Below are 56,435 nucleotides of genomic sequence, written 5' to 3'. Positions count from 1 at the left end.
CGTCGGCACCGGTCACCAGAGTCGCGCCGTCCGGTGAGAACGCGAGAGACGAGGTGAACCGGGTGCCCAGCGGAACAGGATCGGCAAACGGTCGCGGGTCGGCGGGATCGCGGACATCCCAGAGTTGGACGCTCCCGCCGGAGGTGGGTGCCGTCGCGAGAACGGTGCCGGAGGGCGACAACGCGCACACGTAGGCACCGCCGAGCGGGCGGGGCAGGGTCACGCCTCCCGCGCGGTCCCAGTCTCCGGCATCGTCGACTCGCCACAACGACACCGTCGGGCCGTAGCTGCCGGTGGCGACGAGATCCCCGGCGCGGCTGACGGATGGCTTGGTCAATGCCGCATCGACGACGGAGATCCGTGTGTGCGGCATCGTCCAGACACGCAGATTGGCGTCCTGACCTCCGGTGATCACCGTGTCTCCGTCCGGAGTGATCGCGAGGGTGGCGACACCGCCGCCGTGACCGGTCAGCGCGGGACTGATTTCGTCGAGGTACCGCTCCTCGGGGTCGATGTCCCAGAGTTTCGCGGTGCCGTCCCAGGACGCACTGGCCAGCGTCCGGCCGTCCGGAAGGAACGCGATACTCCAGACACCGCCGGTGTGGGCGCGCACAGGAACCCCGACGGGATACGGGGCCCTCGGATCGCTGGTGTCGAACAGGCGCAACACGCCGTCGTCGCTGCTGGCCGCGAGGGTCCTGCCGTCGCCGCTGAACCCGACCGAGTGCGCGACGTCCTCGAATCCCCGCAGCGGCTCGCCCAGGGGAACCGGTGCTGCCCGGTCGGTGACGTCCCAGAGCCGCACGGTGCGATCGTCGCTGGATGTGGCCATCACGGCCCCGTCCGGCCGGAAGGCGACGGTCCGCACCGCGCCCTCGTGGCCGCGGACCGACGCCACCGGAAAACGCCCCGACGTCGGATCGGACGTGTCGAGGAGCGCGACCGTACCGTCGTCGTAGGGCACGGCGAGCACACGGCCCGACGGTCCGTACCTCACGTTGTGGACGGCGCCCGAGGCGAAGGTCTCCTGGTCCAGCACCGGCCTCGGTGCGGCGTGATCGGAGATATCGAAGATCCACACCGCACCGTCGCCGCCGCCCGCGGCGAGGTATCGGCCGTCCGGACTGAAGGACACCGACGCCATGTACTTCGAGGACAGCTGGAGCGGATCGCCGATCACCGCCGGCCCGGAGTCCTCCCCGAGCGACCAGAGACGGACGGTACCGTCGTCGCTCGCCGAGGCGAGCACCGAACCGTCCAGGGAGACGGCGGTGCTGTACACCGGCCCGGTATGCCCCCTGAGGGTGTTGGCGAGGGGAACCCCCTGGGTCGCGATGAGCCGCGAATACGCCACGTCGCTGTCGGGCCGCAGGTGAGCGGCCGCCAGCGCGAGGTGTGACGACGTGGTCGGGTCCTCGTCACGCATGGAGTCGGACAACGCGATGATCTGCTGGAACTGCGCGGTGCTGCGTTCCGCCTCCGCGCGCCCCTTCGCCACCCAGGCGACCCCGCTCATCACCAGCGCGACCAGCGCCGCGAGTGCCAGAACCGCGATGATGGCGCGTCGCCTTCTACCCAGCCAGGCGATCTGTCTCCTCGACGCATCGAGGAACTCCACGGCGTTCGGACTGAGTGCGACCACGTCGTCCGTGCGCGGCGCAGACCCCGGGTCGCCGAGACTGGGATTCTGTTCGGCCACGACGTCCATACGCCCGCGCTGATAGAGAAGCCCCTTGTTGCGACCGCTCTCGATCCAGGTCACGGCGTCGGCTTCGATCCTCTGCCGCAGCGCGGCATCGGCCCGGTCGTCCTGGATCCAGGATTTCAGGCGCGGCCACGCGTCGATCACCGCGTCGTGGATGAGTTCGACGCTTCCGGCATCCGCGACCAGCACGCGAGCAGACACGAAATGGTCGACGACGCGCGCCGCGGCGTCGCGGTTGCCACCCGCGACCGCAAGTAGTTCGGGCAGCGGGCGGGCGATCTTGACGTCGGTGCCCGTCGCCGTCACGTACACGAGGTGCACGAGCATGGCCCGGGCCAGCGCACGATCGGCTTCGTCGAGTTTCTCCCACGCACGTTCCGCACTCGCGGCGATGGAACCGCGTACACCGCCCGTCGCGCGATACGCCGCGACCGTCAGGGCCCCGCCGGAGCGTTTGTCCCACAGGGTGTCGAGCAGGTGCGAGAGCAACGGCAGTTCCTTGCCGCTGATCTCGCCGTCCGCCAGACCCCCGAGATCGTGCAGGATCAGCTCGACGAGGCCCGCCTCGAGTCGCACGCCCACCATCCGTGCGGGCACGGTGATGACTTCGACCAGGTCGGAGCGTTCGAGAGGCTGCACGGTCTTGGTGCGACGTTCGAGTGCGCGGGCAAGAACAGGGCAGGTGACGGCCTTGTCGTAGAAATCCGACCGCATCGTCGCGACGACGATGGCCGGGGCGTCACCGACGTGTCCGGTCGCGGCGATCTCGAGCAGTCGCAGGAACTCGGTGCGCTCGGCAGGGTCGGTGCACTGGGTGAACAGCTCTTCGATCTGGTCGACGACGATGAGCAGCGTGGACGCCGACATCCGCGCGAGTTCGGCGCGCAACGCCGCTTGCACGGCGGCGGGGTCGGTGCGGTCCTCGACCTCGGCGAGTCCCGGGAGCAGTTCCGTCAGCCGTGCGACGGGGTGGGTGCCCGGGGTCAGGACCAGTGATCGGCAGTCCGATCCTCCGCAGATCTGCGGGATCACGCCCGCACGCACGAGCGAGGACTTGCCGACGCCCGACGCGCCGGTGACGATGACCGGGCCCTGACCGTGCGCCGCGGTCACGACGTCGGCGAGTGCCCGCACGCTCTGGGTGCGGCCGAAGAACAGCCGGGCGTCCTTCTCCTGATACGACGCGAGCCCTTTGTAGGGGCGCATGCCCTGCGGCACCGACGGCGGCGTTTTCTCGGCGCGGGGTGCGCCGGACTGTCCCCGGGCGTTGGTCCACCAGGACTCCCACTGTTTCAGTGAGTACAACCCGGTGACGGGTGGCTCGGAGTTGAGGTCGCGAGCCGCGCGGATGAGGACGACCAGTACCGGGTGGACCGATTCGAAACTGGCGGGTAACCGGTTCCCGCTCCGCCAGTCGCTCACGCGCTGAACGGACACGACGCGGTCGGTGCCCATCGCTCTGGCCACCGCAGCAGCTTCCGACACGACCTTCTTCAGTGCGGGACGGCCGGCAGCGGCGAACAGCATGCGGAGTTGGTCGGCGAAGAACTGCCGCTGGGCTGCGCCAGGTTTTCGGCTGGTCTCCGACATCTTTTCCGCGCCCTTTCACCTCCCGTTTCCTCGCGGATCGGGTCCCATCTGTCCGCTGCGGAATAATTCCTCACCGCAGCTGAGCTGGGATGATACCCGTTCCGCGCGGTTGGGCCTTTGTACGACCCGCCGGGAGGCGGGCAAAGTGGATGCCACGCAAGGGGTCGCTCCCTTGCCGGGTGGGGTGGGGCCTCCGCGCTGATAGGGGCTGATGAGGGGTAGTCCCGGTCCGCGCGGAGGAAACCCCCCGAGGACACGCCGGTTACGCGCTGTCCGGCTTCTCGAGTGTTCGGTTCTCTCCGAGCAGATACGGATCGCGGTCGAGGTAGGCCTTCGTCTCCCGCGCGATCATCCCGGACAGGACCAGCAGTCCGATCAGGTTCGGCAGGGCCATGAGCCCGTTCATCACGTCGGAGAAGTTCCACACCACCTCGAGTTCGGTGGTCGCGCCGATGAACACCACCACCACGAAGACGGCGCGGTACGGCAGCACGCCCCGCGAACCCACGAGACGTTCGAGGCACCGCTCCCCGTAGTACGACCAACCGAGAATCGTCGAGAACGCGAAGAACACCACCGAGACGGCGACGATCCAGCCGCCCCACTCACCGCCGAGGCCGGTTTCGAACGCCGTGGACGTCATGGTCGAGCCGCGCTCTCCGGTGGTCCACGCGCCGGTCGTGATGATGACCATGCCGGTGAAGGTGACGACGACGATCGTGTCGATGAAGGTCTGCGTCATGGACACGAGACCCTGGCGCACGGGATGCGTGGTCTGGGCTGCGGCGGCCGCGATCGCCGCACTGCCCATCCCCGACTCGTTCGAGAAGATGCCGCGGGCGACGCCGTAGCGCAGAGCGACCATGAACACCGAGCCGATGAACCCGCCGGTGGCGGCGGTGCCGGTGAACGCGTCGGAGAAGACGAGAGCGAACGCCGACGGAAGCTCGCCGATGTTGATCGCCAGCACGAGGATGCCGGCGCCGACGTACAGAACGATCATCGCCGGCACGAAACCGGCGGTCACCTTGCCGATCGACTTGATGCCGCCGAGCAGCACCGCACCCGCGAGCACCGCCATCACGACACCACTGGTCCACGTGGGTACGCCGAACGTGTCGTCGAGCTGGGTGGCGACGGTGTTCGCCTGCGTCATGTTGCCGATTCCGAAGCTCGCCAGGACCGCGAACACCGCGAACATCAGACTGAGGATCAGGCCGAATCGGTTCGGAATCGCTCGCGCGAGGTAGTGCTGCGGTCCGCCGTTCTGTTCACCCCTGGCGTCCACGCGGCGGTACTTCACGCCGAGGAACGCTTCGGAGTACTTGCTGGCCATACCGACAAGGCCGGTGATCCACATCCAGAACAGGGCGCCCGGCCCGCCGAAGTAGATCGCGGTCGCCACACCGGCGATGTTGCCGACGCCGACCGTGGCCGCCAGGGCGGTGGTCAAGGCCTGGTACTGCGAGATGTCGCCTTCCGTGGCACCGGGATCGTGCCGGGTGATCAGTCCCAGCCGCAATGCGGGCCACAGCTTCCGGAACTGCACACCGCGCAGGCGGATGGTCAGCACCAGACCGGTGCCCAACAGAAGCGGAATCAGCAGGAACGGACCCCAGACCACCTCCGCTGTCTTGACGAAAAAGTCGTTCAGCGCGTTCATCTACTCCCCTGGTCCTCGATTCGACCGGGAAAGTGTAGGCCCACCCGCCGGGGTTGCCTCGTCTCAGGTGCGTCGCGCGTCGAGCACGGCGTCGTACAGTTCCCGCTTCGACACCCTGGTCCCCGCCACCTCGGCGCAGGCTTCCTTCAGTCGCATTCCGTCCGCGACGAGGCGTTCCACCTCGTCGACGAGGTCCTCGGGGTCGGTGTGCACGGGCGCGGCGCCTTCGAGCACGACCGTGATCTCACCGCGCGCACCTTCGACGGCCCAGTCGGCCAGTTCCGCCAAGGTCCCCCGCCGGACTTCCTCGTACGTCTTGGTCAGCTCACGGCAGACCGCCGCGCGCCGTTCCCCGCCCAGCACCTCGACCGCGTCGGCCAGACATGCGGCAAGCCGGTGCGGCGCCTCGAAGAAGACCACGGCACGGGCTTCGGTGGCGAGGGAGGCCAGCCAGGCACGGCGTTGTCCTGGTTTACGCGGTGGGAAGCCGTCGAAGCAGAACCGTTCGACCGGCAGCCCCGACAGTGCGAGCGCTGTCGTCACCGCGGACGGGCCCGGCAGGCACGTGACCGGCAGGCCCGCCTCGACGCAGGCCGCCACGAGCCGGTATCCGGGGTCGCTGACCGACGGCATGCCGGCATCGGTGACCAGAAGCACCGTCAGACCGGCTTCCACATCCGCGACCAGGCCCGGCAGTCGCGACACCTCGACCTGGTCGTAGAAACTGACCACCCGGCCCGTGATGGCGACACCGAGCGCGGCGGCAAGGGAACGGGTGCGGCGTGTGTCCTCGGCCGCGATGACGTCGGCGGTACCGAGGGCGTCGCAGAGTCGTTTCGATGCGTCCCCGATCTGGCCCATCGGTGTGGCTGCCAGCACGAGTCGTCCCTGTCCGGAGCTCTCGGCCTTCGCCGGATTTACTGCCTGCATGGGGTTCAGCCTACGATCGGGACGTGACCGTGACGGACCACCGCCCTTCCCCGGCCCCGGACCGTCGCCTCCTCAGCCCCGGGCCGCTCGTCCCGCCACCCGACCCCGGACCCACCGACCGGGCACGCGGATGGATAGTCACGGCGTTCGTCACCGCGCTCGCGGCGATCACCCGGTTCACCATGCTCCACTACCCGACCGACGCGAAGACACCCGTCTTCGACGAGAAGCATTACGCGCCGCAGGGGTGGCAGGTGCTCACCGGCGGGTGGATCGAAGACAACCCCGGTTACGGCCTGGTGGTGCATCCCCCGGTCGGAAAACAGCTGATCGCGGTGGGCGAAGCGCTGTTCGGCTACAACGGGTGGGGCTGGCGTTTCTCGTCGGCGGTCGCCGGTGTGGTGCTCGTCCTGCTGGTGGTGCGCATCGTGCGCCGCATGACCCGCTCGACGATGCTCGGCGGTGTCGCGGGGCTGCTCCTGGTCGTCGACGGCGTCACGTTCGTGTCGTCACGACTGGGAATGCTCGACATCTTCCAGGCGGTATTCGTCGTTGCCGCGTTCGGTTGCCTGATCGTCGATCGCGACGACATCCGGGCCCGCATCAGGCGCGTGCAGGCGGAGGGCCGGATCGGCGACAGCGCGTGGGGACCTCGGTTCGGGGTGCGGTGGTGGCGGTTCGGGGCCGGCGTGATGCTGGGGCTCGCGATCGGCACCAAGTGGTCCGGCCTGTACTTCATCGCGTTCTTCGGGCTGATGTCCGTGGCGTTCGACCTTGCCGCACGCCGTTCCTACGGGGTGCGCCGTCCCTGGATCGGGACGGCGCTGCGCGACATCCCGCCCGCTCTGTACGCGCTGGTGGTGGTGCCCCTGCTCGTGTACCTGTCGACCTACTGGTCGTGGTTCGCGAGCGAAACCGGCGTCGACCGGCACGCGGTCGGCAACCAGATCGGCCACGACAGCGCGTTCTGGTTCGTACCCGACGCGGTGCGGTCGCTGTGGTACTACAGCGCCAACGTTCTCCAGTTCCACTCCGGCCTAACGAATTCGGCGGGCAACCAGCATCCGTGGGAGTCGAAGCCGTGGACGTGGCCGATGGGCCTGCGTCCGATGCTGTACTACTTCGCCGACGGTGAGAACGTCTCCGGCTGCGGTGCCGAGCAGTGCGTCAAAGCGGTGATGCTGATCGGTACCCCGGCGTTGTGGTGGGTGTCGCTGCCCGTTCTCGGCTGGGGACTGTGGCAGATGTTCATCCGCCGCGACTGGCGCTGGGCAGCCGTCCTCACCGGGTACGGCGCCGGTCTGCTGCCGTGGTTCGCCTCGCTCGACCGTCAGATGTACTACTTCTACGCGGTCCCGATGGCGCCCTTCCTCGCGATGGCGGTGGCTCTCACCCTCGGCGACATCCTCGGGGGCCGGCACGCCTCACCGAAACGGCGCACCCTCGGCCTGCTGGCGGTGTGCCTCTACCTCGGGTTGGTGGTCGCGAACTTCGTGTGGTTGTGGCCCATCCTCACGGCCGTGCCCATCTCGATCGAGCAATGGAACTCGCAGCTGTGGTTGCCCAGCTGGCGCTGACCGGGATCATGACGGTGGTTCGTCCAGGACCGTCTCTTCGATGTCGGGATCGATGACATCGGGGTCCATGAGGTCGGGATCCATGAGGTCCGAGTCGACCTCGCCGATGTAACGCATCCCGTCGAATCGGCGCGCGAACCGCGCATCCACGGTGCCGAGGAAGACCTTCAGCATTTCGAGAAGGTCGTTCAAGTGGCGGGGAACGAACGGATCGCCGAGCATGTCGACCGTCGCGACCAGCCGATCCTCCACCAGCACCACCTTGATGTGAGGCCAGTCCCGGTTGAGATCGACGAGGGCGTCGGCCGCACCGGACCGTTCGGCGATACCGTGCAGCAGCGGCGCCCACAACTGGACGCGGTGCGCGGGACGGTCGACGACGACGAACACGGCGTGCGAGTCGAGGACGAGCACGAAGTCACCGTCGGCGTCCACCGGCGCCGGGCGGCCCAGACGACGAGACAACGTGTCCTTCACCCGGTCGCGCAGGGCGCCGTCGGCGAGCGCGTCATCGGTGTGCAGGAAGATCGGATGCACCACGTTGCGGTGGCCTCGCAGCACGGACACGACGTGACGAGCGAGTTCGTCGGCGTGTGCCACCGAGCGAGTGACGGTATCGGCACCGGCGACAGCGACCTGCACACGACCGTCGGGCATCGGCTGGATCCGCGCGTAGGTCGCCGGTCCGTGCGCGGTGTCCATGCTGATTCCGATGGACCCGGTGCCGGCCAGAGCAACTATGCGGTCGGCCAGGTTCTCACCGAACCGGTTCCAGTCCCGGTCCAGGACCTCATCGAAACGGTCGTTCTCGGTCACGCGCACTCCTCTCGAAGAGCAAAGGCGGGCAGCGGTCACGGTACTGCGGGTCACGGACATGCCCGTGCAGGCGCGCGGATGATCTTGCAACTCGTTACTGCCGTCCGGTGCGCGGGACGGCAGTCGTTGTTCGGGGCGGAGCAGTCAGTCGATCTGGCGCAACGTGTGCCGTCGCGCCCGTTCACCCACGATGAGCGGATCGGTGGACAGGTCGCGATACAGGCACACGCACAAACCGATCATGACCACCACGAACGGCACCGCCGCGATGATGGTCATCGTCTGGAGCGCGTTGAGAGCATCGGCGCCTCCGGTCCACAGCAGCAGCGCCGCGACGCCACCGGTGAGTGCACCCCAGAAGGCGACTATCCAGGGACTCGGCCGCAAGGTGCCGCGTTGGGTGAGACTGCCCATCACCATCGATGCCGCGTCCGCGCCGGAGACGAAGAAGATGGACACGAGCACCATGACGACGACGGTGGAGACACCTACCAGCGGAAGGTTGCCGAGCATGCCGAACAACTGTCCTTCCACGTTCTCCGCTCCCGCGACGTCGAGTCCGTCCTCCTGCTGACTGATCGCCGCGCCTCCGAAGACCGCGAACCACAGCAGACTCACGACGCTCGGGACGAGCATCACGCCGACCACGAATTCGCGGATGGTCCGGCCGCGGCTGATGCGGGCGAGGAACATCCCGACGAAGGGCGCCCACGACACCCACCACGCCCAATAGAAGATCGTCCAGCTCGACAGCCACTCCCCGGCCGGGCCGTTGGATGCGGCGGTCCGGGCCGACATCTGGGCGAAGTCTGCCGCATACGCCCCGAGGGTCGTCGGGATCAGATTGAGGATGAACACGGTCGGCCCGAACACGAAGACGAACAGCGCGAGGACGACCGCGAGGACCATGTTGATGTTCGACAACCACTGGATGCCCTTGGCGACTCCGGATACCGCCGAGGCGATGAAGGCCAGGGTCAGGATCGCGACGATCCCGACGAGCAGGGCAACGCCGGCCGTCTCGAGCCAGCCGGTGACCTCGAACCCCGACCCGATCTGCAACGCGCCGAGACCGAGCGACGCCGCGGTACCGAAAAGGGTCGCGTACAGGGCGAGGATGTCGATGAATTTCCCGAGCGGACCTTCCGCGCGATGACCCAGAAGAGGAATGAACGCAGCACTGATCAGCTGCTTGCGACCTCTCCGGAACGTTCCGTATGCGATGGCCAGCCCGACCACCGCATAGATCGCCCACGGGTGCAGGCCCCAGTGGAACATCGAGGTCGCCATTGCGGTGCCGGTGCCACCGACGGTGCCCGGTGGCTCGTCGATGTAGTGGCTCAGTGGCTCACCGACGCCGAAGAACATCAAGCCGATGCCCATGCCCGCACTGAACATCATGGCGATCCAGCTGACGGTGCGGAACTCGGGCGTCTCCCCGTCTTTGCCGAGGGGAATCCGGCCGTACTTGCTGAGCGCGAGCCACAGGACGAAGAACACGAACCCGCTCGCCGCGAGCACGAACAGCCAGCCCAGCTCGACGACGATCCAGTCGAGGGTGTTGCCGGTGATCGTGTCGAAGCTCTCGGTGTCCAGCAACCCCCACAGCACAATGGCCACTACCAGGCCGGCGGCGACTCCGAATATGACGCGGTCGGTTCGCGGCCGATCTCGGACCTCGGCAGAGGAAGTACCGACGCCCGGGTCCGGGGATTCTTCGGACACGCGCCGGTCGTGACGCAGACTCATTCGTCAAACCTTGCAATGTCCGCCGGGTTACGAGGCCTCTTTCGAAGAACTGTTCGGTACCGCAACACTCGAAACACGCTGACCAGGCACTTCTGCCGGGGTTTACCAACCCGACATCACGAAAGAAACGTCAGCCGGCGCGGAGCGCTGCGTGTACCAGCGCCAGGACTTCTTCGTCGGACACCCCGAGCGCACGGACGGTGGCCACGTATTCACTCGTCGCGCGCTGGGCTCCGATACGCGTGGGGTCTCCGTTCGCCGCGACGAATGTGCCGCCCCGGCCCTTCGTCTCCAGTACGCCGGATTGCTCGAGTTCACGGTAGGTCTTCGCCACCGTATTGGGCGCGATCCCGAGGGTCTCTGCGAAGCCGCGAACGGTGGGCAATTTCGTGCCGGAGATGAGGTCGCCGCGGTGAACGAGCTCGACGATCTGTCGGCGCAGTTGCTCGAAGGGCGGGACCGCCGAGTCGTGGTCGATGACGATATCGAGCATCTTGGCAGGTTAGCAGCGCTTCCCTGCCGTCACGGCCACAACGGAAAGCTAACCGGCGTTCACCCTCGTAGCGCCCCTCGGCGACGTGTTGCCGTCCTGCTCGAGCGAATCGTCACCACCCTGCCTGTACGTGCCCGTCTCGAGCAGGTCGCGGATCTGGATCAGCAGATCCGTCTCGCTCAGGGGTTCGTCCTCGGGTTCCTTGTCCGGCGCGAAGCGGGCCTTGGCAAGGTTGACCGGAAGAATCAGGACGAAGTACACGACCGCGGCGATGATGAAGAAGTTGATCCCCGCCGCGATCACCGCACCGATGTCGATGAAGGTGGCGTCGTTCGACGCGATGACCCGGAACCCGAAACCCATCTCGTTGTCGCCACCGACTGCTGCGATGAGCGGGTTGATGATGTTCGAGGTGAATGCGGTCACGATCGCGGTGAACGCGGCGCCCACCACCACCGCGACGGCGAGTTCGATGACGTTTCCGCGCAGCAGAAAGTCCTTGAAGCCTTTGAGCATGTGTCCCGCACGCCTTTCCGATGATCCCGTGTGGACGGGAGTGACCGCGGAATCGTAGAGCGCCGCGGCGACGGCGCCCAAACCGGCAGCTCCCGGGGACGGGCGACAGTGCAGAATCGAGCCATGGCAACCCACGCGACGATCTATCACAATCCCCGGTGCAGCACGTCCCGGAACACCTTGAAGCTGTTGCAGGAATCGGGCATCGAACCCACTGTGGTGAAGTACCTGGACACTCCGCCCTCACGCGAGGAACTGACGACGCTGCTCGCCGACGCCGGACTGAAGCCCAGCGAAGCGATCCGGTCCAAGGAAACGCTGTACAAGGAACTCGGCCTCGCCGGCGCGAGCGAGGACGACCTGCTCACGGCGATGGTGGAGAATCCGATCCTCATCGAGCGGCCGCTGGTGGTCACCGACAAGGGCACCGTTCTGGCCCGCCCGGTGGACCGGGTACGCGACATCATCTGACGAGACGGCCGACGGCCGGCCCGGGAGCTACACGGGTGCTCGCGACAGCGGGCACGACATGCATCGCGGGCCGCCGCGGCCGGATCCCAGCTCCGACCCGGCGATCCGCAGCACTTCGATGCCGGAATCCTCGAGCCGGGTGTTCGTCTCGACATTGCGTTCGTAGGCGACGACCACTCCCGGCGCCACGGCGAGGGTGTTGTTCCCGTCGTCCCACTGCTCGCGCTCGGCCACCACGGCGTCCAGACCGGTGTCGATCACCCGGATCTTCTCGATCCCCATCGCGTCGGCCGCAGCCTCGAGGAACGGCCGGGCGCCCGATATCCGGACTCCACCGTCGCCTGTGCTGCGAATCGTGAATGCCTGCAGAGATTCCCGAATCGCCGGATACATGACCACCGCGTCGACATCGACCATCGTGCACACGGTGTCGAGGTGCATCGACGCGCGCTGCTGCGCGATCGGCACCGCGAGCACAGTGTGCGCAATTCCGTCTTCGAAGGCACTGCGCGCGAGAGCTTCCGCCCCCGCAGGGCTGGTGCGTTCCCCCACGCCCACGGCGATGACACCGGGTGCCGGTAACAGCACGTCCCCACCCTCGACCGGAGCGGTGTGCGATTCGTAGGCGCGGCGCACACCGAGGAATTTCGGATGGAACGCGTAGATGAGATCGGTGAGATTCGTTTCCCGGCGCCTCGCGGGCAGCGCGAGCGACGGGATTGCGACGCGCGGGCCGATCCAGAACGAGGAATCGCGCGTGAAGAGCAGGTTGGGCAGCGGCTCGATCGCGAAGTCGGCGCCGTGATGCATCATCCGCACCAGCGACGGCGCGACGTCCATGCCTTCGGCGGGAAGCTCGTCGAACGTCATGCCGGCGATGAGTATCCGGGCGAGGTCCGGGGCCGGCACCCCTCGTAGATGCCCCGCGAGTTCTTCCGCCAGTGGGTGCCCGAGACGACGCGGGTCGACGGCACTGGAAATACTTTGGACCCGCGCGGCCCCGCTCACCTCGAGGGTCTCGGTGAGGAGGTCGGCCAGCAGCAGGACCTCGACACCGCGACTACGCAACAGTTCGGCGAATGCGTCGTGTTCTTCCTGCGCACGTGCCACCCACGGCAGGGCATCGAACAACAACTGGTCGTTGTTCCGAGGTGTGAGCCGCTCGAGTTCCGCGCCGGGCCGGTGCAACATCACCGCCCGGAGCGCACCGACTTCGGAATCGACACCCCACGGAGCATTCATGCTCCGAATCTAGCGAGTGCGGGCGGGTTCGGCTCGGCCGGTGAGAGGATCACACGAACGTGTCGTCGCAAGCAGGAGGCCAGCCCGTGTCAGAGTCCGCGTCCCCAGACTCCCCCGATCCGCTGGGTGAACTGGCACCGTTCGCCGGTCGGTGGACCGGTGCGGGGGAAGGCCACTACCCCACCGTCGACGACTTCGCCTACGTGGAGACGATCGAGCTGAATCCGTTGCCCGGCAAGCCTTTTCTGATGTATGTCAGCCGCACGAAACATCGCGACGACGGACGTCCGCTGCACACCGAAAACGGCTACCTCCGGCGGTCGGGCGGCGACATCGAGTTTCTCGTCTCGCAGCCCACAGGCTTCGTCGAAATCCAGCGTTCTCAGCTGTCACACGGGGTGCTCGACTTCACACCGGTGGTGTTCGAGCGGTCACCGGATGCGAAACCCGTCCGAGAGCTCAGGCGGAGGTTCGTACTCGACGGAGACACGCTGCGGTACGACCTCTGGATGGCACACGCCGACACTCCCCTCACCCACCATCTGCGCGCCGAGCTGCGGCGCGAGGGGTGACGACCCGCCGGAAGTAGTCGTTGGCCGCCTGCATGACCAGGTTGTAGGGGGCCGCGAACTTACGGGCCCACCAGTATCCGAATCGCGTGTCGAACGAGGTGTAGACGAGGAACCGGTTCTTCTTGATACCGGTGACGATGCACGCGGCCACCTTCTCGGGCGAGGCCGCGTGCTTGACGAAGCGTTGCGTGATCTTCCGGACCTCGGGACGGTCGCGATCGACACCCACGATCTGGACGCTGTCGACCAGAGGTGTGCGCACCGCGCCCGGGACCACGAGAGACACCCCGATCCCGTTGCGCTTGAGGTCGAACCGCAGCACCTCCGACACCCCGCGCAGCCCGAATTTGCTCGCGCTGTACGCGGAATGCCACGGCAGCGCGAGCAGTCCGGCGGCGGAGGAGACGTTGACGAGATGCCCGCCCCGTCCGGCTTCCATCATCGGCGGCACGAAGCTCTCGATCACGTGGATGGGACCCATGAGATTGACGTCCACCATCAATTTCCAGTGCTTGTGCTCGAGCCGGTCGACGGTCCCCCACACGGACACCCCCGCCACGTTGGCGACGATGTCGAGCGCTCCGCACCGCGAGTGGACGTCGTCCGCGAAAGCGGCCACCGCGTCGTAATCCGCGATGTCGAGCGCAGCCGAATGAAGTACGACGCCTCCGTCGTCCCTGACCTGCCGGACCACTGCTTCGAGGCCGTCCGCGGCCACGTCGGTGAGGACGAGTTCGGCTCCCTCACCGGCGGCGTGGAGTGCCAGGGCGCGCCCGATTCCGCTCGCTGCGCCGGTTACCAGAAACTTGGTGCCGCGCAGGTCCTTGATCGCCATGGCGACACCCTAACGGCCATGGCGGCATTCGGTGCCGAGTCGATGATCAGAGGCGCTGTGCCATTTCCTCCTGGTACTGCTGGATGGTCCGTTCGATAGTCGTGCAGTCGTCGGTGCGACCTTCGCTGCGCGCGAGGTCTGCGCGTTCGCGCAGCACGCGGATGGCGCGGCGAAGCTCGTCATCACTCATCCTCTGGTCCATGGATCCAGTCTGAACGTTGGGGCACCACCACGCCAGCGGTCGGGTGTTGCGATTCGCCGGGTGTTCGGACGAGCCGGAGTGAATTCGTACGAGAAGGCGGCTCGCGACACACTAGATTCGGGGACCCGAGCAGAGGAGATCGTCGGCCGGCACGTCTTCGACATGACGGACGGCTGGGACGGGGTGCCTCCGAGCGGTGTCGACCACGTGGTCGTCGTGACCCATCGGGCGGCGCCCGAGGGTTGGGACCCGCGGCGCCGTTTCGCTTCGTCGAGGGCATCGAGGCCGCTGTGGCCGAGGCGCAGGAACTTGCGGGTGACCGCGTGGTCGAGGTTGCCGCCGGCGAGGTCGGTGGCCAGGTGTTTGCCGCGGGCCTGGTCGACGAGGTGCGCATGGACGTCGTCCCCGTCGTGTTCGGGACCGGCAAGCGTTACTTCGGGTCGGTCGACGCGCAGCGCCTTCTGGAAGATCCTGACGTGGTGATCCGGGGCAACGGGGTGCTCCACGTGCGCTATCGGGTGCGCCGCTGATCGATCCGAGCGAATGTGGGACGAGTCCCCTGCGGACCTGGGCACGGGGATACGAAAAACCCTGCCCACCGATCACGGGAGCAGGGTTGGAACTTCGACCAAATGGTGGAGCTGAGGGGAATCGAACCCCTGACCTCTTCGATGCGAACGAAGCGCGCTACCAACTGCGCCACAGCCCCGTAGGTTCCTGACGGAACCGACTCGGAAACCTTAGCAAACCTCCCCACCCAAAACGAAATCGCGCCATCGGCACAGGTAGGGCACCTTTTCTTGCGCAACAGGCACACAGCGGAAGGCCCGCACCGACGCGGTGCGGGCCTTCTGTGCGTTCGGGTTACTGCCCCGCTGCGCGCGGGACGAAGTAGTCGCGGGGACGTTCGTCGTAACCGTGCTCGTCATAACCGTGCTCGGCGTAACGGGGCTCCTCGTAGCCCGGGTCGATGTGACCCGAGTCGTCCACGTAGTAGCCGAGGTGGTCGAAATCCGGGTCTTCGTCGTCGATTTCGAGGACCACGGCCCCCCGCCGGCGCAGACGCTCGGGGACCAGCCGGAGTGCTTCGTCGGTGCGCGACTCGACGCCGAACCGTGACCGGTGCAGACGCGCCAGCCGGCGACGGCGGATCTCCTGCTCGAGCTGTACTTGGCGGCGGAGGTAGAAGAGGTAGCCGACGAGCGCCGCGGTCCCAGCGCCGCAGATCCACCACATCACCGACGACACGGTGAGCGCCAGCGCTGCGCTGAGGATCGCGGCGATCAGCAAGGCAAGGACCGTGCGCTGACGCGCGTCGTAGCGTTGCGCACTGGCCACGGCATCGGCGTGCGGGTCGAATCCGCCCCGGCCGCGGCGCTGCGGCACGAAGTCGCGTGCGGGCGCCCGTCCGGGACGGCGGGTACGTGCGAAATCGTCGTCCGAAGAGAAGTCTTCGTCGGTGTCTGTTCCGGGCCTGTCCTCGAGGTCTGTGTCCATGCGGTCCTCCGCTGGGTGTCCGTGCGCGTGATCACGACTCGGACGCCAGTTCGGGTCGCTGCGATGCCCGGCAGCCGGCCCACGGGGGGCGATCGGCTCGTCGTCACCGCGATGCAGAACCCGTGTCGCGAGCGCGGCGTCGGTCGTCTGCCGGATCCGTGGACGCTTGGTGACCAGCATGGGCACCAGAACGAACAACCACACGGCAACAAGCCCTATCCACAGGAGTGAATTCGGCATCCGGCGGCCCTCCTCCCAGTCGTCACCTGCTAGTCCGTCGGCGCCACCGACCTAACTCAGGCTAGCGGCATGTACACGATTACCCGTAGAGAAACGCCGACTCAGGCGACTACTGCTGCCACTCGAGTCACGCACTCCCACAGGACACATTGTTCACTCTAGTCACAGAATTCACCGGAAGCCTGAGGATTATCACTCAGGTTCGGAGTTACATTTGTTACACCGGTCGGAGGTTTCAAGACCACGTCGCGCGGCCACCCCGAACCAGGCGGTCGGACACCGAACCGGGAACCTCTTCGACGGTCATCGCCACCAGCATGTGGTCACGGAATCGGCCGTGCACGTCGAGATACCGCTGGAGCAGGCCTTCTTCGCGAAATCCGACGTTCTGGAGTACGGCGCGACTGGCAAGGTTCTCCGGACGGACGGTCGCCTCGACCCTGTGCAGACCCACGGGTCCGAAGCAGTGATCCAGCCCCAGCGCAACGGCCGCGGTGGCGACACCGAGACCGTTGACGTCCTTCTCCACCCAGTAGCCGATCCACGCAGAGCGCAGCGCCCCGCGCACGATGTTGCCGACCGTGATCTGTCCGCAGAAGCGCCCGTCGAGTTCGATGGCCATCGGGATCATGTGTCCCCGGTGCGCTTCGGCTCGCAGACTCCGGTACAGGCCGGGCCACACCGAGATGTGGTGCCGCATGTCCCACGGGGACTCTCCGGTGGGCTCCCACGGTTCGAGGTGCTCGCGGTCTCGCATCCTCAGCCGACTCCACGCTGCCGCATCGCGCAGTTTGAGCGAGCGCACGGTGACGAGACCGCCCGCCACCCGCAACGGCCCCAGCCGGGCCGGCCACCCGGGATGTCGCGACATCAACCGCGCTGCCCGAGGAACGCCACGTCCACCCGGTCGCCGGCGCGCACCTCGGAGGTTTCGGGTTCCACGATCACCAGGCAGTTCGCCTCGGCGAGCGTCGCGAGGAGATGCGACGACGCGCCCGCAGCACCCCCGAGTGCCTGAACGAGATACTCCCCGGTCGCCTCGTCGCGCAGCAGTTGCCCGCGGAGGTACCCCTTCCTGCCGGGGATGGAGGTGATGGGGGCGACGGTGCGAGCCGCCACGATGCGGCGCATCGGCTGTCGCCGTCCGAGCGCGATACGAATGAGCGGCCGGACCATCACCTCGAAGACGACGAGCGCACTGACGGGGTTCGCCGGCAACAGGAACGTCGGGACCTCGTCGCGGCCGAGTCTGCCGAAGCCCTGGACCGACCCGGGGTGCATCGCAACCCGTTCCACTTCGAGGTCACCGAGATCGGACAGGGCTTCCCTGACGTCTTCGAGGGCACCGCCGCCCACCGCTCCGGCGATCACCACGATCTCGGCACGGATCAGCTGACCTTCGACCACTTCGCGGAGTCGCTTGGGGTCGGTACTCGCGATGCCGACCCGGTTCACGTCCGCCCCGGCGTCGCGTGCCGCGGCCGCCAGCGCATACGAGTTCACGTCGTATACCTGCCCGGGGCCGGGGGTGCGCTCGACGTCGACGAGTTCTCCACCGACGGAGATCACCGAGAGCCGGGGCCGGGGATGGACGAGCACTTTGTCGCGGCCGACCGCGGCGAGCAATCCCACCTGCGCGGCACCGATGATCGTGCCGGCGCGCACCGCGACATCACCGGGCTGCACGTCGTCACCGGTGCGGCGGACGTAGTCGCCCGAGCGCACCGTTTTGAGCACCTTGATACGGGCGGTCCCCTGATCGGTGTAGTCGAGCGGCAGGACCGCGTCCGCCAGTGTGGGCAGCGGAGCACCGGTGTCCACGCGGACGGCCTGGCGGGGCTGCAACCGAATGGGCTGCCGCGAACCTGCGCGCACTTCACCGACGACGGGCAACACCACGTCGTCGGGTCCGTCGTCCTCTCCCGACTCCGAGGACCGGCCCTCCGCGAGCCGCACATCGACGCTCCGCACGGCGTAACCGTCGATCGCGGCCTGGTCGAAGCCGGGTAGCGGCCGCTCTGTGACCACTTCTTCTGCGCACAGCAAACCCTGCGCTTCCGAAATGGCCACCCGGACCGGCCGGGGTGCGACTGCTGCCGCCGTCACCCTGGCCTGTTGATCCTCAACCGACCGCATACCGCTTCTCGACCTCCAGCCAGGTGCCGCCTGTCACTGTTCCAGGCGCTCGATCAGCCACTCGCGCAGCGAGGGACCGTACTCGTCCGTGTTCAACGCAGAGTCAACCGCAGCGCGAAGGTACCCGCCGGGATTTCCGAGGTCGTGTCGGGTGCCACGATGCACGACCACATGGACGGGGTGACCCTCGGCGATCAGCAGGGCGATGGCGTCCGTGAGCTGGAGTTCTCCGCCTGCGCCGGGCTCGATGCGACGCAGTGCGTCGAAGATCGCCCGGTCGAGCAGATAACGGCCGGCGGCGGCGAAGGTGGAGGGGGCGTCTGCGACATCCGGCTTCTCGACCATGCCGAGGACCTTGAGCACGTCGGGGTTGACGGCATCGGGAACGATCTCGACGTCGAAGACGCCGTACGCGCTCACCTGCTCCTTCGGCACGTCGATCGCGCACAGCACCGAACCGCCGCGCTTGGCACGCACACGCTGCATGATCTCGAGGACACCGACGGGCAGCACGAGGTCGTCGGGCAGCAGCACGGCGATGGCTTCTTCGTCGTCGTCGAGCGCTGCTTCCGCGCACGCCACCGCGTGGCCCAGACCGAGCGGCTTCTCCTGGATCACCGACTCGACTTCGAGCAGGCCCTGCGCCTTGCGCACCTTCGCGAGCAGTTCGTACTTGCCCTTTTCTTCGAGCTTCGACTCGAGAACGAGGTCTTCGACGAAATGCGCGACGACACCGTCCTTACCGGGCGCGGTCACGATCAGCAGGCGCTCCGCGCCGGATTCGGCCGCTTCGCCCGCCACGAGCTCGATGCCCGGGGTGTCGACCACAGGAAGTAGCTCCTTGGGGACCGTCTTCGTTGCGGGGAGGAACCGCGTACCCATGCCCGCCGCCGGGACAACCGCGGTCTTGAAGCGCCACGCCGCGCCGTCCGTTTTGTTCGTCATAGACTCCCACCCTAACTTCGGCCAACCGATCGGTGGCCCCGTGATCTTAAGGCGACCCGCATGGCCCGCACTTCCAAAGCACTCTGGCGTACCCGGATTATCTCCGCGCGACACCGCGTAGAAAGCGATCTTCGCCACGTCGAAGACGAAGCACTCGCGCGCACGGCCGCATCCCTGGCCCCCGCAGGCTCGACGGTCTGCGCGTACGTTCCCGTGGGTTCGGAGCCCGGTTCGACAGCGCTTCTCGACGCGCTGGTCGCCGCCGGTGTCACCGTCCTCGTGCCGGTGACCCGCGAGGGGTCGGCGCTCTCGTGGGCGGAGTATCGCGGCGAGTCTTCGCTGGTCGCTGCGAGTTTCGGGCTACGGGAACCCGCCGGCAACGTACTTCCGCCGGAGACGGTCGGCGACGCGCACACGGTGCTCGTACCCGCACTCGCTGTCGACGTCCGAGGCGTGCGACTGGGCCGGGGCGCGGGCTTCTACGACCGGACTCTCCACTTGGCGTCGCCCGAGGCGAGGATCGTCGCCGTCGTACGCGACGACGAACTTGTCACAGAGCTCCCCGAGGATCCTCACGACATCCGCATGGGCTGGGCACTCACCCCGGAGAAAGGGCTGGTACGCCTCGGTGCGGGCAACCGTGCGGAACAACACACCCGCTAGCGTTGTTGGCACTGTCGGCGATAGAGTGCCAAAGCTGCGGTCTGACGAATACCGCGGTACGACGAACTGGCGGAGGATCAAGCGGTGCCCACCTACTCATATGCCTGCACGGCGTGCGACAACAAGTTCGACATTGTGCAGTCGTTCAGCGACGCTTCCCTGACCGAGTGCCCGGAGTGCAGCGGCAAGCTGCGCAAGCTGTTCAACTCGGTCGGCATCGTGTTCAAGGGCAGCGGCTTCTACCGCACCGACTCCCGCAGCGGCAGCACTGCAAGCGAGAGCGCGAAGAGCGACTCGAAGTCGAGCACCTCCGAGTCGGCCCCGGCTGCCTCCTCGTCGAGCTCTTCCGCGACGAGCACGTCGTCGGCGAGCACGTCCTCGACCCCAGCCGCCGCAGCGAGCTGATCGGGGTTCTCCCCAGGCGCCCTGCACATCCCCAGGACGCCGGGCACACCTCTTCGCGAGACCGGCGGGCAGATCCGAACGCATAGCGTCGGCACATGCCCGTCGGTCCGTTGTCGTTTCCGCCCCGGTTCACTCCACCCGGGCGCGGCCGTCCGTCCGGCCCTTCCTCGCTCCAGCCGACCCTTCCCGACCGGATTGCCGAACGATTCCGGCCGGGCTGGGCACGTGCGGGTACCGCCCGGAAAGTGGGTGCAGGAGTTCTCGCCGTTCTCGCGACAGTCCTTGCGCTGCGCGGTGATCCGGATACCGAACGCGTGCCCGTCCTCGTCGCCGCACGGGACCTGAGCCCGGGGCGAGCACTCACCGCCGACGACCTCACCCTCTCCGAACGCGACGCCTCCGGTCTCGCCGCAGGTTCACTCACCGACCTCGCGAATGCCGTGGGCCACACGCTCGCCGGCCCCGTGCCCGCCGGGGAAACCCTCGTCGACGCCCGTCTGGTGGGGCCACGCCTCGCGTCGGCGGCCACCGGCGTCCAGGACGCGCGTGTGGTCCCGATCCGCCTCGCGGACGCCGGGGTGGGCGAACTTCTCCGCGAAGGCGACCTCGTCGACGTCGTGACCGTCGCGGGTGCGACGGACGCCGCGGTGCCCGACGCGCACGTCCTCGCGAGGGGTGCGATCGTCGTGCTGGCCCAGCGCGCCGACTCGGCGCGCGATCGGAACGAGCGGGTGATTCTGGTTGCCCTCGAACCGGATCAAGCCACGGCTGTCGCCGCCGCGTCGCTGGTCAGTGCCTTGACGGTGACGCTGCACTGAGCCCGCGGGCCGGTCCCGGACTGTCGGCGCACCCGAGTGCGGTCGGCACCGAACTGCCTGAGACGGCCATACCGAACGCCCGGCCGGTTTATCGTCAGCCTGTGGATGTGATCCACCGCACGTGCCCGCGCTCGTCGCCGGAACCCTTGCACGAAGGAGAGCACCATGCTCAAAGGCTTCAAGGACTTCCTCCTCCGAGGAAACGTCCTCGATCTTGCTGTCGCGGTGGTCATCGGAGCCGCATTCACCGCGATCGTCACCGCATTCACCACGTTTGTCATCGAGCCTCTGATCGCCGCGCTCGGCGGCGACAACGACTTGGGCTGGGGCTTCCAGATCGTCGCCGACAATCCGGCAACCTTCATCAATGTGGGTGCGGTGATCACGGCCGCGATCAACTTCATCATCATCGCCGCGGTCGTGTACTTCGTGCTCATCCTTCCCGCCAACGCAGCGAAGAAGAAGTTCGTCAGCGAGGAGGCGGACAAGGAGGCGAGTGCCGAAGATCTGCTCATCCAGATCCGCGACATCCTCGAGGCACAGGCAGGCCAACCGGGCCAGGGCGGCGCACACACCCGGCCCACACCTGATCGTCCTTAGCTCTCTTGCACGAAAAAGACTGGGCCCACTCGGATTCCGAGTGGGCCCAGTCTGTGGTGCGGTTCGGCAGGTGCCGGACGTCTACTTAGACGGTCCAGACCTCACCGTAGGTGGTGACGTTGTCACCGTTTGCGGTGATCGCCCGGACGAACGGACGGACCTGGACAGCGCCGAGGACACCGGAGGCGGTGCCGTGGACGTTGGCGAACTGAACGGACTTGAAGTCACCGTCGAACTCGCCCTCGGCGACGACGAGCTCCTCGATGCCCGGAGCCGGGGTCAGCTCGAGCTCGGCGTATGCCTGCGGGAGGACGTCGGTGACCGTCGCCTCGACCACATCAGTGGGGTTGAGGCCGAGCTCGAGGCCCGGGGTGGAGTAGGTGACGCCGATGGCGCCGTCGATGCTGCCGGCCCATGCGAACTGGTAACCGAACTGGAAGGTGGTGCCCTCCGCGTCGGCTGCACCCTCACCGAGGATGTTGGCGGTGCCGCGGCCGTTGTGGAAGAACTCGCGGTTGAACGGGCTGCCGCCGAGGGCCGGGGTGCCCTGGATGAAGGTGTCTTCCTGCGTCACCACGACCTCGAGGCCGTCGGAGACGATGCGGTTCTGATCGTTGACCTCGGCCGAAGCGGCGCCCGAGGCACCGAGGACCAGACCGAGAACGGCGGCACCGGCCACAGTGGCGTTACGGGCGGCCTTGAAGCCACGCGACTTGATTCCCATGATTACTCCGTTTTTGGTGGTGGGTACTACTGGTGGGATGGGCAGTGCCGGACTCAGAGGGTCCAGACCTGGCCGTAGGTCGTGACGTTGTCGCCGTTGGAAGTGATGGCGCGCACGAAGGGGCGAACCGAAACCTGGCCGATGACGCCGGTGGCCGCACCGTGAACGTTGGCGATCTGGACTTCCTTGAAGTCGCCGTCGAACTCGCCTTCGGCGACCACAATTTCTTCGATGCCGGGGGCCTGCGACAACTCGACGGTGGCAGTTGCTTGCGGGAGAATGCTCCCCACCGTGCCGGTCGCGGTCTCTGTGAGCTTCACCGCGGGAATCTCGTTACCGTCATCATCCAGAATGGGGTTCCCGTCTTCGTCGCGGAGCGTGATGGGATTCCCTTCTGCGTCCTCGACTACCTCGTACTTGGAGGTCAGCTTCGCCGAAAGGCTGGGGCTCGACCAGTTGAACCCGATCGCACCGTCTACCGACGCCGACCATGCGACCTGGTAACCGAACTGGAAGGTCGTGCCCTCGAAATCTGCAGCGTCGGGGCCGACGATGTTGGCGAGGCCACGGCCGTTGTGGAACCACTCACGGCTCAGGGGGCTTCCACCGATCGGGGGCACACCCTCGATGAAGGTGTCCTCCTGCGTGACGATCACTTCGTTACCGTCGGAGACGATCCGGTTCTGATCGTTGACCTCGGCGCCTGCAGCACCGGTCGATCCGAGAACCAGACCGGCCACGGCGGCCGCCGCCACCGTGGCGTTGCGGGCGGCTCTGAAACCGCGTCGCGTCTGAATCTTCATGAATGCCTCATCCGTTCTCTGCGTACCGGGTGGCGCACCCGCGTCCGGCACTGCTGGTCGCCCTCGTCGCCCGCGAAGGCGTTCTCCACACCGAACGCACCGCCGGAGTACCCGCCGGTGCGTTCGGTGCGTCAATCGTCCACACGGTTTTGCGTTACCGATTCGAGATCGAAGAGCCGGTGTGTGAGACCTCTCCGCGACCTGATCGAACCTGAGAGGGAGATTAGACCGTGACCTTTCGCGGGGCAACGGCTAGAGATTCACGCGAGCCGGACATTCGGGGCTGTGAGCCCGTCGCTCCACGAGGCTTTCTGTACTCGCGCCCACAACGGGCGAATGTGACAGCGTTCTCGCGCCTGCCGGACAGGCGAGTCCGGGCGAGAATGCGTTTCAGCAGGTGAGAGTGGGGATTCCCCGAGCAGGCGGCGCAGAAACCTCCCGGGATTGTGTCGGGGGGCACAGGATCTGCCTGGTGGTGAACGAGGACGCGAACCGAACGGAATGTTTCGGGAACGTTTCGTTGCCGCCTGTAACGGGTTCATCTCAGAGCAAGGTTAGGCTTGCCAACGTGAGGTAGATCACACATGTCCGTGGTGTGGAGGCACTTGCTGACGCAGCCATTCGTCGGAATCGCGCCCACCTTCTCGCCTCTCCTCCCCTCCGCCCCGTTCGTCACGGGTGGTCTCGGGAAGCACGTCGCCGAAGATGCGCGCGAGCCGCGCCCGGTCGATCCGGGCGCGGCTCGGGGACGGTGACGCAGGCCGATCGGCTGCGTTGTCGGCGGGGGTCCCGCACGACTCGTCGTTCGAAATGGTCCTACTCCTCCACTCGCGAGAATTCCTGAATCACATGTGCCGCCAGCGGCAGCAACGTCGCCATGCCGTCCCTGATCGCGGCTCGCGACGACGGCAGGTTGGCGACCAGCGTCGAGCCGGACACCCCCACGAGCCCGCGCGACAATCCGGCATGCACATTGCCGGACGCCAGACCGGACGCACGTAGCGCCTCGGTGATGCCGCGGATCTCGTGATCGAGGACGTCGGCCGTGGCGTCGGGAGTCACATCACGGGGCATGACACCGGTGCCACCCACCGAGATCACCAGATCGACACCGCCGATCACGGCGGTATTGAGTGCATTGCGGATCTCGACCTCGTCTGCCGCGACCGTAACCACACCGTCCACCGCGTACCCGGCTTCCACCAGCAGCTCGGTGACGAGCGGACCGGCCGCGTCGGGGCTGTCCCCGTGGGATACCCGGTCGTCGACGATGACGACCAGGGCGCGGCCGATTCTCAGGTCTTCGAGTTCCATGACACCCACGGTAGTTCGCGGCTGCGGCGGACGCGCTGCATGCGCGGAATTGTGAGCTATGTCCATTTTTCGGCTCCTCGCCGCTCTACCCCGACGTCGTTTCGACATCGACGGTGTTCTGGTTCCCGTTCGCATCCTGGTAGGTGATCTTCACCGTCTCGCCAGGAGCATGCGAACGGATCGCCGCGATCAGCGCATCACCGTCGGTGATGACCCGATCGTCGACCTTGACGATGAGAGAGCCGGCGGGAATTCCCGCACGCTCGGCAGGCCCGCCCGCGACCACTTCGGCGACACGCGCGCCGTTGTCCTGGCTCTGGGACGGCACCTGGACGCCGATGACGGCGTGCTGCGCCGTCCCGGTATCGATCAGTTGATCGGCGATACGACGAGCCTGGTTGACGGGGATGGCGAAGCCCAGCCCGATCGATCCGGACTGCGACCCGGCCGTGGCGATCGCGGTGTTGATCCCGACGAGACGCCCCTCCATGTCGACGAGCGCGCCGCCCGAGTTCCCCGGGTTGATCGCGGCGTCGGTCTGGATCGCGTCGATGACCGAACTCTGGTTACCCGTCTGCCCACTGGTGGACACCGGCCGTTCGAGTGCGGAGACGATGCCCGCGGTGACCGTGCTCTCCAGCCCGAGCGGTGAACCGACGGCGACGACTTCCTGTCCCACCTGGATGTTGTCGGAGTTGCCCAGTTCGATCGGGGTGAGATCGTTGCGGCCCTCGGTCCGGATCACGGCGATATCGGAGACGGCATCGGCCCCTTCGATCGTCGCGGGAGCCGAGGTGCCGTCGGAGAAGTACACCGTGAGCTGTCCTCCGCCGCCCGCACCCTCGACGACGTGGTTGTTCGTGAGGATCAACCCATCCGAGGAGAGAACGACGCCCGAGCCTTCACCGCTGCTGTTGCGACCCATCACCTCGATCCGCACCACACTCGGCACCACTTTCTGGGCGACCGCCTGGACGCTGCCCTCGGGTGCCTCGACGACCGTGACGTTCTCCTCCGCGGGCGTATCGAGCGAGTTGACCACCGCGGTACCGCCACCGGAATCCTTGACCGCCCACGCGCCTACTGCCCCACCGATGCCGCCACTGACGATCGCGAGTGCGATCGCGCCGACCGCCAGCGCCGAACGGCCGGGCATACGCCCCGTGCCCCGGGTCTGCTGTGGGTACGGCCCCTGTGGATACGGGCCGGTGGGCTGACCCGGGCCGTACGGCCCCGGCGACTGGCCCGGGCCGGTAGCGCCCGTCGGTTGCGCCGGCCCGTACGGACCGGTGGGCTGCCCTTGCCCATAGGGGTGCGGTTGCGGCGAACCTTCGCCGCGGGTGGGGTCATCGTTCATGGTCATCGCCTTCATCCGATTCGAGCACCAGGACGAGCGTCCGGTCGCCCGAAGCGCGGTGGCGCTTCGGCGTCCGCTTCCCAGGATGGACTGCTCATCTGAGAACCGGCTTAATATTCGGCTCCTAAATCCCTGTCAGTTCGCGACGGCCCGGTCCGCTACGCCCGGTCGGTCCCGGTGTCGTCACCGAGATCGGGGGTTCCCGGCAGCACAATGCGGATCAGCGCCCCACCTCGCTCCGAACGGTCGACGGCGATGGTGCCGCCGTGCTTCATGACGATCTGCCGGACGATGGCCAGGCCGAGGCCCGAGCCCGGCATCGAGCGAGCGCTCGTCGCGCGGTAGAAACGCTCGAAAACCAGTTCGCGTTCTTCTTCCGGGATGCCTGGGCCGGCGTCGTCCACAGTGATTTCCATCAGGCCGGGGCCGATCTGCCGCATCCGCACGAACACCTCTGCTCCGGCGGGACTCCATTTCGCCGCGTTGTCGAGGACGTTGACCATCGCTCGGGTGAGTGCGGCGTGGTCGCTGAACACGTACCACGGCTCGGTGACCGCGGTGAAGACCACGTCGGTCCGTCGTCGTCGTGCCCGCTCGAGACTCCGATCGACCACCTCCGCGATGTCCACGGCCTCGAACACCGCCTCCGGCGCGTCCTCGCGCGCAAGATCCACCAGGTCCCCGACCAGCGTGGACAACTCTTCGATCTGCCCGACGACGTCTTCGCGAAGCTCTGCCATGTCCTCGGGGGGCAGACTCCGCGCACCGGGTCTACTGGCCGCGATGAGCAGTTCCATGTTGGTGCGCAGCGAGGTCAGCGGCGTTTTCAGCTCGTGTCCCGCATCCGCGACCAGCCTGCTCTGCCGTTCGCGCGACTCGGCGAGCGCCCGCAACATCATGTTGAAACTCTCGGTGAGCCTCGCCAGCTCGTCGTGTCCGCTCACCCGGATCGGCCTCAGGTCGTCGGTGCGCGCGACCCGCTCGGCGGCGGCCGTCAGCCGCGCGACCGGTCTCAGGCCCGTCCGGCCCACGGTCGCTCCCACGGCCGCGGCCAGCACGACGCCACACCCACCGACGACGAAGAGCACACTCGCCATCCGGTTCAGCACTTCCACGGTGGGCCGCAGCCGTTGTGCGATGACCACCGTGCTGCCGCCGGGCATGCGCTGGGCGAGGACGCGTTGCTGGTCGACCGTCCGTAGCGACGACTCGCGCTCGCCCTCCGCCACGGCCAGCTCCGGTTCGCCGATCGGTACCGACGATCCGGGCGGGACGTACCGGCTCAGGTCGCTGTAGATCAGCGCGACGCTGATGTCGGAACTGTAGAGTTGGGCGCCACCGATGTATCGCGGGTCGTAGGTGATGAGCGTGCTCGACTCGACCAGCGCCTCGGCGCGGGCACGTAGCTGCTGATCGACGTCGGAATACAGCGCGCGGGCGACGACGGCATATGCGGCGATCGAGGTGACCGCCACGGCGAGGGCGACAGCGCCGGCCGCGAGCAGTGTGACGCGGGTGCGCAGGGGCACCGACCGCGTCAGCAGCATCGGCGGCCGCATCTTGGACTTCATGGTGCGGTCTCGCGCAACACGTACCCGACACCGCGCACGGTGTGGATCAGGCGGGGTTCACCCCCGGCCTCGGTTTTCCGGCGCAGGTAGCCGACGTAGACCTCGAGAGCATTACCCGAGGTGGGAAAGTCGTATCCCCACACCTCCTCGAGAATCCGGCTGCGCGACAACACTCGTCGCGGGTTCGCCATCAGCATTTCCATCAGGGCGAACTCCGTGCGGGTGAGACTGATCCGGCGGTCGCCCCGGGTGACCTCGCGGGTCGCGGCGTTGAGTGTGAGGTCCTCGAACCGCATCGTCTCTTCGGCGGACGCATCGGGGTCCGGGGTGGCGCGGCGGAGCAGTGCCCGCAGGCGGGCGAGCAGTTCCTCGAGTGCGAACGGCTTGGGAAGGTAGTCGTCTGCTCCGGCGTCGAGTCCCGCCACCCGTTCGGAGACGGAATCTCGGGCGGTGAGGACGAGGATCGGCAGGTCGTCGCCGGTGCTGCGCAGACGCCTGCACACCTCGAGGCCGTCGACGCGCGGCATCATCACGTCCAGCACCATGGCGTCGGGCCGTGACGCCACGACGTGTTCGAGCGCCTCCTGTCCGTCCGACGCGAGGTCGACGGTGTATCCGTTGAAGCTGAGAGAGCGGCGCAGCGATTCCCGCACTGCCCGGTCGTCGTCGACCACCAAGATGCGCATGGTTCTCAGTGTGGACCGGACCGCTGAGAATTGACTGAGGGGCGTGCCGTGCGGCCGGAATCGTACTGCGGTCTGCCCTGCTCGTTGCGTCCGGTAAGATTGCTCAATCGAGACGCTGCGGACGGCCGCCCGCGCGGCCACCTGCGGAAGTTCGGGCTCTCACGAGGGCGTACGTGAAGTCGCCCACCGCGGGGAAATACCCGGCGTCCACAAAGTCGAGCTGGTGAGGAGCGAGATATGGCAGTCAAGCGAGGACCGTCCAAGAAGTCGCGTGCCGTAGAGGGACGCAAGCCCAAGAAGAATCCCCTCTTCGCGGCAAAGATCGATTACGTCGACTACAAGGATGTGAACCTGCTCCGCACGTTCATCTCCGACCGCGGCAAGATCCGCAGCCGTCGCGTGACCGGCCTGACCCCGCAGCAGCAGCGCCAGGTGGCCATCGCGGTGAAGAACGCGCGCGAGATGGCTCTCCTCCCCTACATCAGCAGCAAGTAGGCGCACGCCGCAGATTCCGACGACCGCCCCTTCCGTAGTCACGGGAGGGGCGGTCGTCGTATGCGCGGACGGTGTTCGGCGCCGACCCCACGTCCGAGCGGTAAATCGGGCAAACTGGGCATTATCATCGCCACACGGGTAAACCGCCTGCATTTCGCCCAAATTTCGGGAACTCCTGTTGGCACCTGGCCCGATTCCCGGATAGGTTTTTGTTCGCTGGAACGAATCGCACTGCCGGGGAGGACAGAGGATCGTTTCAGCGGAGTGCCCCCTATAGCGCGACGGCTCACCAGTCCCCACCGACACCGAGCCTTCCCGCGCATGACGACCGGGGGCATTCACCCCGTCCGCTGCCCCACTGGGGGCAGGCTGTCGGGGACACCCCGCCGACGGCGGGCTCACGCCCGCCGTCGGCGGCTCCACGTGCTCGCGCCCCCTGCCCCGGAGTTGCGGCAGCAGAACCGGACCGAACCGTTACCGGTGGTAACCTTTTTCGCCGGGCGTGACGCGCCCGGTGGAGAGCTTCGTACGAGTGGGTGAATCGGTGTCGGGCGTGGTCGCGGGGTTCACCGTCATCTTCGTCATCATCGCGATCGGATTCGTGCTGGGACGCCGGGGAACGCTGGGCGCCGAAGCGCAGACCGTACTCAGCCGGCTCGTATTCTTCGTGGCCACTCCCGCCCTCCTGTTCGACGCGCTCGCCACGTCCGACCTGGCGGTCATCTTCTCCCCGAACCTGTACGTCGCCGCGGCCACCGCGTTCGTCGTCGCCATCGCGTACTTCGTCATCGCAGCCCTGTGGCTGAAACGTTCCGTACCCGAACTCACCATCGGCGCACTCTGCGCCGGGTACGTCAATTCCGCGAACCTCGGAATCCCCATCGCGGTGTTCGTTCTCGGCGACGCCTCGTTCGTCGCGCCCCTGCTGCTCTTCCAGATCGTGGTGCTCTCCCCTATCGCCCTGACGATGCTGGATCTGTCGACCATGCGTGCCGGAGCGTCCAGACTCGACACCCTCACGGCCCCGTTCAAGAACCCCATCGTTCTCGCGGGTGCCGCCGGACTCGCCGTCGCGGTCAGCGGCTGGACGGTGCCCGCGGCGATCCTGCAACCGTTCCACCTGCTCGGGGGAGCCTCGGTGCCCGGCGCGCTGCTCGCGTTCGGACTGTCGCTGCAGGGCGTGCGAGTGCTCGAGAAGGGTACGAGCCCGCGACGGGACGTCGCACTGGCGTCGGTGCTCAAGATCGTCGTGCAACCGCTGCTCGCGTACGCGATGGGCCGCTACCTGCTCGGACTCGACGGGCACGCGCTGTTCGCCGTCGTCGTGGTCGCGGCCCTCCCCACCGCCCAGAACGTCTTCGTCTACGCGAGCGCGTACGGGCGCGGAATGGTCCTCTCGCGCGACGCGGCGCTCGTCACTACCCTCGCCTCGATACCCGCGATCGGCATCGTCGCGAGCCTGCTGACCTGAGCGGCGGCCGTCAGGAACGCCCGCGCGACCACGCCTCCCACAACCGGGCGTACCGACCGCCGCGGCGCACCAACTCGTCGTGGCTGCCCTCCTCGACGATGCGTCCGTCGTCCATGATCACGATCCGGTCCGCTGTGGCGGCGTGGCTGAGCCGGTGCGCGACGATCAGCGCCGAACGCCCCCGCAGCGCTTCCTCCGCCGACCGCTCCAGTTCGTCGGCTCCCGCCGATCCGGCGTCGGCGGTGGCCTCGTCGAGAATGACGAGGGCCGGATCGAGCAGGATCACTCGCGCGAGTGCGAGCTGTTGTTCCTGCATAGGGGTGAGGACGTGCCCGCCCGACCCGACTTCGGTATCGAGGCCGTCCGGAAGCCGCGACACCCAGCCCGCCGCGCCGATCCGTTCGAGCACCGCGGAGAGTCGCTCGTCCGATGCCTCCGGCGCAGCCATCCGCAGGTCGTCACGCACCGAGCCGGAGAACACGTGGACCTCCTGCGTCAGGAGAGCGATCTCGCGGGTGCGCCGGTCGTCACCGAGCCGGTCGATCGGGACACCGCCGAAGGTGACGCTCCCGGCCGTCGGGGGATGCACCCCGGCAACGACCGACGCGAACGTCGTCTTTCCTGCTCCGGATGCGCCGACGAGAGCGACATGCTCGCCGTCGGCGATGGTCAGGTCGACGCCGTGCAGTATTTCCGGTCCCGACTCGTAGCCGAATCGCACTCCGCGGGCGACGACTTCGCGGCCCGTAGGCTGCGGCAGCTCCTGTCCCGTGGTGCCGGTCTTCTCGTACTCTTCGCACTCCTCGATGAGCCCCGCGATGCGCGAGAGCGACGCGAGGCCGCTCTGCAGGTCGTCCATGACGAGGAGCAACTGCCCCATGGGACCGAACAGCCGCAGGAAGAACAACATCGCGGTGGTGGTGACGCCGACGGTCACAGCATCCCGGTCGACGAGCACGAAACCAACCAGCAGGATGGACGCCATCCCGAGGAACTCGGCAAGATTGATGCGGCCGAACAGGCGGTTGACCACGATCCGCGCGCGCAACTCCCAGCGCGCGACCCACCACGAGTGCTCGTCGATCGGTCGCGCGAGACGAGGCCCGAGGTCGAACGCGTGCACGGTCGCCAGCCCACGGATGCCGCCGAGCACGTGGTGCGCACGCTCCCCCATGGCCACCCGCGACTCCCGGTACACCGGTGGCGCGTCGCGCGTGTACATCCGGGCACCGATGTAGTGGACGGGCAGCACAACGATCAGAACGAGGAGGAACCGCCAGTCGAGTGCGGCGAGGCCGAACATTGTCAGCACCACCGTGAACAGCGCACCCGAGATGGCAGGTGCGGCGGTACGGATGGCCGAGCCCACCTGGGAGACGTCGTCCGTGGCACGCGAGACCAGGTCGCCGCTGCCCGCCGACTCGATGCGCGAGAGCGGCAAGCGCATCGCAGCGGTGAGCATGCGTTCTCGCAACCGGGCCAGCCCGGTTTCGAACAACCGGGAGGTCAGGACGAGTCCGAATCCGCCGAGAGCCGCGGCGGCGACGGTCCCCGCGACCATGGCGGCTGCGAGCCACGCGATGTCGCCGAGGTCGCCGCCCTCGAGCACCACGTCGACCGAACGTCCCATCGCCCACGGGGTGACGAGCCCGGCCGCCGCCCCGAGGACCAGAACCACGAGGACAGCACAGGTCTCGCGGCCTTTCCCGGCGAACGACGCGCGGGCGATGCGTACCGTGCCGCGGGCGTCGGACGTGCGGAAACGTTCGCCGGCGCGGGAGGTGGTTGCGGTCATGGCTGCTCCTGCTTCGGAACCGACGGCATCGCGGACCCGGCCGGCAGGCTCAGGATCTCGTCGGCGACGGCGGTGAACGCCGGTGATCGGGTGAACACGATCGTGGTGTGACCGCGCCGCGCTTCCGGCAGGCGTTCGGCGATCGTCGCCTCGGTGACGGAATCGACGGCGGTCGTCGGATCGACGAGCACCAGCACGTCGACCGGGGACGCGAGCGCCCGTGCCAGGGCGACCCGCTGTCGCTGCCCGCCGGAGAGCAGCCTGCCGGCCTCCCCGACCGGAGTGTCGAGACCCGCGGGCAGCACCCGCGCGACGTCGTCGCACGCCGCGGCGAACACCGCCCGGGTCACGCGTGCATCGGCATCGGCCGCGTCCGGCGGGATCCCCGCGGCGATGTTCTCGAGGATTGTGCCTTCGAACAGGTGCGACGCGTGGGGCACGACACGCAGGCTGCGCCGCGCGGCGCCTGCTCCGAGTTCGGCCAGGTCCACACCCCCGACCAGCACCCGGCCCTGTTCGGGGAGGTGCACTCGCGACAGCACGGCGACGAGGTCCGCGGTGGCGTCGGCATCGGCCCGGACCACCACGAATGCTCCTTCCGGGACCGTGGCGGTCAGGGCGCGCACGTGTCCGGCGGTGAGGCAGTCGAATTCGACGGTGGCGCGGCCGTCGGTGTCGCGATCACCCACAACGACGGCGGCCGGAGCCTGGAGGATGCCGAGCACACGCTCGGCCGATGCGACCGCCGATGCCCACGCGGCGCCCATGCTGGTGCCGAGCGCCGCGAGTGGACCCATGATCACCTGGGTGACACCGACGACGGTGATCAGCTGGCCGACGGTCAGCGAACCGGTGACCGCCATCGCACCGGCCGCGATCGCGACCCCGGCGACGAGCATCCCGGAGACGAGTTCCATGGTCGCGACATAGGCCCCTTCCGCCCGTGCCGAGCGCAGCACACCGTCGAGCGCGCGCGTGCTGGCCGACAGGTAGCGGCGGGACGCCTCGCCGTCGGCTCCGATTCCTTTGACCACGCGGATACCGGAGACCAGGTCGGTGGCCGTCCCGGCGGCCGTACCCGCGACCTTCTGTTCTTCGAGGCTGCGCCGGCGCAGCGGACCGGAACCCTTGTCGAGCAACCAGAGGATCAGCGGTGCCCCGGTCAGGATCGCGACGCCGAGCATCCACGAGGTGCTGAGCAGGACGACCCCACCGAAGAGGACTGCGGCGAGGTGACCCACGGGATACACCGCGACGGCGATCCCGCGCGCGAGTTGCTCGACGTCGGACGTCGCGATGTTGAGCGTCACGCCGGGCGCCTGCGGCGGCCCGCCCACACCGCGGACATCGAGGATGCGATCGGTGACCCGGGTCCGCAGGCGGTGCTGGACCGCGAGCATTCCGGCCTGCCCGATCCTGCCGCCGAAGCGGGCAGAGAACGACAGGACCACGAACACTGCCGCGAGCACGAGCAGCCACGCGACCAGAGCGCCGGCGTCGCGGGTGGCAACGGCGCGGTCGATGGCCTGCCCCATCACGACGGGCACGAGGGTCTCGCAGATCTGATGCACCGAGACGAGGACCGCGGCCGGGACGGTCCATTTCCGGGCGGCGAAGATCGTCCGCACCGTGAACTGCCGGGGCGTGGTCTGCGCGTCCACCCGGATCTCGGGCGTGGGCATGGCCTGCGCCGGCGGGTCGAACAGGACTGGCAGCCTCATGGTCCTCCGGGGAGTCGGTCGCGGCGAGGACCCGCCACGGGTGCGGGCTTAGGGTGACCGCATGCGTCTGATCGTCCTGCTCGCTTGTAGCGTTCTCGCCGTCGCCTGCGGATCCGGCAGCCATGACATTGAACCACTGCCGGAAATTGCTGTGCCGCAAGGGGCGACGGAGTTCACCGCGCGACCCGACATCGTCGACCCGCATCCGGTGCAGGTCCAGGGATGGTCACGTGCCGGAGACGACCGCATCGCCCTGCACTTCGAGACGGGAACGCCGGAATGCTACGGCGTGCACGCCACGATCACGGAGACCACCGACGCAGTGGGTGTCACGGTGCTCGGCGGCACCCTGCCCGAGGCTCGGGACCGCATGTGCATCATGATCGCCGTGACCGGGACGCTCGAGGTTCCGCTGGAGTCGCCGCTCGGAGACCGAGTCGTCACGGCGGGTGAGCCGCACTGACCACGTATCTCGACGACGTGACGCACACATCCCGAACACCTTACGGACGGTCGCCCCGACCGGCCCGAGCCGTCTACGAGGTACGGTGCCGGGCCGCATACCGTAGCGGCATGGCGATGTCGCTCACCCCGTCTCCCGCGGCGGCAGGCATCTGACCGATGTCCCACGCTTCCCGGATCGGCGTACCTCGCCATTGGCTGCTGTACCTGTGCACCGCGACCGCGCTGTTGCACGCGGCCTTCCAGTCGGTTCGTGTGCTCGTGTCGTACCGGATCCTCGCGCTCGGCGGCGATGCGACGACCATCGGCCTGGTCACCGCCCTGTACGCGATCGTGCCGTTGATCGCGGCGGTCCGGATGGGTCGTGCCGTCGACCGCGGTCACGCCACGATGATTCTGCGGATCGGGATCGTGGTGTCCACGCTCGGTGTCGGGCTCATCGCGGCAAGTTCGGGTCTGCTGGTGCTCGGCGCGGGCAACATCGTCCTCGGCTTGGGGCAGTTGCTCGTCACGGTATCCGGCCAGGCATTCGTCTCGATCCTGTCGCCGCCCGACCGGCTCGACCGAGGATTCGCCGGCATCACGCTCGGAGTCTCCGTCGGTCAGGCCGTGGGTGTGCCGGTCGCGGGAATCATCGCCGCCGGCCACAGCGCGGACGACGGCTATGTGGAGACCACGGGCGCGCTACTGGTGATGACGGCGATCTGCGCGGTGGCATTGCCGTTCGTGCTCGGCCTGCGGGAGCCGCCCGGTTCGGGGCGCACCGCCGACGACGGTGCACCCCAGTCGGTGCTCTCGATGCTCTCCACTCCCGGCATGAAACCGGCGATGCTGTCGAGTCTGATCGTCCTCGCCGCCGTCGACCTCGTGGTGGTGTACCTGCCGCTGCTCGGGGAGCAGTTCGGGTTCGGGGTGCTGCTCGTGTCGGCGCTGCTCACCGCGAGGACGCTCACGTCGATCCTGTCCCGCGCGCTGTTGCCGTGGGCGTTGCGGCACGTCGGCCGGCGCCGGTTGCTCATCTCCGCCACTGCGGGCACCGTCGTGCCGGTCGCGCTCATTCCGTTCCTGCCGAACCCGTGGCTCATCGCCGCGATGCTCGCGGTCTGCGGCGCGTTCTGGGGAGTCGGTCAACCACTCACGATGACCTGGGTCGTCGAACTGGTCGCCCCCTCCGACCGAGCCTCCGCGCTGGCGGTCCGGCTCACCGGCAACCGCCTCGGCCAAGTGCTCGTCCCCGTCGCCGCCGGCGGGATAGCCGGAATCGCAGGGGTGGCGTCGGTCTTCTGGGTGACCGCAGCACTGCTGTCCGCCGCGGCCACCTCGACGTGGCGGGCCCTGCGAACCTGACCCGCTGCCCACGTCAGCGGCGGCGCATCCGCACGTAGTCGCCCACCACCGCGGCGCCGAGGCCGTCGAGGTCGGGTGCCACGACCCGTCCCCCCACCCGGCGGGCCATCCGGTCGACGATCCGGGCCAGCCCGGGATCGTCGCCGAGCCGGAAGATCGTCACCTGGGCGCCGATCTTGCCGAGATGGTCGAGTTCGCGCACGGTCAGGCCCAGAGTCCTGGCGCTCGGCGGATAATCGAACGCCGCGTACCCCTCGGGTTCGAGGTGGGCGGTGGGCTCGCCGTCGGTCACGACCAGCACGACGGGCTGCGCGTTCGGATGACGACGCAGGTGCCGGCCCGCGAGCATCAGCGCGTGATGAAGATTGGTCCCCTGCTCGTACACACCGTCGAGGCCCGCCAGTTCCGGTGCGGTGACCACGCGCGCGTGCCGCCCGAACGCGATCAACTGCAGCGCGTCGCCCCGGAACCGTGTGGACACCAGGTGGTTCAGTGCCAGAGCGGTGCGCTTCATCGGCACCCAGCGGCCGTCCATGACCATCGAGAACGACGTGTCCACGAGCAATGCGACCGCCGCCTGAGCTCGCTGCTCGGTATCGACCACCTCGACATCGCTCACCGACATCCGGACCGGCACGCCGGGGCTGCGCAGCGTCGCGTTGGTGAGGGTGCGCACGACGTCCCACGGCTCGGTGTCGCCGAACTCCCAGGCCTTCGTCGCACCGGTGGGCTCCCCCATCGCCCCGGCGCGGCGCGATTCACGCTGACCCGTGCGGGACGATATCCGGTTCATCACGTCCCGCAGCGCGGTCTGCCCGAGCTGACGCATCGCCTTGGGCGAGAGCCGCCACTTGCCGTCCGCGCCGCGGTCGAAGAATCCCTCTTTCTGCAGTTCCTTCTCGAGATCGGCGAGTGTGCGAGCGTCGGCCACGGCCTGCGGACCGAGGTGGCGCTCGAGTTCGTCGAGATCGATGTCGTCGAGAGAAGCCCCGGCGTACTGCTGGGACAACTGCTCCGCGAGCCGGTCGAGTTCCGCGATCTCCTGGAGCGCCGAGGTCGCCTCACCGAGTCCCATCCCCTCGTCACCCCGGGTACGTTCGGATCCCGCCCAGTCCTCACCGGGCCGCGCGGCACGGAGATGTCCGTCGAGCCGGTCGAGCTGATTCGTCAACGACGGCGACCCGAACGCCTGCTGCGCGAGTGCGTCGAGTTCCTCCCGCTGTTCCGGCGTCAGCGAGTTCCGTAGCCGCTGCGCGGCGGCTGCCCGCTGCGCGAGCGAATCGAGCAGTTCCTCCACGTTCTGGGGATCGTCGGGAAAGAACTCGCCGTGCTCGGCCATGAACTGTTCGAAATCCTCGGGTGTGTCCTCCCCGCGCGCATGCTTGTCGAGGAGGTTGTTGAGGTCCTCGAGCATCTCGGAAATGCGCTGCCGGTCTTCCTCGGTGGCACCTTCCAGTGCCTGCTTCATTCCGGCGAACCGCTGGTCGAGCATTTCCCGGCCCAGCAGATCCCGGATCTTCTCGTAGTCCTGCCGCGCCTTGTCGCTGCGCCAGTCGTAGTCGGCGAGTTCCTGAACGGCCTGCGCTGTCGACGCCGGCAGTTCCTCGATCCGCATCTCGGCGAACCGGGCGTCGTCGTCGAGGGCGCGCGCGAGTTCCTTCCGTTCCTCGAGCACCGCCCGGTCGAGGAGTTCGCGCACCTCTCTCAGAGTGCCGTCGAGATCGGTGCGGTCGAGCAGTTCCCTCTTGCGCCGGTTGGCCTGCGCGGCAATCTTGTCGAGTCCGCGCATGCTGCTGCTGCCGCGCCGCAGCAGTTCGCGCAGGGCGCGTTGTGGCGACGCCCCGCCGAGGACGTCGTCGCCGATCGCGGAGAGCGCGTCGCGCAGATCCACGGGTGGCGCGAGCGGGTCGCCCCCGTGGTACGGGCCGTACCTCGCGGAACGGTCCATCAGGAGTACACCGCCGCGCCGCGCGGGCCGGCGTCCTTTGCGATGCGCCGCGCCAGATACAGGCCCTCGAGTGCGAGTTCGATTGCGGCGGCGCGAGAGCCGCTGTCGGAAGCGCCGAGTCGTTCGGCGACCGTGTCGAGGACCGGCAGTTCGGGCAGCGCGTCGAGCAACGATTTCGCAGTGACGCGTTCGCCGGTGATCACCGGCTCACCCTGCTCGACCGCGGCGACGAGTGGGGCGAGATCGATCCCGGCCAGCCGCGTGCGCGCCGTGTCCGCGGTCGCACGACGCAGCAGGTGGTCGAGGATCTCGAATTCCCGTCCTTCCTCCCCTGATTCGAACTCCACCTTTCCGCGTAGTACCTCGACGACGGTGGCCAGGTCGACGGGCCGCGCCACGGGGTCGTCCTCACCGAGCACCGCGCCGCGGTGCACGGCAGCGGCCGCGACGGTTTCGGCGCCGGCCACGGCGAAGCGCGCGGAGACACCGGAGCGCTGGTCGACCGACGTCGACTCGCGCAGCAACCGCGTGAAGCGCGCGAGAATCTCGACGAGGAAATCGGGAACGCGGGCCTGCAGGTCGGCTTCCTGCTCGATCACCGCGACCTCGTCGTCGAGTTCCATGGGGTAATGGGTGCGGATCTCGGCACCGAACCGGTCCTTGAGCGGGGTGATGATCCGTCCGCGGTTGGTGTAGTCCTCCGGGTTCGCGCTCGCGACGAGCAGTACGTCCAGCGGGAGCCGGAGTGTGTAGCCGCGCACCTGGATGTCGCGCTCCTCCATGACGTTGAGCAACGACACCTGGATGCGCTCGGCGAGATCGGGAAGCTCGTTGATCGCGACGATTCCGCGGTGGGCGCGTGGGACCAGCCCGAAGTGGATCGTTTCGGGATCACCGAGGCTGCGTCCTTCCGCCACCTTCACCGGGTCCACGTCCCCGACGAGGTCGGCGACGGAGGTATCGGGAGTTGCCAGCTTCTCGGCGTAGCGCTCGCTGCGGTGTCGCCACGCGACCGGCAGATCGTCGCCGAGTTCGCCCGCGCGGCGGATCGAGACGGGCGTAATGGGTTCGTAGGGGTGCTCACCGAGTTCGGATCCCGCGATCACAGGGGTCCACTCGTCGAGCAGCAACGCGAGGGTACGCAGCAGGCGCGTCTTGCCCTGGCCTCGTTCGCCGAGAAGGACGACATCGTGACCGGCGAGCAGTGCCCGCTCGAGTTGGGGGACCACGGTCTCGTCGAATCCGACGATGCCGGGCCAGGGATCGGTGCCGTCGCGCAGCGCGGCGACGAGGTTCTGCCTCATCTCGTCCTTGACGGGACGATGTACGTGGCCGGAGGCGCGCAGCTCTCCGAGGGTGGACGGGCGCGGTGTGGGAGACGTCACCTCATCCAAGGTACGACCGTGCGGCGGTTTCGGCACCTGCAAGCCGAGGAACCTCTTCTTCCCGGACGACCTGGGCCGCCGGATCCGGTGGATCGTCGAGAAACCTGCCCGCTGTGCGTCGTCAGTAGGGGGATTCGCCTGCGGTGGCCGCGGTCTAGGCTGGCGGAAAGGCATCGCCACCGGGCCAGGCCGGACACCTCGGTTCGTCTCCGCGATGATGGGTAGTCCCACAGACGAAAGGGGGCCGCGTGGATGCGTTTCCGGACTCGACACCGGACGAGCTGACGGCTGTGGACGCCCGGATGTCCGGAGTGCTGTTGTCCGAACAGACCGTCGCCACAGCACTGCAATTGATCACCTCCCTGGCCGTGGACACCCTGCCCGGATCGATCGGATCCGGGGTCAGTGTCCGCGGTATCAACGGGGACGAGGTCACCTCCGCCGCGACCGATCGGATGGTCGAACGCGCCGACGCGTTGCAATACGAACTCGGCCAGGACCGTGCCTCACCGCATGGCACGACGGGGTGATCGTGCGCGTCGACGACGTCGGCACCGATCCCCGGTGGCCGCTGTGGTCGGCACGGGTGGACTCGACCGGTATCCGGTCGGTGCTCAGCGCGCCGCTGGTCACCGCGGACCGGTCGTGGGGGGCGATCAAGGTGTATTCCGACCGCGCCGGGGCCTACGACGAGACCGAGGTCGGCCTGCTGCGGCGGTTCGCGGCCCAGGCCGCCATTCTGGTCGCCAACGTGCACACCTTCCGCAGTGCCGAACGGCTCAGCGACAACCTCAAGCGCGCGCTGCACACCCGGGATCTGATCGCCACGGCCAAGGGCATCGTGATGCTGCGCGAACAACTGGACCCCGATCAGGCCATGCGGTGGCTGATCGAGCAGTCCAGCCTGTCGGGAACCACCCTGGCAACCCTGGCAGAGACGCTCGTCGAGGGGGCCGGTGACGAAGCGGGGTGAGCAGGTGATGCGTCTGTTTCCGTCCGGCGAGGCCCATCGCCGGTTCCTCGAGGCGCTCGCCGCGACCGGGCTGAGTCTCGACGAGTTGTGGTTGCGCTACTTCGCGCTCGGCGGGGATGCGGGCAAGGTCGAGATCGAGGCGTACCTCGACGGAATGGTGCCGTTGTCGGTTCTGCAGCACGACCTTCTCGCGCATGCCGTCAACGAGCGTCTCGCGGAGATCGCTCCACCGCGCGCGCCCTACGCGGAGGAACTGCCCGCCCCGGAGTCCGCGGACAACGACACCGAATCCGGCCGTATCGACGGCACGGCGGCCGGTGCCGAGGACGGTGACAGCAGGGGGCCGGACGTCGACGACGACGCACCCTGACGCCGCCGGGGCGAGACCTCCGTTCGGCGGCACTCCGCAGGTACGCACCCATGAGGTGCCTGAATACGGAACGTCGGGGGCTCTTCTGATAGACACGGTGTATGTCGGACACCGAGATCACCTTTTCCAGCGGCGACGTGACCCTGCACGGCAGCGTCCGGGTACCCGTGTCGATGAGGAGGGGTGTGGTGCCCGGAGTGCTCCTGCTCGCCGGCAGCGGTCCCACCGACCGCAACGGTGACAGCGCCCTGCTTCCGGGGCCGATCGGCACGCTGCGCCACCTCGCCGACGTCCTCGAACGGCACGGCTTCGCCAGCCTGCGCTACGACAAGCTCGGCAGCGGTGTGACCGGCCTCGGACCGTACGACGTCGAGGACGTCGCCGATCTCGGGTTCTCCACGTTCATCGACGCCGCGTCCGCAGGTCTCGATTTCCTCGCAGGCCGGCGCGGTGTCGACGCGAACCGTCTCTACGTCGTCGGACACAGCGAAGGTGCGCTGATCGCCCTGGCGCTGGCGCAGGACAACCCGCGGATCAGGGGTATCGGTTTGGTCGAACCCCTCGCGGTACGCCTCCTCGACCTGCTGACCGCCCAGATCGACGCCCAGCTCGACGCGGTGGTGGTCGCCCAGAAGCTTCCCGTGCAGATTGCCGACGAACTCCGGCTGGCGCTGACCGGAGCGGTCGAATCGCTGCGGGCCGACGGAACCCTCAGCGACAACCTGCCCGAACCCCTCCGCAACGCCGGTCTCGTTCCCGCGAACGCCAAGGCTCTCGCGGAGGAGGACGCGCTCGATCCTCGGATGCTCGCCGCCCAGGTCGACGGCGACCTGCCGGTGCTCTCGAGCGCATCGACCAAGGACATCCAGGTGCGTATCGAGGACGTGGACGCTCTCGACGACGCGCTCGTCCACACCCGCCTGACATCGCTGCGCATGACCCGCACCAACCACGTCCTCAAGGACATCGGCGACCAGCAGTCCACGGGCGCCGACTACATCGCCGACCTGCCCTTCTCGGAGGAGTTCACGTCCGGTTTCGAGGCGTGGCTGAAGAGTCTGTGACCGGGTCCGCGAAATAACAAATGTCGCTTTCCCGTTATTGGTGTATGGTTTCCCGTTAACCCGCTGGTACGCCCGAGAAAGGTACGGTTCGATGCGATTCAAGCACATGCACGTCATCGGCTGCTCCGTACCTTTTGCGCACCTTCATTCCCACTTCGCCGCAAGGCCACCCCGAGAATAGAAGTCACACGACGACTCACTTCTCGGGCACCCGGGCACATCGCCCCGGGTGCCCTTTCTTATCCCCACAGCTTCATTCCCCGACAGGAGAAACAACATCATGAAACTTCGCATCGAACCCGGCGGGTCCGTTCCGTCGGACCTCCCCGGCGACCTGACCGGTCACGCCATCACGATCGATCTCAGCCGCGTCGGCGGCACCGAAAGCGGCGCCGCCGCAGCAGATCTGATCCGTGAACTGCTCGACCGGGGTGCCGCACGCCTCGTCATCTCCGAGGGGCGCGGGCCGCGCGGAACCGAGTCCGCACACGACGACGCCGCCCACTCGCACGCTGCCTGACCTGCAGGCACGTGCGCCGTGGACGGCGCCGTCCGGTATCTGTCAGTGGGCGAAGTGGCGGGCACCCGTCAGGTACAGGGTGATCCCGGCTTCACGCGCTGCCTCGATGACCTCGTTGTCGCGCACCGATCCGCCGGGCTGAACGACGGCCTTCACTCCGGCCTCGGTGAGCACCTGGAGACCGTCCGCGAACGGGAAGAACGCGTCCGAGGCGGCGACGGAACCGACGACCCGGTCGCCCGCGCGTGCCACGGCAAGACGCGACGAATCGACGCGGTTGACCTGCCCCATGCCGACTCCGACGGTCGCGCCACCCGAGACCAGGAGAATCGCATTGGACTTGACGGCGCGCACCGTCCGCCACGCGAACTCGAGATCGCGCAGCGTGGCTTCGTCGGCGGCCTCGCCGCACGCGAGCTGCCAGTTGGCCGGTGCATCGCCCTCGGCATCGAGCGCGTCGCGTTCCTGAAGCAGGAGCCCGCCGGAAATCTGGCGCATCTCGATCTGCGAGGACGACGGCGAGTCGGCCCGCAGGATGCGGATGTTCTTCTTGCGGGAGAGCACCTCTACCGCGCCGTCCGCATACGACGGCGCGATGACGACCTCGGTGAAGATCTCGGCGACCTGCTCGGCCATCTTCACGCTCACCTCACGGTTCGCGGCGATCACACCACCGAATGCCGACACCGGGTCGCATTCGTGGGCATTGCGGTGAGCGGTGGCGATGTCATCGGCGATCGCGATCCCACAGGGGTTGGCGTGCTTGATGATCGCGACGCACGGCTCGCGATGATCGTGCGCGGCGCGCCATGCGGCGTCGGCGTCCTGATAGTTGTTGTAGGACATTTCCTTGCCGTGGAACTGCTCGGCCTGAGCGAGTCCCGGCTCGCCCGACCCGTCCACGTAGAGGGCAGCCGCCTGGTGCGGGTTCTCGCCGTAGCGCAGCACATTCGCACGAGTCCACGTGGCGCCGGTCCAGGCGGGGAACTTCGCATCGTCGTCCGGAGCCGCGTAGCCACTGTTCATCCAGGTCGCCACCGCGACGTCGTAGGCCGCGGTGTGCTGGAACGCTTGCGCGGCAAGGCGCTTGCGCTGCTCGAGGGTGAAACCGCCGGCCGCAACGGATTCGAGGACATCGCCGTACGCGGCGGGATCCACGACCACGGCCACCGACGGGTGGTTCTTCGCAGCGGCGCGCACCATGGACGGTCCGCCGATGTCGATCTGCTCGACGCACTCGTCGGGGCCGGCGCCGGAGGCAACCGTCTCCGTGAACGGGTAGAGGTTGACCACGACCAGTTCGAATGCCTCGATGCCCAGATCGGCGATCTGGTCGAGGTGGTCCTGCTTGCGGGTGTCCGCGAGGATGCCGGCGTGGACACGCGGGTGCAGCGTCTTCACGCGACCCTCGAGGCACTCCGGGAAGCCGGTGAGTTCCTCCACCTTCGTCACGGGCAGGCCCGCTCCGGCGATCGTCGCCGCGGTGGAGCCGGTCGAGACCAGCTCGACCCCCGCGTCGTGGAGTCCTGTCGCCAGTTCGACGAGTCCGCTCTTGTCGTACACGCTGACCAGCGCGCGGCGCACAGTCTTACGTTCGGTCACCGGGGATCACGGCCTTTCGTCCATCGGAAACAACTCCACGGGTCGCGACGGCGGCGACCACCTCTGCCAACAGCCGTCGCTCCACAACTTTGATTCGTTCGTGCAGGCTCGCCACGTCGTCGTCCTCGAGGACGGGCACCGCCTCCTGCGCGAGCACCGGGCCGGTGTCGACTCCGCCGTCGACGAGGTGCACGGTCGAACCGGTGACCTTCACGCCGTACGCGAGCGCATCGGGCACCGCGTGTGCACCGGGGAACGACGGCAGCAATGCCGGGTGGGTATTGATGATGCGTCCACCGAAACGGTCGAGGAACGCCGGTCCCAGGATCTTCATGAATCCGGCGGTGACCACGAGATCGGGCTCGAATTCGGCGACGGCCTCGGTGAGTGCGCGATCCCAGGCAGCCCTGTCCGGATGCTCGCGCAGGGACACCCGGAACACAGGGATACCGGCTGCCGCCGAGTGCTCTTCGGCCGGGCACTCGCGGTCGACACCGACAGCGACGATGCGTGCGGGGTAGTCGTCGTCACGCGCCTGCTCGAGCAGTGATGCCAACAGGCTTCCCGTCCCGGACGCGAGTACGACGAGCCGCGCCGGTGCGGTGGGCGGCAACTGGTCACGCGAGGCAGTCAGGGCACTACTCCTGGAACTCGAGGGGGTCGGCCGACGAACCGGCCGTGTCAAAGCCTAGTCGGCGCCCTTCTTGCCCTTGCCCTTGCCCTCCGTGTCCGACTCCGCCTCCGACTCGGCGTCCGCCACGGCTTCTCGGCTTTCGTCCTCCCCGGACTCGTCCTCCCCGGACTCGTCCTCCGCAGACACGCCCTCCGACGTCTCGTCGGTGCGGGAGTCGGAGTCCGGGTCCGCGTCGTGATCGGAATCCTCGGCCGCGTCGCTGCGCTCCGCTGCCTCGTCATCCTCCCTCAGCTCGTCGTCGATCGGGTCATCGTCCAACTGCTCGTCGTCTGTCTGCTCGTGGTAGTCCTCGCGCAGGACTGCGGCGGCCAGGCGACCCTCGCGCCACATGAGCAACTGGGCGACGATGAGCCCGAGCAGTCCTGCCCACGCGAACAGGAGCACGCCGGCGAGCCACCATCTGGCCCCGACGACCCCGAAGATTCCCAGTGGGCCACCTGCCGCCCAGGTGATGCCTGCGGTGACCAGCCCGGCGAACCCTGCCGCGGCCAGAACCGTCCGAGCAGCGTCGAGGCTTCCCACCGGCGCCCCGTCGGCCTGCGCCTGGAGCGTGCGCTGCGCGGCAAACCGGCCGAGCAGAGCACCGACTGTGGCCGGCACAGCAAGCAGTACCGGCCACAGTGCGTGCGCCGGTCCCGCCGGGATCGCCGCGAGGATCGGGAGAGCAGGCAGATCGCCCCCCGACGCCTCGAACAAGCTCAACCGCACCTGCCCGAACTGTGCGGTGCTCCCGGCCAGCACCGCGGACGCACCGATCACCAGATTCGGCAGGTACAGGATCGACAGGACGGTGAGTCCGAGGACGCCCGTCCAGGTTTCACCGCGTGCCAGCAGGTCGCCCAGTGTGGTCCACGACCACAGCAGTCCCGCGACGACGAGGACGCCGCCGACCGCGAACATGCCGAGCACCGCCCTCGCCGCGGGGCGGACCGACAGCACGAGCCATTCCGGCACCGCGTACCGGAGGACGAGCGGCCGCCACAGACGTGAGCCGATTCCGAGCAACGCGGCGAGCAGGTACAGGCCCGTCACCCACGCCAGAGCCGCAGCGGGGTTCGGCGACGCGACAGGAAGAACACCCGCCGCGTCCTGCATCACGACGAGCGCGACGACCGTGACGGTCAGCGGGCCGGCCAGTGTTGCCGCGGTGATGCGTGCGGCGTCGGGGCCTTCGAGTTGGTACCCGGTGTAGTCCATGACGGCGTCTGCCGCCGAGGCGGCCCCTCGCGCCGACAACCACACCAGGACCGCTGTGGGCAACAGGGGAAGCACACCGAGCGAGGTGCCGTCGATCGTGAGGGTCACCTGGTGCAGCGCGAGCCAGGTACCCGCGATGGCGGCGTAGATCCCCGCCAGGTCGCTGTTCGCGAGCACCATGGTGGTCACCACGATCGTGGCGACCACCGCGAGCGTCACCGCGGGAAGACGTGCCGCGGTACCGACCAGGATTCGGAACCGCTCCGGATCGAGGTGGCCGTCCTCGGGTGGAGTGTGCCGGGTCGACCGGCCGAGCGTGGAAGTCATCGAGTCGAGGGTGTCACCGACGTGTCGCGGAGGGTGTCAGGCGCGCCGATCACCGTTGGTCACCCGGTGAGCGGAACGCCTGGGTGGGGGCGGGCTCGCCGGGAGCGGAACCCTCGTTGTCTTCGGCGCGGTTCACGACGGCGCGCTCGGCATCGGACTCGGGCGCCGACGACGCATCCTCCTGCTCCGGGCGGCCCGGCGACTGCTGCGCGTCCGTGTGCTCCGACTCGGACCGGTCGTACTCGCCGCCGGTGTTCACCCCGGAATGCGACTGGGTGGCCTGGTCGGGCCCGCCGTACTGAGCGGGAGTGAAGCGCTGTGTGCGTTCCTGGTCGGTGCCCCCGTGTTCGCCCGAGTGCTGCTGGCCGAACTGCCCACCGTGCTGCTGTGCGCCCGCAAAAGGCTGGTCGCCCGGCTGCTGTCCGGCGGGGTACTGCGACTCCGGCGACGGCGACGCGGAGGAAGACGACCCACCGGGGTACTGCTGGCTACCGGAGTGCTGGCTACCGGACTGCTCGGACTGCCGGCCGGAGGCGGGCTGGCCCGGGTACTGCTGCGCCCCACCGTACTGCTGGCCCCCGTACTGACCGCCGTACTGCTGGCCCCCGTACTGCTGGGCATCGAACTGCTGACCCGGGAACTGCTGAGCACCGAACTGCTGACCGGGATACTGCTGAGCTCCGGCGGCCTGCCCGCCGTACTGCTGCTGGCCGCCGTACTGGCCGCCGTACTGCTGCTGGCCGGTGTACTGCTGCCCGCCGTACTGCTGGGCACCGAACTGCTGTCCCGGGTACTGCTGGGCACCGAACTGTCCGACACCCTGCTGCGCCGAACCCTGCTGCGGCGAACCCTGCGGATAGCCTTGTGCGCCACCGCTCTGCCGTGCCGAGCGTCCGGGCACCAGAATGCCCAGTCCGAACAGCAGAGTGACGACGGCGAGCGCGGCCTGCACGAAGCCGAAGACGAGGATCGTGACTCCGCCCCAGGCGATTCCCGTGTCTTCCGGCAGATGGAACAACTGGAAGAGCGAGGTCACGAAGCCGACTCCCGACGCGACCACTGCCACTGCCCGCAGGTCCTGGCCGGGCAGCAACGAGAGCGCTGCGCTGACGCCACCGAGCAACAGGAAAGCGAGGGGCACGACGGCGAATCCGAAATCGAACGACGACAGTGCGACGCGGGAACCGAACGTGATGCTCACATACGGCGCGAGACCGAGTAGAAAGTTCACGACACCGAGCGCGGCGACCACAAGTGGCAGCAGCAGCGGCACCACCTTGCTCGGGGTGGATTGCCCTGCGGGGAAATTCATCGGTCCTCCTGCTGTCGGTTCGGCTGTCGTCCGTCTCCTGCGTACCAGCCTAGGCACGACCCGCGAGAATGGGGCCATGCCGCACACTTTTGCCCCGGGCCCGGATGTCGTCGTGGAAACCGAGGTCAAACGTTCGCGATTTCTCGCCGCACTCCGGCGTGTCGAATCACCGGAGTCGGCGCTGGCCTTCGTCGAGGAACAACGGCGACTGTATCCCGATGCACGCCACCACTGCTGGGCGTTCGTCGTCGGCGACGAGCATGCGACGCGGGCCGAGCGGTCGAGCGACGACGGCGAACCGGGCGGAACCGCAGGTATCCCGATGTTGCAGGTCCTGCATCACCGTGACCTCGTGAACGTCGCTGTGGTGGTGACGCGGTGGTTCGGCGGCATCAAGCTGGGTGCGGGCGGACTCGTGCGCGCGTACTCGGGAGCGGTCACGACCGCGCTCGACTCGGCGCGCGTGGTCACGCGGGTCCGCCGGGAGCTGTTCGAACTCGGGGTCGATCATGCCGACGCCGGTCGCGTGGAAGCCGAGCTGAGACAGCGCGGGGTCAGCGTGCTCGGCGTCGCGTACGGCGAGCGTGCGGTGCTGACCGTCGCGACGTCCGACCCGGTCGTTCTCACGGCGACGGTCGCGTCGGTCACGTCCGGGTCGGGTGACCTCACGCCGGTGGGACACCAGTGGATCGACGAGTAGGCACCGAAAGCACACTGCCCCCGAAACACGCCTGCCCCCGAAAACACACTGCCCGTGTGTGTTCCGTCGGGAACACACACGGGCAGAGGTCGAACGGTGCGAAATTACAGCGACTGCAGGATTTCGCGCGCGAGAGCGGCGGTCTCGGACGGCGTCTTGCCGACCTTGACGCCGGCGGCCTCGAGGGCGTCCTTCTTGGCCTGGGCGGTGCCCGAGGAACCGGAGACGATGGCGCCGGCGTGGCCCATGGTCTTGCCCTCGGGTGCGGTGAAGCCCGCGACGTAGCCGACGACCGGCTTGGTCACATTGGCCTTGATGTAATCGGCTGCGCGCTCCTCGGCGTCGCCGCCGATCTCGCCGATCATCACGATGACCTTGGTCTCGGGATCCTTCTCGAACGCAGCGATCGCGTCGATGTGGGTGGTGCCGATGACCGGGTCGCCGCCGATGCCGATGGCGGTCGAGAAACCGTACTCACGGAGTTCGAACATCATCTGGTAGGTCAGGGTGCCCGACTTCGACACCAGACCGACCGGACCCTTGCCGGCGATATTCGCCGGGGTGATGCCGACCAGCGCCTCACCGGGGGTGATGATGCCGGGGCAGTTGGGGCCGATGATCCGGGTCTTCTCGCCCTTGTCGACGTTATAGGCCCACGCGTACGCGGAGTCCTGCACCGGGATGCCCTCGGTGATGACGACCAGCAGCGGGATCTCGGCGTCGATGGCCTCGACGATGGCGTCCTTCGCGAAGGCCGGCGGAACGAACGCGATGGAGACGTCCGCGCCGGTCTCCTTCATGGCCTCGGCGACGGTGCCGTAGACCGGCAGTTCGACGGCGTTGCCGTCCTTGTCGGTGTGCGAGACCGTGGTGCCGGCCTTGCGGGCGTTGACGCCGCCGACAACCTGGGTGCCGGCCTTGAGCATGAGAGCGGTGTGCTTGGTGCCCTCGCCGCCGGTGATGCCCTGGACGATGACCTTGGAATCCTTGGTAAGGAAGATTGCCATTGTTCTGTGTGTCCCTTTACTTCGCTGCGAAGGCGAGCTCGGCAGCCTTGTCGGCAGCCTCGTCCATGGTGGCGACGACCGTGACCAGCGGGTGGTTGGCCTCGGAGAGGATGCGGCGACCCTCCTCGACGTTGTTGCCGTCGAGGCGGACGACCAGCGGCTTGTTGGCCTCGTCGCCCAGCGTCTCGAGCGCGCCGACGATGCCGTTTGCCACGGCGTCACATGCGGTGATGCCACCGAAGACGTTGACGAACACGCTCTTGACCTGCTCGTCGTTGAGGATCACGTCCAGGCCGGCGGCCATGACGGCAGCCGAAGCGCCGCCACCGATATCGAGGAAGTTGGCGGGCTTGACTCCGCCGTGCTTCTCACCTGCGTAGGCAACGACGTCGAGAGTGGACATCACGAGTCCTGCGCCGTTACCGATGATGCCGACCTCGCCGTCGAGCTTGACGTAGTTGAGGTCGTTCTCCTTGGCCTTGAGCTCGAGCGGATCGGTGGCGTCCCGATCCTCGAATGCCTCGTGGCCGGGCTGACGGAACGCGGCGTTCTCGTCCAGCGTCACCTTGCCGTCGAGAGCCAGAATCTGGTCGTCCGGGGTGCGGACGAGCGGGTTCACCTCGACGAGGAGCGCGTCCTCCTTGATGAACACCTCCCACAGCTTCTGGATGGTGTTGGCGGCGGCATCGAGCACCTCTGCGGGCAGCTTGCCGGCCTCGGCGATCTCGCGGGCGAAGGCCAGGTCGACGCCCTTGACCGCGTTCACCGGGATCTTCGCGAGGGCGTCCGGGTTCTCCTCGGCGGTGACCTCGATCTCGACGCCACCCTCCACGGAGCACATCGCCAGGTAGGTGCGGTTGGTGCGGTCGAGCAGGAAGGAGATGTAGTACTCCTCGGCGATGTCACTCGCCTCTGCGACCAGCAGCTTCTTCACGACGTGGCCCTTGATGTCGAGGCCCAGGATGGCCTCGGCGTTGGCCACGGCGGCATCGACGTCGGCGGAGTACTTCACGCCGCCCGCCTTGCCACGGCCGCCGACCTTGACCTGCGCCTTGACCATCACGGGCTTGCCGATTTCCTCGGCGATCTCGCGGGCTCCGGCGACCGTGTCTGTAACACGTCCAGCCGACGTCGGCACGTCATGCTTGGCGAAAAGTTCCTTCGCCTGGTATTCGAAGAGATCCATCTGCTCACCGTCTCGTCTGCGTTCACGCCCGCTCGGGGGTATTGAGCGGGCCGGTTCGGACTCTAGTTACATGGACGCCCTGCGAAACGTCCGCGCTCCGGGCATGTGGCGCATGTCACGGATCCTGGACGCCGAGGGTTAGCTCACGGGTTTCCTCCCGGAATGTGAGAACGCCGCAACCAAGAGGAGCACCATCCCCAGGATGACAGGCGCCGCTCACGCGGCCGCGACCGGCTCCCCCGAGGCCGCCCGGTAGTCGGCCCCCGATTGCTCCGAGGCTCTTTCGCAATGCAAAAGTCATTGGATGTTTCATCCCGTGACATTCGGCCCATTCCCCGCTTTTCCCAGCACATAACTGTGATGCCGCTCACATAAGGGCTTTGGTTTGCGTTATAGGTTGCCCTGCTTGCGATCGTTTCGTTACCGTCGCTCAGGTCAAGTAACGATGAGGTCACGAAACGGAGGATGGCGATGCGCCCAGGCAGCCCGATTGCCGAAAGCCACGCCCGCCGGCCCGAAACGGCACCGGACGACTGGAACGCTTGGACCACAGCGACCATAGATTTCCGCACGACGGGCCTCGCCTCCGAGCCGACCTATTACGTCGACGCTCCCACCTCGGATTCCGCCGAATCTTCCGACACCGTCTCTCCTGTTCGCCGCAGCGGAGCGCACCGGGTGCCCACTCCCCCGACCGCGCTCAAGGGCCGTGCCGCGGTGTTCGCCGTCGCCGCCGGCGCAGTCGTCGCAGCGGGTCAGGCAGCGACCAACGGTGGCCCCGGCCAGAACGCCGACCACAGCCAGGTCGCACTCGCCGCAGACACCAGCGACTCCTCGGTCATCACGGCCACCGCGGTGCCGCAGGCAGCGCAGTTCACTTCCGACAGCACCGGTGCGGCACCCTCGCAGGCGCCCCAGGTGCTCAACATCGCCGACCCCAACGACCTGTCGCAGTTCTCCAACCTCCTCGCCAAGGGCGAACGCTTCAGCGAGGAGCGAGCGGCACGCGAGGCAGCGGCCCGACGGCCCCTGTTCGTCCTTCCCGCTGCGGGCGCGTTCACCTCGAACTTCGGTGCTCGCTGGGGCACTCTCCATGCCGGCATCGACATCGCCGGCCCGATCGGCACCCCGATCCTCGCGGTCGCCGACGGTGAAGTCATCGATTCCGGTCCCGCGTCGGGTTTCGGTATGTGGATCCGGTTGCTCCATGCCGACGGCACGGTCACCGTGTACGGGCACATCGATCAGTCCATGGTCAGCGTGGGACAGCAGGTCCTGGCCGGCGACCAGATCGCCACCATGGGTAACCGCGGATTCTCCACCGGTCCGCACCTCCACTTCGAGGTGCACCTCAACGGCGTCGACAAGATCGACCCGGTGCCGTGGCTCGCCACCCGGGGCATCGCCCCCGGCAGCAACCGCGTCTGACGAACTCCCACATCGCGCGCCCTTCCGCCGCGATACCGGTCGCCTCGCGACAGCCCGCGCGGGCAACCGCGGTGCGGGCGCCTAGAGCTTGATCATCGGCACGCCGCCGACCAGCATCAGCCGGACCTTACCGGCACTTCCGAAGTCGATGACGACCGTCGCGGTGGGCCCACTGCCCTTCGTCTCCAGAACCGTGCCCAGCCCGTACTTGTCGTGGCTGACGCGGTCGCCGACGGCGAGCACGAGGTGATTGTTTCGCCCGCGCGGCGCCCCGAAACTCGGCGAGGACGAACGCTCCTCCCTCGCACCGAACCGCGATCCCGTGCCCGAGCCGATGGCATGTCCGCGCCCCGGCCCCGGATCTGTCCGCTTCCATTCGACGAGGTGCTGCGGAATCTCCTGCAGGAAACGAGATTCCGGATTCGTGACGGGTTGTCCCCACGACGAGCGCAGCACTGCGCGGCTGACGTACAGACGACGGCGCGCTCGCGTGATGCCGACGTAAGCCAGACGCCGCTCTTCGGACAACTCGGCAGGATCACCGAGCGCACGCATGTGCGGGAACTGCCCGTCTTCCCAGCCCGTCACGAACACGACGGGGAACTCGAGTCCCTTGGCGGTGTGCAGCGTCATCAACGTGACGACACCGTCCTGGTTTTCGGGGATCTGGTCGGCGTCGGCGACGAGTGAGACCTTCTCCAGGAACGCCGCCAGCGAACCGGGATCCGGGTCGCCGTCTTCACGTCCCACATCTTCGATACCCGCGGCATTGCGCACGTCGGCGCTGAATTCCCGTGCGACACTGACGAGTTCGTTGAGGTTGTCGAGCCGGGCGCCGTCCTGCGGATCGTCGCTGGCGGCGAGTTCGGAGCTGTACCCGGTGCGTTCGAGAATCGCCTCGACCACGTCGCCGATGTCGACCGTGTCGTTGCCGTCGGCGTCGGAGACCACCAGCATCGCCCGCAGTTCGTCGAGAATCCCCACGAATCCGGCGATCGCCTTCTGCGCACGAGTGTTCAGCAGGGCAACTTTGCCCTCGGCCGCATCCCGCAGCGCCTGACCGAACCCGATGCCGAGACGCTCGGCATGCACCGCCACGCAGGCCTCGGCCCGGTCGCCGATGCCGCGTCGAGGCGTGTTGAGGATCCGGCGCAGGCTCACGGTGTCCTCGGGGTTCTCGAGGACCTTGAGGTACGCGACGATGTCGCGCACTTCCTTGCGCTCGTAGAACCGGACCCCGCCGACGACCTTGTACGGCACGCCGTGACGGATGAACACGTCCTCGAAGGCCCTGGACGCGTTGTTGGTGCGGTAGAACACCGCGATATCGGAGAACTTGATGCCCTCGTCGACGAGACGGTCGATCTCCGCCGCGACGAACCGCGCCTCGTCGTGCTCGTTGTCGGCCACGTACCCGACCACGAGATCGCCCTCACCGGAATCGGTCCACAACCGCTTCTCGCGACGACCGGTGTTGCGGGAGATCACCGCGTTCGCCGCGGACAGGATGTTCTGGGTGGACCGGTAGTTCTGCTCGAGCAGGATCGTGCGCGCCTGGGGATAGTCGCGTTCGAACTCCTCGATGTTGCGGATGGTCGCGCCGCGGAAGGCGTAGATCGACTGGTCGGCGTCGCCGACCACGCACAGTTCGCTCGGCTCGACGGTGGAGTCGTCGTCGGGGTCGCCCACCAGGGTGCGGACCAGCACGTACTGGGCGTGGTTCGTGTCCTGGTACTCGTCGACCAGCACGTGCCGGAAGCGCCGGCGGTAGTACTCGGCGATGTCCGGGTGAGCCTGCAGCAACGCGACGGTCTCGCCGATCAGGTCGTCGAAGTCGAAAGCGTTCGCGGCACGGAGGCGCTGCTGATACAGCGCGTACACCCGCGCGACGATCCGTTCCAGATCGCTGGCGTCGGCACCGACGGCGGCCGCCGCCTCTTCCGGGCCGATCAGCTCGTTCTTCAGATTCGAGATCTGGGTGGAGAGCAGCCGCGGAGAGTACTTCTTGATGTCTAGTTCGAGGTCTTTCGCGATCATCGTCAGCAGCCGGCGCGAATCGTCGGCGTCGTAGATCGTGAAGTTGGAGTTCATGCCGGGCAGGAGACTCGCCTGGGCCCGCAGGATCCGGACGCAACTCGAGTGGAAGGTCGACACCCACATCGACAGGGCACGTGGCCCGACCAGAGCGGCCACGCGCTCGCGCATCTCTGCGGCTGCTTTGTTGGTGAACGTGATGGCGAGCACCTGACCGGGTGCGACGCCTCGCTCGCCCAGCAGGTAGGCGATCCGCCGCGTGAGCACTGCCGTCTTGCCCGAGCCCGCACCCGCCACGATGAGCAGCGGCCCACCTTCGTGCGTGACCGCTTCCCGCTGTTGTGGATTGAGTCCCTCGAGGAGAGCGTCCGAATCGGGGGTCGTGTGGGCGGGAGCAACGGGAGTGTTCATCGTTCTACCAAACTACCGGACGCGTACGACAGCGAATCCCCGACTTGGCCGCGGATTGACACGGTGGCAAACTGGACGTTATGTCATGCGCCCTTCACCGGTCGGACGGCCAGCGCTGACGCGAGGAGATGACATTGAACGCCAACACCGACGCTGCTCTTTCCGGCGAAACCGCCGACGCAGTGCCCACCACCGAGGCCGAGATCGACGAACTCCGCAAGGAGATCGATCGCCTCGACGCCGAGATCCTCGCGGCCGTCAAGCGCCGCACCGAGGTCTCGCGCATCATCGGCCGGACCCGGATGGCGTCCGGCGGCACGAGGCTCGTGCACAGCCGCGAGATGAAGGTGCTCGAGCGTTTCAGCGAACTGGGCCAGGAAGGCCACACCCTCGCGATGCTGCTGCTGCGCCTCGGCCGCGGTCGCCTCGGCCACTAGCCCACGGCCAGTGCCGGCCTGAATACTGCGCCGGCCTGAACACTGCCGGTCCGTGGGCGTAGCGGCCGGGCTCCCTCCCGTTACCGGAGCGCGATGTATTTCGTCTCGAGGTATTCCTCGATACCTTCGGTCCCGCCTTCGCGGCCGATGCCGGACGCCTTGATCCCGCCGAACGGTGCGGCGACATCCGACACCACTCCCCGGTTGACGCCGACGATGCCCGATTCCAGTGCATCCGACACCCGGAGCGCCCGATCCAGATCGTGCGTGAAGATGTACGCCGCCAGCCCGTACTCGGTGTCGTTGGCTGCGGCGACGGCCTCGTCCTCCGTGTCGAAACCGGTGACGGCGGCGACCGGCCCGAAGACCTCTTCCCGCAGGATGCGAGCAGTACGCGGCACGTCGTCGAGCACCGTGGCCGGATAGAACCAGCCCGGGCCCTCCGGGGTCTCGCCGCCGAGTCGCACCGTCGCGCCTCCCGCAACCGCGTCTTCGACCAGTTCGATCACCGTCTTCTTCTGGTTCTCGTTGATCAGCGGCCCGAGGGTCGTGTCGGGATCGGTCCCCGGCCCTTGCTTGTACGACGCCATGCGTTCGGTGAGCTTGGTGACGAATTCCTCCCGGACGGAGTTCGCGACGTGGAACCTGTTCGCGGCCGTGCACGCCTCACCGCCGTTCCGCAGTTTGGCCGCAACCGCACCCTCGACCGCTTCATCGAGGTCGGCGTCGTCGAACACGACGAACGGTGCGTTTCCGCCGAGTTCCAGGGAGGTGCGCAGGAGCGACCGGCCGGCGGTCTGCGCGAGCGACCGTCCTACCGCCGTCGATCCGGTGAAGGTGAGTTTGCGCAGCCGCGGATCCTCGAGCAGGGGGCCGGTCACATCCCCGGCGTGGGACGTCGGCAGCACCGACAACACGCCTGCGGGCAGACCGGCTTCGGCGAAGAACTGGGCAAGCATCAGCAGGGTCAGCGGCGTCTCCGACGCAGGCTTGACGAGCATCGTGCACCCCGCGGCCAGAGCGGGGGCGATCTTGCGGGTACCCATCGCGAGAGGGAAGTTCCACGGCGTGATCGCAAGGCACGGGCCGACCGGTTGCTTCGTGACGAGAATGCGGCCGTTGCCCGCCGGGGCGGGGGTGTAGCGGCCGGCGATCCGCACTGCTTCCTCGGAGAACCATCGCAGGAACTCGGTGCCGTACGCGACTTCGGACCGGCTCTCGGGCAATGCTTTACCCATTTCGAGGGTCATGAGCAGCGCGACGTCGTCGGCGCGTTCGCTGATCTTCGCCCACACCGCGCGAAGAAGTTCTGCTCGCTCACGCGGAGGCGTCGCGGCCCAGTCGCGGCCTGCGGTCACCGCAGCATCCAGGGCGCGCATGGCGTCGTCGGGAGTGGCGTCGGCCACCTCGGCCAGAACGTCACCCGTGGCGGGGTTGTGGACGGGAAAGGTCGCTCGATTTCCGGCAGGCACCCACTCGCCACCGAGAAAGAGGTCGGTGGGCACGGACCGGATCAGTTCTGATGTGTCCATGAACCCCATCATGCGCGTCCCGCGCCGCGGAGGGTGCAAACCCGGCGGTTCAGGGAGGTGGACACTACTGTCGATCGCATGAGCGACGTGACCCGATCCACCCCGTGGCAGAAGTTGGTCGATCATCGCGCGGAGGTCGAGGGGATGCATCTGCGGGAGATGTTTGCCGCCGATCCCGGCCGCGCCGACGCGATGACCGCTGCCGCCGGGGATCTGGTGGTCGACTACAGCAAACACCGGGTCACCGCCCGCACCATGGAGTTGCTGCTCGATCTGGCCCGGGCGGTCGGGCTCGAGGCGGCCCGCGAGGCGATGTTCACCGGCGAGCACGTCAATGTCACCGAGGACCGGGCGGTGCTGCACACCGCGTTGCGGTTGCCGCGGTCGGCGCGGTTGGTCGTGGACGGGCGTGAGGTCGTCGCCGATGTCCACGAGGTGCTCGACGCGATGGGGGAGTTCACCGATCGGGTGCGTGACGGCCGGTGGCGGGGGGCGACCGGGGAGAAGATCACCACGGTGGTCAACATCGGGATCGGGGGGTCGGATCTGGGGCCGGTGATGGTGACGCGGGCGTTGCGGCACTATCACGACGGTCCGCAGGTGCGGTTCGTGTCGAATGTGGATCCGGCGGATCTGACCGGGGTGCTGGCGGGGCTGGATCCGGCATCGACGTTGTTCGTGGTGGCGTCGAAGACGTTCTCCACGCTCGAGACGTTGTGCAATGCGACGGCGGCGCGGCGGTGGGTGGTGGCGGCGCTCGGTGAGGAGGCGGTGGCGGCGCATTTCGTGGCGGTGTCGACGCATGCGGAGCGGGTGGCGCAGTTCGGGATCGATCCGGTGAACATGTTCGGGTTCTGGGAGTGGGTGGGGGGCCGGTATTCGGTGGATTCGGCGATC

At 67.7% G+C, this 56,435-nt stretch carries 52 protein-coding genes, 1 tRNA gene and 3 pseudogenes (1 of these 56 running past the window's edge); 22 read left to right on the top strand and 34 right to left on the bottom strand.

The window, feature by feature from the left end:
* The 3 genes from HF877_RS12345 to rsmI all read right to left on the bottom strand — a co-directional run.
* Positions 1-3,295 carry the 5' portion of a WD40 repeat domain-containing protein gene (locus HF877_RS12345; protein WP_169621473.1) on the bottom strand. It extends 677 nt beyond the left edge of the window, so the window shows 3,295 of its 3,972 coding nt (coding positions 1-3,295); it begins with the start codon at positions 3,293-3,295; its stop codon lies beyond the left edge, outside the window.
* A gap of 262 nt (positions 3,296-3,557) precedes the next feature.
* Positions 3,558-4,958, bottom strand: a complete 1,401-nt coding sequence (locus HF877_RS12340) for a sodium:alanine symporter family protein (RefSeq protein ID WP_169621472.1) — start codon at positions 4,956-4,958, stop codon at positions 3,558-3,560.
* Positions 4,959-5,021: 63 nt separating this feature from the next.
* Entirely contained in the window at positions 5,022-5,888 is an 867-nt protein-coding gene (rsmI, locus tag HF877_RS12335; protein WP_169621471.1) for a 16S rRNA (cytidine(1402)-2'-O)-methyltransferase, read from the bottom strand.
* A gap of 23 nt (positions 5,889-5,911) precedes the next feature.
* Here rsmI and HF877_RS12330 point away from each other — a divergent pair, with 23 nt between their 5' ends.
* The gene (locus HF877_RS12330; protein ID WP_296550996.1) at positions 5,912-7,465 is read left to right on the top strand and encodes a phospholipid carrier-dependent glycosyltransferase; all 1,554 of its coding nucleotides are present in this window, start codon (positions 5,912-5,914) and stop codon (positions 7,463-7,465) included.
* A 6-nt stretch (positions 7,466-7,471) separates the two neighbouring features.
* On the opposite strand, the gene HF877_RS12325 is transcribed toward HF877_RS12330, so the two are convergent.
* The 4 genes from HF877_RS12325 to mscL (HF877_RS12310) form a co-directional block, all read right to left on the bottom strand.
* The gene (locus tag HF877_RS12325; RefSeq protein ID WP_206037043.1) at positions 7,472-8,281 is read right to left on the bottom strand and encodes a hypothetical protein; all 810 of its coding nucleotides are present in this window, start codon (positions 8,279-8,281) and stop codon (positions 7,472-7,474) included.
* A 144-nt stretch (positions 8,282-8,425) separates the two neighbouring features.
* A complete protein-coding gene (locus HF877_RS12320) occupies positions 8,426-10,030 on the bottom strand; it encodes a BCCT family transporter (RefSeq protein WP_169621469.1) in 1,605 nt (534 codons plus the stop codon).
* A gap of 130 nt (positions 10,031-10,160) precedes the next feature.
* Positions 10,161-10,523: a GntR family transcriptional regulator gene (locus HF877_RS12315; protein WP_169621468.1), complete on the bottom strand. Its 363-nt coding sequence runs from the start codon at positions 10,521-10,523 to the stop codon at positions 10,161-10,163.
* A gap of 48 nt (positions 10,524-10,571) precedes the next feature.
* Entirely contained in the window at positions 10,572-11,039 is a 468-nt protein-coding gene (gene mscL / locus HF877_RS12310) for a large conductance mechanosensitive channel protein MscL (protein WP_169621467.1), read from the bottom strand.
* Between the two features lie 123 nt (positions 11,040-11,162).
* Here mscL (HF877_RS12310) and arsC point away from each other — a divergent pair, with 123 nt between their 5' ends.
* Entirely contained in the window at positions 11,163-11,510 is a 348-nt protein-coding gene (gene arsC / locus HF877_RS12305; protein ID WP_169621466.1) for an arsenate reductase (glutaredoxin), read from the top strand.
* Between the two features lie 27 nt (positions 11,511-11,537).
* Here arsC and arcA read toward each other — a convergent pair whose 3' ends face one another.
* Positions 11,538-12,752, bottom strand: a complete 1,215-nt coding sequence (gene arcA, locus HF877_RS12300) for an arginine deiminase (protein ID WP_169621465.1) — start codon at positions 12,750-12,752, stop codon at positions 11,538-11,540.
* An 86-nt stretch (positions 12,753-12,838) separates the two neighbouring features.
* On the opposite strand from arcA, the gene HF877_RS12295 reads away from it, so the two are divergent.
* Positions 12,839-13,324, top strand: coding sequence for an FABP family protein (locus HF877_RS12295; protein WP_169621464.1), 486 nt, complete (start codon positions 12,839-12,841; stop codon positions 13,322-13,324).
* Here the strand turns inward: HF877_RS12295 and HF877_RS12290 are convergent.
* Complete coding sequence (locus HF877_RS12290; protein ID WP_169621463.1) at positions 13,284-14,159, bottom strand: SDR family oxidoreductase; 876 nt, start codon at positions 14,157-14,159, stop codon at positions 13,284-13,286. The two genes, HF877_RS12295 and HF877_RS12290, sit on opposite strands and share 41 nt — an antisense overlap.
* A gap of 46 nt (positions 14,160-14,205) precedes the next feature.
* Positions 14,206-14,349: a hypothetical protein gene (locus HF877_RS12285; protein WP_169621429.1), complete on the bottom strand. Its 144-nt coding sequence runs from the start codon at positions 14,347-14,349 to the stop codon at positions 14,206-14,208.
* Between the two features lie 156 nt (positions 14,350-14,505).
* Between HF877_RS12285 and HF877_RS12280 the strand changes: the two are divergent.
* A pseudogene (locus tag HF877_RS12280) lies at positions 14,506-14,891 on the top strand (dihydrofolate reductase family protein); the annotation flags it as partial.
* A gap of 103 nt (positions 14,892-14,994) precedes the next feature.
* On the opposite strand, the gene HF877_RS12275 reads toward HF877_RS12280, so the two are convergent.
* The 5 genes from HF877_RS12275 to HF877_RS12255 form a co-directional block, all read right to left on the bottom strand.
* Positions 14,995-15,070 (bottom strand) — tRNA-Ala (locus tag HF877_RS12275).
* Between the two features lie 155 nt (positions 15,071-15,225).
* Entirely contained in the window at positions 15,226-16,098 is an 873-nt protein-coding gene (glpR, locus tag HF877_RS12270) for a gephyrin-like molybdotransferase receptor GlpR (protein WP_169621462.1), read from the bottom strand.
* Between the two features lie 235 nt (positions 16,099-16,333).
* Positions 16,334-16,969, bottom strand: a complete 636-nt coding sequence (locus HF877_RS12265; RefSeq protein ID WP_169621461.1) for a GNAT family protein — start codon at positions 16,967-16,969, stop codon at positions 16,334-16,336.
* The gene (gene glp / locus HF877_RS12260) at positions 16,969-18,234 is read right to left on the bottom strand and encodes a gephyrin-like molybdotransferase Glp (protein ID WP_169621460.1); all 1,266 of its coding nucleotides are present in this window, start codon (positions 18,232-18,234) and stop codon (positions 16,969-16,971) included. Before glp ends, HF877_RS12265 begins: the two co-directional genes overlap by 1 nt.
* Positions 18,235-18,267: 33 nt before the next feature.
* The gene (locus HF877_RS12255) at positions 18,268-19,179 is read right to left on the bottom strand and encodes a UTP--glucose-1-phosphate uridylyltransferase (protein WP_169621459.1); all 912 of its coding nucleotides are present in this window, start codon (positions 19,177-19,179) and stop codon (positions 18,268-18,270) included.
* Positions 19,180-19,239: 60 nt separating this feature from the next.
* On the opposite strand from HF877_RS12255, the gene HF877_RS12250 reads away from it, so the two are divergent.
* The 4 genes from HF877_RS12250 (at position 19,240) to mscL (HF877_RS12235) (ending at position 21,665) form a co-directional block, all read left to right on the top strand.
* Positions 19,240-19,842, top strand: a complete 603-nt coding sequence (locus tag HF877_RS12250; protein ID WP_169621458.1) for a 5-formyltetrahydrofolate cyclo-ligase — start codon at positions 19,240-19,242, stop codon at positions 19,840-19,842.
* An 84-nt stretch (positions 19,843-19,926) separates the two neighbouring features.
* Positions 19,927-20,247, top strand: coding sequence for an FmdB family zinc ribbon protein (locus HF877_RS12245; protein ID WP_169621457.1), 321 nt, complete (start codon positions 19,927-19,929; stop codon positions 20,245-20,247).
* Between the two features lie 95 nt (positions 20,248-20,342).
* The gene (locus HF877_RS12240) at positions 20,343-21,065 is read left to right on the top strand and encodes an SAF domain-containing protein (RefSeq protein ID WP_169621456.1); all 723 of its coding nucleotides are present in this window, start codon (positions 20,343-20,345) and stop codon (positions 21,063-21,065) included.
* Between the two features lie 165 nt (positions 21,066-21,230).
* Positions 21,231-21,665 (top strand): large conductance mechanosensitive channel protein MscL, encoded by a 435-nt coding sequence (mscL, locus tag HF877_RS12235; RefSeq protein WP_169621455.1) that lies wholly within the window; start codon positions 21,231-21,233, stop codon positions 21,663-21,665.
* A gap of 85 nt (positions 21,666-21,750) precedes the next feature.
* Here mscL (HF877_RS12235) and HF877_RS12230 read toward each other — a convergent pair whose 3' ends face one another.
* From HF877_RS12230 to HF877_RS12205, 7 genes are all read right to left on the bottom strand, one after another.
* Positions 21,751-22,389: an MspA family porin gene (locus HF877_RS12230; protein ID WP_169621454.1), complete on the bottom strand. Its 639-nt coding sequence runs from the start codon at positions 22,387-22,389 to the stop codon at positions 21,751-21,753.
* A 53-nt stretch (positions 22,390-22,442) separates the two neighbouring features.
* A complete protein-coding gene (locus HF877_RS12225) occupies positions 22,443-23,192 on the bottom strand; it encodes an MspA family porin (RefSeq protein WP_169621453.1) in 750 nt (249 codons plus the stop codon).
* A 578-nt stretch (positions 23,193-23,770) separates the two neighbouring features.
* The gene (locus HF877_RS21635; RefSeq protein WP_346765158.1) at positions 23,771-24,004 is read right to left on the bottom strand and encodes a hypothetical protein; all 234 of its coding nucleotides are present in this window, start codon (positions 24,002-24,004) and stop codon (positions 23,771-23,773) included.
* Positions 24,005-24,008: 4 nt separating this feature from the next.
* Positions 24,009-24,506: a MogA/MoaB family molybdenum cofactor biosynthesis protein gene (locus HF877_RS12220; RefSeq protein WP_206037042.1), complete on the bottom strand. Its 498-nt coding sequence runs from the start codon at positions 24,504-24,506 to the stop codon at positions 24,009-24,011.
* Between the two features lie 85 nt (positions 24,507-24,591).
* The gene (locus HF877_RS12215; RefSeq protein ID WP_169621699.1) at positions 24,592-25,863 is read right to left on the bottom strand and encodes a trypsin-like peptidase domain-containing protein; all 1,272 of its coding nucleotides are present in this window, start codon (positions 25,861-25,863) and stop codon (positions 24,592-24,594) included.
* Positions 25,864-26,021: 158 nt separating this feature from the next.
* Positions 26,022-27,434, bottom strand: coding sequence for a HAMP domain-containing sensor histidine kinase (locus tag HF877_RS12210; protein ID WP_169621451.1), 1,413 nt, complete (start codon positions 27,432-27,434; stop codon positions 26,022-26,024).
* On the bottom strand, positions 27,431-28,120 hold the full coding sequence (locus HF877_RS12205; RefSeq protein ID WP_169621450.1) for a response regulator transcription factor: 690 nt from the start codon (positions 28,118-28,120) through the stop codon (positions 27,431-27,433). Before HF877_RS12205 ends, HF877_RS12210 begins: the two co-directional genes overlap by 4 nt.
* Positions 28,121-28,210: 90 nt before the next feature.
* Between HF877_RS12205 and HF877_RS12200 the strand changes: the two are divergent.
* The 3 genes and pseudogenes from HF877_RS12200 to HF877_RS12190 form a co-directional block, all read left to right on the top strand.
* Positions 28,211-28,400 (top strand): annotated as a pseudogene (locus HF877_RS12200) (hypothetical protein); the annotation flags it as partial.
* On the top strand, positions 28,358-28,615 hold the full coding sequence (gene rpsR / locus HF877_RS12195; protein WP_072699716.1) for a 30S ribosomal protein S18: 258 nt from the start codon (positions 28,358-28,360) through the stop codon (positions 28,613-28,615). The pseudogene HF877_RS12200 and the gene rpsR, both read left to right, overlap by 43 nt.
* 544 nt (positions 28,616-29,159) lie before the next feature.
* Positions 29,160-30,086 (top strand): AEC family transporter, encoded by a 927-nt coding sequence (locus HF877_RS12190; protein ID WP_169621698.1) that lies wholly within the window; start codon positions 29,160-29,162, stop codon positions 30,084-30,086.
* 10 nt (positions 30,087-30,096) lie between these two features.
* On the opposite strand, the gene HF877_RS12185 is transcribed toward HF877_RS12190, so the two are convergent.
* Together HF877_RS12185 and HF877_RS12180 are read right to left on the bottom strand one after the other, a co-directional pair.
* The gene (locus tag HF877_RS12185; RefSeq protein WP_169621449.1) at positions 30,097-31,881 is read right to left on the bottom strand and encodes an ABC transporter ATP-binding protein; all 1,785 of its coding nucleotides are present in this window, start codon (positions 31,879-31,881) and stop codon (positions 30,097-30,099) included.
* A complete protein-coding gene (locus tag HF877_RS12180; RefSeq protein ID WP_169621448.1) occupies positions 31,878-33,602 on the bottom strand; it encodes an ABC transporter ATP-binding protein in 1,725 nt (574 codons plus the stop codon). The genes HF877_RS12185 and HF877_RS12180 overlap by 4 nt, the downstream gene beginning before the upstream one ends.
* Before the next feature lie 61 nt (positions 33,603-33,663).
* On the opposite strand from HF877_RS12180, the gene HF877_RS12175 reads away from it, so the two are divergent.
* Positions 33,664-34,065 carry a hypothetical protein gene (locus tag HF877_RS12175; protein ID WP_169621447.1) on the top strand — a complete coding sequence of 134 codons (402 nt, stop codon included), beginning with the start codon at positions 33,664-33,666 and terminating at the stop codon, positions 34,063-34,065.
* 158 nt (positions 34,066-34,223) lie between these two features.
* Positions 34,224-35,411: an MFS transporter gene (locus tag HF877_RS12170; RefSeq protein ID WP_169621446.1), complete on the top strand. Its 1,188-nt coding sequence runs from the start codon at positions 34,224-34,226 to the stop codon at positions 35,409-35,411.
* Between the two features lie 13 nt (positions 35,412-35,424).
* On the opposite strand, the gene HF877_RS12165 is transcribed toward HF877_RS12170, so the two are convergent.
* The gene (locus tag HF877_RS12165; RefSeq protein ID WP_169621445.1) at positions 35,425-37,359 is read right to left on the bottom strand and encodes a VWA domain-containing protein; all 1,935 of its coding nucleotides are present in this window, start codon (positions 37,357-37,359) and stop codon (positions 35,425-35,427) included.
* On the bottom strand, positions 37,359-38,744 hold the full coding sequence (locus tag HF877_RS12160; protein WP_169621444.1) for an ATP-binding protein: 1,386 nt from the start codon (positions 38,742-38,744) through the stop codon (positions 37,359-37,361). The genes HF877_RS12165 and HF877_RS12160 overlap by 1 nt, the downstream gene beginning before the upstream one ends.
* Positions 38,745-38,992: 248 nt before the next feature.
* Between HF877_RS12160 and HF877_RS21630 the strand changes: the two genes are divergently transcribed.
* The 5 genes from HF877_RS21630 (at position 38,993) to HF877_RS12140 (ending at position 41,671) form a co-directional block, all read left to right on the top strand.
* Complete coding sequence (locus tag HF877_RS21630; protein ID WP_346765132.1) at positions 38,993-39,274, top strand: hypothetical protein; 282 nt, start codon at positions 38,993-38,995, stop codon at positions 39,272-39,274.
* Entirely contained in the window at positions 39,271-39,717 is a 447-nt protein-coding gene (locus HF877_RS21625; protein ID WP_346765131.1) for a GAF and ANTAR domain-containing protein, read from the top strand. Before HF877_RS21630 ends, HF877_RS21625 begins: the two co-directional genes overlap by 4 nt.
* The gene (locus HF877_RS12150) at positions 39,701-40,087 is read left to right on the top strand and encodes a hypothetical protein (RefSeq protein ID WP_296549573.1); all 387 of its coding nucleotides are present in this window, start codon (positions 39,701-39,703) and stop codon (positions 40,085-40,087) included. Before HF877_RS21625 ends, HF877_RS12150 begins: the two co-directional genes overlap by 17 nt.
* A gap of 101 nt (positions 40,088-40,188) precedes the next feature.
* On the top strand, positions 40,189-41,151 hold the full coding sequence (locus HF877_RS12145; protein WP_169621442.1) for an alpha/beta fold hydrolase: 963 nt from the start codon (positions 40,189-40,191) through the stop codon (positions 41,149-41,151).
* Between the two features lie 280 nt (positions 41,152-41,431).
* Complete coding sequence (locus HF877_RS12140; RefSeq protein WP_169621441.1) at positions 41,432-41,671, top strand: hypothetical protein; 240 nt, start codon at positions 41,432-41,434, stop codon at positions 41,669-41,671.
* A gap of 42 nt (positions 41,672-41,713) precedes the next feature.
* On the opposite strand, the gene purH is transcribed toward HF877_RS12140, so the two are convergent.
* The 4 genes from purH to HF877_RS12120 are packed head-to-tail and all read right to left on the bottom strand — an operon-like array spanning position 41,714 to position 46,803.
* Entirely contained in the window at positions 41,714-43,273 is a 1,560-nt protein-coding gene (purH, locus tag HF877_RS12135; protein WP_169621440.1) for a bifunctional phosphoribosylaminoimidazolecarboxamide formyltransferase/IMP cyclohydrolase, read from the bottom strand.
* Complete coding sequence (purN, locus tag HF877_RS12130) at positions 43,260-43,907, bottom strand: phosphoribosylglycinamide formyltransferase (RefSeq protein WP_206037059.1); 648 nt, start codon at positions 43,905-43,907, stop codon at positions 43,260-43,262. The genes purH and purN overlap by 14 nt, the downstream gene beginning before the upstream one ends.
* Positions 43,908-43,961: 54 nt before the next feature.
* Complete coding sequence (locus tag HF877_RS12125; protein ID WP_169621438.1) at positions 43,962-45,491, bottom strand: DUF6350 family protein; 1,530 nt, start codon at positions 45,489-45,491, stop codon at positions 43,962-43,964.
* Between the two features lie 49 nt (positions 45,492-45,540).
* A complete protein-coding gene (locus tag HF877_RS12120) occupies positions 45,541-46,803 on the bottom strand; it encodes a DUF5336 domain-containing protein (RefSeq protein ID WP_169621437.1) in 1,263 nt (420 codons plus the stop codon).
* A 76-nt stretch (positions 46,804-46,879) separates the two neighbouring features.
* Between HF877_RS12120 and HF877_RS12115 the strand changes: the two genes are divergently transcribed.
* Complete coding sequence (locus HF877_RS12115; protein ID WP_169621436.1) at positions 46,880-47,503, top strand: YigZ family protein; 624 nt, start codon at positions 46,880-46,882, stop codon at positions 47,501-47,503.
* A 104-nt stretch (positions 47,504-47,607) separates the two neighbouring features.
* Here HF877_RS12115 and sucD read toward each other — a convergent pair whose 3' ends face one another.
* A complete protein-coding gene (sucD, locus tag HF877_RS12110) occupies positions 47,608-48,510 on the bottom strand; it encodes a succinate--CoA ligase subunit alpha (RefSeq protein WP_169621435.1) in 903 nt (300 codons plus the stop codon).
* Between the two features lie 16 nt (positions 48,511-48,526).
* A complete protein-coding gene (gene sucC / locus HF877_RS12105) occupies positions 48,527-49,696 on the bottom strand; it encodes an ADP-forming succinate--CoA ligase subunit beta (RefSeq protein WP_169621434.1) in 1,170 nt (389 codons plus the stop codon).
* A gap of 465 nt (positions 49,697-50,161) precedes the next feature.
* Here sucC and HF877_RS12100 point away from each other — a divergent pair, with 465 nt between their 5' ends.
* A complete protein-coding gene (locus HF877_RS12100; protein ID WP_169621433.1) occupies positions 50,162-51,124 on the top strand; it encodes a M23 family metallopeptidase in 963 nt (320 codons plus the stop codon).
* Positions 51,125-51,205: 81 nt separating this feature from the next.
* Here HF877_RS12100 and pcrA read toward each other — a convergent pair whose 3' ends face one another.
* Entirely contained in the window at positions 51,206-53,569 is a 2,364-nt protein-coding gene (pcrA, locus tag HF877_RS12095) for a DNA helicase PcrA (protein WP_169621432.1), read from the bottom strand.
* Positions 53,570-53,703: 134 nt separating this feature from the next.
* Here pcrA and HF877_RS12090 point away from each other — a divergent pair, with 134 nt between their 5' ends.
* Positions 53,704-54,006 carry a chorismate mutase gene (locus HF877_RS12090; RefSeq protein ID WP_169621431.1) on the top strand — a complete coding sequence of 101 codons (303 nt, stop codon included), beginning with the start codon at positions 53,704-53,706 and terminating at the stop codon, positions 54,004-54,006.
* An 80-nt stretch (positions 54,007-54,086) separates the two neighbouring features.
* Here HF877_RS12090 and HF877_RS12085 read toward each other — a convergent pair whose 3' ends face one another.
* Entirely contained in the window at positions 54,087-55,538 is a 1,452-nt protein-coding gene (locus HF877_RS12085) for an NAD-dependent succinate-semialdehyde dehydrogenase (protein ID WP_169621430.1), read from the bottom strand.
* A gap of 78 nt (positions 55,539-55,616) precedes the next feature.
* Here HF877_RS12085 and HF877_RS12080 point away from each other — a divergent pair.
* Positions 55,617-56,435: pseudogene (locus tag HF877_RS12080) on the top strand (glucose-6-phosphate isomerase); the annotation flags it as partial.

The organism is Rhodococcus sp. BL-253-APC-6A1W (assembly GCF_012843405.1).
Lineage (GTDB): Bacteria > Actinomycetota > Actinomycetes > Mycobacteriales > Mycobacteriaceae > Rhodococcus.
This window is presented reverse-complemented; position numbering and strand designations above follow the sequence as displayed.

What these genes read in the sequence shown, in the direction of transcription:
- HF877_RS12340 (WP_169621472.1), bottom strand. Translation starts at nt 4,958, where the DNA reads ATGAACGCGCTGAACGACTTTTTCGTCAAGACAGCGGAGGTGGTCTGG.
- rsmI (WP_169621471.1), bottom strand. Translation starts at nt 5,888, where the DNA reads ATGCAGGCAGTAAATCCGGCGAAGGCCGAGAGCTCCGGACAGGGACGA.
- HF877_RS12320 (WP_169621469.1), bottom strand. Translation starts at nt 10,030, where the DNA reads ATGAGTCTGCGTCACGACCGGCGCGTGTCCGAAGAATCCCCGGACCCG.
- HF877_RS12315 (WP_169621468.1), bottom strand. Translation starts at nt 10,523, where the DNA reads ATGCTCGATATCGTCATCGACCACGACTCGGCGGTCCCGCCCTTCGAG.
- mscL (WP_169621467.1), bottom strand. Translation starts at nt 11,039, where the DNA reads ATGCTCAAAGGCTTCAAGGACTTTCTGCTGCGCGGAAACGTCATCGAA.
- arsC (WP_169621466.1), top strand. Translation starts at nt 11,163, where the DNA reads ATGGCAACCCACGCGACGATCTATCACAATCCCCGGTGCAGCACGTCC.
- arcA (WP_169621465.1), bottom strand. Translation starts at nt 12,752, where the DNA reads ATGAATGCTCCGTGGGGTGTCGATTCCGAAGTCGGTGCGCTCCGGGCG.
- HF877_RS12290 (WP_169621463.1), bottom strand. Translation starts at nt 14,159, where the DNA reads ATGGCGATCAAGGACCTGCGCGGCACCAAGTTTCTGGTAACCGGCGCA.
- HF877_RS12285 (WP_169621429.1), bottom strand. Translation starts at nt 14,349, where the DNA reads ATGAGTGATGACGAGCTTCGCCGCGCCATCCGCGTGCTGCGCGAACGC.
- glpR (WP_169621462.1), bottom strand. Translation starts at nt 16,098, where the DNA reads ATGCCGAATTCACTCCTGTGGATAGGGCTTGTTGCCGTGTGGTTGTTC.
- HF877_RS12265 (WP_169621461.1), bottom strand. Translation starts at nt 16,969, where the DNA reads ATGTCGCGACATCCCGGGTGGCCGGCCCGGCTGGGGCCGTTGCGGGTG.
- glp (WP_169621460.1), bottom strand. Translation starts at nt 18,234, where the DNA reads ATGCGGTCGGTTGAGGATCAACAGGCCAGGGTGACGGCGGCAGCAGTC.
- HF877_RS12255 (WP_169621459.1), bottom strand. Translation starts at nt 19,179, where the DNA reads ATGACGAACAAAACGGACGGCGCGGCGTGGCGCTTCAAGACCGCGGTT.
- HF877_RS12250 (WP_169621458.1), top strand. Translation starts at nt 19,240, where the DNA reads ATGGCCCGCACTTCCAAAGCACTCTGGCGTACCCGGATTATCTCCGCG.
- HF877_RS12240 (WP_169621456.1), top strand. Translation starts at nt 20,343, where the DNA reads ATGCCCGTCGGTCCGTTGTCGTTTCCGCCCCGGTTCACTCCACCCGGG.
- mscL (WP_169621455.1), top strand. Translation starts at nt 21,231, where the DNA reads ATGCTCAAAGGCTTCAAGGACTTCCTCCTCCGAGGAAACGTCCTCGAT.
- HF877_RS12230 (WP_169621454.1), bottom strand. Translation starts at nt 22,389, where the DNA reads ATGGGAATCAAGTCGCGTGGCTTCAAGGCCGCCCGTAACGCCACTGTG.
- HF877_RS12225 (WP_169621453.1), bottom strand. Translation starts at nt 23,192, where the DNA reads ATGAAGATTCAGACGCGACGCGGTTTCAGAGCCGCCCGCAACGCCACG.
- HF877_RS12220 (WP_206037042.1), bottom strand. Translation starts at nt 24,506, where the DNA reads ATGGAACTCGAAGACCTGAGAATCGGCCGCGCCCTGGTCGTCATCGTC.
- HF877_RS12215 (WP_169621699.1), bottom strand. Translation starts at nt 25,863, where the DNA reads ATGAACGATGACCCCACCCGCGGCGAAGGTTCGCCGCAACCGCACCCC.
- HF877_RS12210 (WP_169621451.1), bottom strand. Translation starts at nt 27,434, where the DNA reads ATGAAGTCCAAGATGCGGCCGCCGATGCTGCTGACGCGGTCGGTGCCC.
- HF877_RS12205 (WP_169621450.1), bottom strand. Translation starts at nt 28,120, where the DNA reads ATGCGCATCTTGGTGGTCGACGACGACCGGGCAGTGCGGGAATCGCTG.
- rpsR (WP_072699716.1), top strand. Translation starts at nt 28,358, where the DNA reads ATGGCAGTCAAGCGAGGACCGTCCAAGAAGTCGCGTGCCGTAGAGGGA.
- HF877_RS12185 (WP_169621449.1), bottom strand. Translation starts at nt 31,881, where the DNA reads ATGACCGCAACCACCTCCCGCGCCGGCGAACGTTTCCGCACGTCCGAC.
- HF877_RS12180 (WP_169621448.1), bottom strand. Translation starts at nt 33,602, where the DNA reads ATGAGGCTGCCAGTCCTGTTCGACCCGCCGGCGCAGGCCATGCCCACG.
- HF877_RS12175 (WP_169621447.1), top strand. Translation starts at nt 33,664, where the DNA reads ATGCGTCTGATCGTCCTGCTCGCTTGTAGCGTTCTCGCCGTCGCCTGC.
- HF877_RS12170 (WP_169621446.1), top strand. Translation starts at nt 34,224, where the DNA reads ATGTCCCACGCTTCCCGGATCGGCGTACCTCGCCATTGGCTGCTGTAC.
- HF877_RS12165 (WP_169621445.1), bottom strand. Translation starts at nt 37,359, where the DNA reads ATGGACCGTTCCGCGAGGTACGGCCCGTACCACGGGGGCGACCCGCTC.
- HF877_RS12145 (WP_169621442.1), top strand. Translation starts at nt 40,189, where the DNA reads ATGTCGGACACCGAGATCACCTTTTCCAGCGGCGACGTGACCCTGCAC.
- HF877_RS12140 (WP_169621441.1), top strand. Translation starts at nt 41,432, where the DNA reads ATGAAACTTCGCATCGAACCCGGCGGGTCCGTTCCGTCGGACCTCCCC.
- HF877_RS12125 (WP_169621438.1), bottom strand. Translation starts at nt 45,491, where the DNA reads ATGACTTCCACGCTCGGCCGGTCGACCCGGCACACTCCACCCGAGGAC.
- HF877_RS12120 (WP_169621437.1), bottom strand. Translation starts at nt 46,803, where the DNA reads ATGAATTTCCCCGCAGGGCAATCCACCCCGAGCAAGGTGGTGCCGCTG.
- HF877_RS12115 (WP_169621436.1), top strand. Translation starts at nt 46,880, where the DNA reads ATGCCGCACACTTTTGCCCCGGGCCCGGATGTCGTCGTGGAAACCGAG.
- sucD (WP_169621435.1), bottom strand. Translation starts at nt 48,510, where the DNA reads ATGGCAATCTTCCTTACCAAGGATTCCAAGGTCATCGTCCAGGGCATC.
- sucC (WP_169621434.1), bottom strand. Translation starts at nt 49,696, where the DNA reads ATGGATCTCTTCGAATACCAGGCGAAGGAACTTTTCGCCAAGCATGAC.
- HF877_RS12100 (WP_169621433.1), top strand. Translation starts at nt 50,162, where the DNA reads ATGGCGATGCGCCCAGGCAGCCCGATTGCCGAAAGCCACGCCCGCCGG.
- pcrA (WP_169621432.1), bottom strand. Translation starts at nt 53,569, where the DNA reads ATGAACACTCCCGTTGCTCCCGCCCACACGACCCCCGATTCGGACGCT.
- HF877_RS12085 (WP_169621430.1), bottom strand. Translation starts at nt 55,538, where the DNA reads ATGGACACATCAGAACTGATCCGGTCCGTGCCCACCGACCTCTTTCTC.